At 39.2% G+C, this 57,671-nt stretch carries 57 protein-coding genes and 2 pseudogenes (2 of these 59 only partly in view); 53 read left to right on the top strand and 6 right to left on the bottom strand.

Annotated elements, in window-relative coordinates; all coding sequences use genetic code 11:
• The 4 genes and pseudogenes from M3225_RS04450 to M3225_RS04435 form a co-directional block, all read left to right on the top strand.
• Positions 1 to 710: pseudogene (locus M3225_RS04450) on the top strand (ribonucleotide reductase N-terminal alpha domain-containing protein) (its annotated part extends 79 nt beyond the left edge of the window); the annotation flags it as partial.
• 372 nt (positions 711 to 1,082) lie between these two features.
• Positions 1,083 to 2,861 (top strand): annotated as a pseudogene (locus tag M3225_RS04445) (vitamin B12-dependent ribonucleotide reductase); the annotation flags it as partial.
• A gap of 282 nt (positions 2,862 to 3,143) precedes the next feature.
• Positions 3,144 to 3,575: a transcriptional regulator MntR gene (mntR, locus tag M3225_RS04440; RefSeq protein ID WP_251391360.1), complete on the top strand. Its 432-nt coding sequence runs from the start codon at positions 3,144 to 3,146 to the stop codon at positions 3,573 to 3,575.
• Between the two features lie 101 nt (positions 3,576 to 3,676).
• Complete coding sequence (locus M3225_RS04435; RefSeq protein ID WP_251391358.1) at positions 3,677 to 4,558, top strand: patatin-like phospholipase family protein; 882 nt, start codon at positions 3,677 to 3,679, stop codon at positions 4,556 to 4,558.
• A gap of 30 nt (positions 4,559 to 4,588) precedes the next feature.
• Here the strand turns inward: M3225_RS04435 and M3225_RS04430 are convergent, their stop codons facing one another.
• Both M3225_RS04430 and M3225_RS04425 read right to left on the bottom strand, forming a co-directional pair.
• On the bottom strand, positions 4,589 to 4,987 hold the full coding sequence (locus M3225_RS04430; RefSeq protein ID WP_251391356.1) for an SA1362 family protein: 399 nt from the start codon (positions 4,985 to 4,987) through the stop codon (positions 4,589 to 4,591).
• 48 nt (positions 4,988 to 5,035) lie between these two features.
• Positions 5,036 to 5,992, bottom strand: coding sequence for a DUF1385 domain-containing protein (locus M3225_RS04425; RefSeq protein ID WP_251391354.1), 957 nt, complete (start codon positions 5,990 to 5,992; stop codon positions 5,036 to 5,038).
• A gap of 312 nt (positions 5,993 to 6,304) precedes the next feature.
• Between M3225_RS04425 and M3225_RS04420 the strand changes: the two genes are divergently transcribed.
• From M3225_RS04420 to spo0A, 26 genes are all read left to right on the top strand, one after another.
• Positions 6,305 to 6,841, top strand: coding sequence for a YqhR family membrane protein (locus M3225_RS04420; RefSeq protein WP_251391352.1), 537 nt, complete (start codon positions 6,305 to 6,307; stop codon positions 6,839 to 6,841).
• Between the two features lie 121 nt (positions 6,842 to 6,962).
• Positions 6,963 to 7,400 carry a type II 3-dehydroquinate dehydratase gene (gene aroQ, locus M3225_RS04415; RefSeq protein WP_013059157.1) on the top strand — a complete coding sequence of 146 codons (438 nt, stop codon included), beginning with the start codon at positions 6,963 to 6,965 and terminating at the stop codon, positions 7,398 to 7,400.
• A gap of 1 nt (position 7,401) precedes the next feature.
• Positions 7,402 to 8,460 (top strand): M24 family metallopeptidase, encoded by a 1,059-nt coding sequence (locus M3225_RS04410; protein WP_251391350.1) that lies wholly within the window; start codon positions 7,402 to 7,404, stop codon positions 8,458 to 8,460.
• Positions 8,461 to 8,479: 19 nt separating this feature from the next.
• On the top strand, positions 8,480 to 9,037 hold the full coding sequence (gene efp, locus M3225_RS04405; RefSeq protein WP_013059155.1) for an elongation factor P: 558 nt from the start codon (positions 8,480 to 8,482) through the stop codon (positions 9,035 to 9,037).
• A 138-nt stretch (positions 9,038 to 9,175) separates the two neighbouring features.
• Positions 9,176 to 9,457 (top strand): YqhV family protein, encoded by a 282-nt coding sequence (locus tag M3225_RS04400; RefSeq protein WP_013059154.1) that lies wholly within the window; start codon positions 9,176 to 9,178, stop codon positions 9,455 to 9,457.
• A 65-nt stretch (positions 9,458 to 9,522) separates the two neighbouring features.
• Positions 9,523 to 10,470 carry a stage III sporulation protein AA gene (spoIIIAA, locus tag M3225_RS04395; protein WP_251391348.1) on the top strand — a complete coding sequence of 316 codons (948 nt, stop codon included), beginning with the start codon at positions 9,523 to 9,525 and terminating at the stop codon, positions 10,468 to 10,470.
• Positions 10,471 to 10,476: 6 nt separating this feature from the next.
• Positions 10,477 to 10,989 (top strand): stage III sporulation protein SpoIIIAB, encoded by a 513-nt coding sequence (gene spoIIIAB / locus M3225_RS04390; RefSeq protein ID WP_013059152.1) that lies wholly within the window; start codon positions 10,477 to 10,479, stop codon positions 10,987 to 10,989.
• Positions 10,990 to 11,008: 19 nt separating this feature from the next.
• On the top strand, positions 11,009 to 11,215 hold the full coding sequence (gene spoIIIAC, locus M3225_RS04385; protein ID WP_013059151.1) for a stage III sporulation protein AC: 207 nt from the start codon (positions 11,009 to 11,011) through the stop codon (positions 11,213 to 11,215).
• Positions 11,216 to 11,235: 20 nt separating this feature from the next.
• A complete protein-coding gene (gene spoIIIAD / locus M3225_RS04380; protein ID WP_251391346.1) occupies positions 11,236 to 11,619 on the top strand; it encodes a stage III sporulation protein AD in 384 nt (127 codons plus the stop codon).
• A gap of 24 nt (positions 11,620 to 11,643) precedes the next feature.
• Positions 11,644 to 12,828 carry a stage III sporulation protein AE gene (gene spoIIIAE, locus M3225_RS04375; RefSeq protein ID WP_013059149.1) on the top strand — a complete coding sequence of 395 codons (1,185 nt, stop codon included), beginning with the start codon at positions 11,644 to 11,646 and terminating at the stop codon, positions 12,826 to 12,828.
• On the top strand, positions 12,825 to 13,454 hold the full coding sequence (spoIIIAF, locus tag M3225_RS04370; protein WP_251391344.1) for a stage III sporulation protein AF: 630 nt from the start codon (positions 12,825 to 12,827) through the stop codon (positions 13,452 to 13,454). Before spoIIIAE ends, spoIIIAF begins: the two co-directional genes overlap by 4 nt.
• Positions 13,451 to 14,113: a stage III sporulation protein AG gene (spoIIIAG, locus tag M3225_RS04365; protein WP_013084996.1), complete on the top strand. Its 663-nt coding sequence runs from the start codon at positions 13,451 to 13,453 to the stop codon at positions 14,111 to 14,113. Before spoIIIAF ends, spoIIIAG begins: the two co-directional genes overlap by 4 nt.
• Before the next feature lie 7 nt (positions 14,114 to 14,120).
• The gene (locus M3225_RS04360; RefSeq protein WP_251391342.1) at positions 14,121 to 14,771 is read left to right on the top strand and encodes a SpoIIIAH-like family protein; all 651 of its coding nucleotides are present in this window, start codon (positions 14,121 to 14,123) and stop codon (positions 14,769 to 14,771) included.
• Positions 14,772 to 15,123: 352 nt separating this feature from the next.
• Complete coding sequence (gene accB / locus M3225_RS04355) at positions 15,124 to 15,630, top strand: acetyl-CoA carboxylase biotin carboxyl carrier protein (RefSeq protein WP_251391340.1); 507 nt, start codon at positions 15,124 to 15,126, stop codon at positions 15,628 to 15,630.
• A gap of 12 nt (positions 15,631 to 15,642) precedes the next feature.
• On the top strand, positions 15,643 to 16,995 hold the full coding sequence (accC, locus tag M3225_RS04350) for an acetyl-CoA carboxylase biotin carboxylase subunit (RefSeq protein WP_251391338.1): 1,353 nt from the start codon (positions 15,643 to 15,645) through the stop codon (positions 16,993 to 16,995).
• A gap of 29 nt (positions 16,996 to 17,024) precedes the next feature.
• Positions 17,025 to 17,426 carry an Asp23/Gls24 family envelope stress response protein gene (locus tag M3225_RS04345; RefSeq protein WP_013059143.1) on the top strand — a complete coding sequence of 134 codons (402 nt, stop codon included), beginning with the start codon at positions 17,025 to 17,027 and terminating at the stop codon, positions 17,424 to 17,426.
• A gap of 221 nt (positions 17,427 to 17,647) precedes the next feature.
• A complete protein-coding gene (gene nusB / locus M3225_RS04340) occupies positions 17,648 to 18,040 on the top strand; it encodes a transcription antitermination factor NusB (protein ID WP_013059142.1) in 393 nt (130 codons plus the stop codon).
• Positions 18,041 to 18,124: 84 nt separating this feature from the next.
• Positions 18,125 to 19,465, top strand: a complete 1,341-nt coding sequence (gene xseA, locus M3225_RS04335) for an exodeoxyribonuclease VII large subunit (protein ID WP_251391337.1) — start codon at positions 18,125 to 18,127, stop codon at positions 19,463 to 19,465.
• 3 nt (positions 19,466 to 19,468) lie between these two features.
• Positions 19,469 to 19,702, top strand: coding sequence for an exodeoxyribonuclease VII small subunit (locus M3225_RS04330; protein WP_013059140.1), 234 nt, complete (start codon positions 19,469 to 19,471; stop codon positions 19,700 to 19,702).
• Complete coding sequence (locus tag M3225_RS04325) at positions 19,702 to 20,598, top strand: polyprenyl synthetase family protein (RefSeq protein ID WP_251391336.1); 897 nt, start codon at positions 19,702 to 19,704, stop codon at positions 20,596 to 20,598. The genes M3225_RS04330 and M3225_RS04325 overlap by 1 nt, the downstream gene beginning before the upstream one ends.
• A gap of 320 nt (positions 20,599 to 20,918) precedes the next feature.
• A complete protein-coding gene (gene dxs / locus M3225_RS04320) occupies positions 20,919 to 22,820 on the top strand; it encodes a 1-deoxy-D-xylulose-5-phosphate synthase (protein WP_251391335.1) in 1,902 nt (633 codons plus the stop codon).
• On the top strand, positions 22,817 to 23,644 hold the full coding sequence (locus M3225_RS04315) for a TlyA family RNA methyltransferase (RefSeq protein WP_251391334.1): 828 nt from the start codon (positions 22,817 to 22,819) through the stop codon (positions 23,642 to 23,644). The genes dxs and M3225_RS04315 overlap by 4 nt, the downstream gene beginning before the upstream one ends.
• Before the next feature lie 161 nt (positions 23,645 to 23,805).
• Entirely contained in the window at positions 23,806 to 24,255 is a 450-nt protein-coding gene (ahrC, locus tag M3225_RS04310; RefSeq protein ID WP_013059136.1) for a transcriptional regulator AhrC/ArgR, read from the top strand.
• A gap of 16 nt (positions 24,256 to 24,271) precedes the next feature.
• The gene (gene recN / locus M3225_RS04305) at positions 24,272 to 25,999 is read left to right on the top strand and encodes a DNA repair protein RecN (RefSeq protein WP_251391333.1); all 1,728 of its coding nucleotides are present in this window, start codon (positions 24,272 to 24,274) and stop codon (positions 25,997 to 25,999) included.
• 182 nt (positions 26,000 to 26,181) lie between these two features.
• On the top strand, positions 26,182 to 27,462 hold the full coding sequence (gene spoIVB, locus M3225_RS04300) for a SpoIVB peptidase (protein ID WP_251391331.1): 1,281 nt from the start codon (positions 26,182 to 26,184) through the stop codon (positions 27,460 to 27,462).
• A 227-nt stretch (positions 27,463 to 27,689) separates the two neighbouring features.
• Entirely contained in the window at positions 27,690 to 28,478 is a 789-nt protein-coding gene (gene spo0A, locus M3225_RS04295) for a sporulation transcription factor Spo0A (RefSeq protein ID WP_013084985.1), read from the top strand.
• Between the two features lie 243 nt (positions 28,479 to 28,721).
• Here the strand turns inward: spo0A and M3225_RS04290 are convergent, their stop codons facing one another.
• Positions 28,722 to 30,053, bottom strand: a complete 1,332-nt coding sequence (locus M3225_RS04290) for a peptide MFS transporter (protein ID WP_251391329.1) — start codon at positions 30,051 to 30,053, stop codon at positions 28,722 to 28,724.
• A 310-nt stretch (positions 30,054 to 30,363) separates the two neighbouring features.
• Entirely contained in the window at positions 30,364 to 30,516 is a 153-nt protein-coding gene (locus M3225_RS04285) for a YycC family protein (RefSeq protein WP_251391327.1), read from the bottom strand.
• 124 nt (positions 30,517 to 30,640) lie between these two features.
• Between M3225_RS04285 and M3225_RS04280 the strand changes: the two genes are divergently transcribed.
• Positions 30,641 to 31,369 carry a glycerophosphodiester phosphodiesterase gene (locus M3225_RS04280; RefSeq protein WP_251391325.1) on the top strand — a complete coding sequence of 243 codons (729 nt, stop codon included), beginning with the start codon at positions 30,641 to 30,643 and terminating at the stop codon, positions 31,367 to 31,369.
• Between the two features lie 12 nt (positions 31,370 to 31,381).
• Here the strand turns inward: M3225_RS04280 and M3225_RS04275 are convergent, their stop codons facing one another.
• Positions 31,382 to 31,633, bottom strand: a complete 252-nt coding sequence (locus M3225_RS04275) for a DUF2627 domain-containing protein (RefSeq protein ID WP_028411584.1) — start codon at positions 31,631 to 31,633, stop codon at positions 31,382 to 31,384.
• A gap of 176 nt (positions 31,634 to 31,809) precedes the next feature.
• Here M3225_RS04275 and M3225_RS04270 point away from each other — a divergent pair, with 176 nt between their 5' ends.
• The 17 genes from M3225_RS04270 (at position 31,810) to M3225_RS04190 (ending at position 52,259) form a co-directional block, all read left to right on the top strand.
• Positions 31,810 to 33,879, top strand: coding sequence for a sigma-54 interaction domain-containing protein (locus tag M3225_RS04270; RefSeq protein WP_251391324.1), 2,070 nt, complete (start codon positions 31,810 to 31,812; stop codon positions 33,877 to 33,879).
• Between the two features lie 238 nt (positions 33,880 to 34,117).
• Positions 34,118 to 35,029 carry a phosphate butyryltransferase gene (gene yqiS / locus M3225_RS04265; RefSeq protein ID WP_251391859.1) on the top strand — a complete coding sequence of 304 codons (912 nt, stop codon included), beginning with the start codon at positions 34,118 to 34,120 and terminating at the stop codon, positions 35,027 to 35,029.
• Positions 35,030 to 35,041: 12 nt separating this feature from the next.
• Positions 35,042 to 36,145 (top strand): branched-chain amino acid dehydrogenase, encoded by a 1,104-nt coding sequence (bcd, locus tag M3225_RS04260; protein WP_013059125.1) that lies wholly within the window; start codon positions 35,042 to 35,044, stop codon positions 36,143 to 36,145.
• 96 nt (positions 36,146 to 36,241) lie between these two features.
• A complete protein-coding gene (buk, locus tag M3225_RS04255; protein ID WP_374109810.1) occupies positions 36,242 to 37,321 on the top strand; it encodes a butyrate kinase in 1,080 nt (359 codons plus the stop codon).
• A 28-nt stretch (positions 37,322 to 37,349) separates the two neighbouring features.
• Positions 37,350 to 38,771, top strand: a complete 1,422-nt coding sequence (gene lpdA, locus M3225_RS04250) for a dihydrolipoyl dehydrogenase (RefSeq protein WP_251391322.1) — start codon at positions 37,350 to 37,352, stop codon at positions 38,769 to 38,771.
• A 20-nt stretch (positions 38,772 to 38,791) separates the two neighbouring features.
• Positions 38,792 to 39,784 carry a thiamine pyrophosphate-dependent dehydrogenase E1 component subunit alpha gene (locus tag M3225_RS04245; protein ID WP_230933570.1) on the top strand — a complete coding sequence of 331 codons (993 nt, stop codon included), beginning with the start codon at positions 38,792 to 38,794 and terminating at the stop codon, positions 39,782 to 39,784.
• A gap of 12 nt (positions 39,785 to 39,796) precedes the next feature.
• Positions 39,797 to 40,780 carry an alpha-ketoacid dehydrogenase subunit beta gene (locus M3225_RS04240; protein WP_251391321.1) on the top strand — a complete coding sequence of 328 codons (984 nt, stop codon included), beginning with the start codon at positions 39,797 to 39,799 and terminating at the stop codon, positions 40,778 to 40,780.
• A gap of 15 nt (positions 40,781 to 40,795) precedes the next feature.
• Positions 40,796 to 42,055, top strand: a complete 1,260-nt coding sequence (locus M3225_RS04235; protein WP_251391320.1) for a dihydrolipoamide acetyltransferase family protein — start codon at positions 40,796 to 40,798, stop codon at positions 42,053 to 42,055.
• A gap of 157 nt (positions 42,056 to 42,212) precedes the next feature.
• Positions 42,213 to 44,249, top strand: coding sequence for an acyl-CoA mutase large subunit family protein (locus tag M3225_RS04230; RefSeq protein WP_251391319.1), 2,037 nt, complete (start codon positions 42,213 to 42,215; stop codon positions 44,247 to 44,249).
• Complete coding sequence (scpA, locus tag M3225_RS04225) at positions 44,242 to 46,392, top strand: methylmalonyl-CoA mutase (protein ID WP_251391318.1); 2,151 nt, start codon at positions 44,242 to 44,244, stop codon at positions 46,390 to 46,392. The genes M3225_RS04230 and scpA overlap by 8 nt, the downstream gene beginning before the upstream one ends.
• A gap of 16 nt (positions 46,393 to 46,408) precedes the next feature.
• Positions 46,409 to 47,404: a methylmalonyl Co-A mutase-associated GTPase MeaB gene (meaB, locus tag M3225_RS04220; protein ID WP_251391858.1), complete on the top strand. Its 996-nt coding sequence runs from the start codon at positions 46,409 to 46,411 to the stop codon at positions 47,402 to 47,404.
• A gap of 193 nt (positions 47,405 to 47,597) precedes the next feature.
• Positions 47,598 to 48,035, top strand: a complete 438-nt coding sequence (locus tag M3225_RS04215; RefSeq protein WP_013059116.1) for a BrxA/BrxB family bacilliredoxin — start codon at positions 47,598 to 47,600, stop codon at positions 48,033 to 48,035.
• 281 nt (positions 48,036 to 48,316) lie between these two features.
• Positions 48,317 to 49,120 carry a transporter substrate-binding domain-containing protein gene (locus tag M3225_RS04210; protein ID WP_413027004.1) on the top strand — a complete coding sequence of 268 codons (804 nt, stop codon included), beginning with the start codon at positions 48,317 to 48,319 and terminating at the stop codon, positions 49,118 to 49,120.
• Between the two features lie 31 nt (positions 49,121 to 49,151).
• Complete coding sequence (locus M3225_RS04205; RefSeq protein WP_013059114.1) at positions 49,152 to 49,811, top strand: amino acid ABC transporter permease; 660 nt, start codon at positions 49,152 to 49,154, stop codon at positions 49,809 to 49,811.
• On the top strand, positions 49,804 to 50,526 hold the full coding sequence (locus M3225_RS04200; protein WP_251391314.1) for an amino acid ABC transporter ATP-binding protein: 723 nt from the start codon (positions 49,804 to 49,806) through the stop codon (positions 50,524 to 50,526). Before M3225_RS04205 ends, M3225_RS04200 begins: the two co-directional genes overlap by 8 nt.
• A gap of 159 nt (positions 50,527 to 50,685) precedes the next feature.
• On the top strand, positions 50,686 to 51,636 hold the full coding sequence (locus M3225_RS04195; RefSeq protein ID WP_251391312.1) for an aromatic acid exporter family protein: 951 nt from the start codon (positions 50,686 to 50,688) through the stop codon (positions 51,634 to 51,636).
• A 98-nt stretch (positions 51,637 to 51,734) separates the two neighbouring features.
• Complete coding sequence (locus M3225_RS04190) at positions 51,735 to 52,259, top strand: L,D-transpeptidase (RefSeq protein WP_251391310.1); 525 nt, start codon at positions 51,735 to 51,737, stop codon at positions 52,257 to 52,259.
• Between the two features lie 75 nt (positions 52,260 to 52,334).
• Here M3225_RS04190 and prli42 read toward each other — a convergent pair whose 3' ends face one another.
• A complete protein-coding gene (gene prli42 / locus M3225_RS04185) occupies positions 52,335 to 52,430 on the bottom strand; it encodes a stressosome-associated protein Prli42 (protein ID WP_149917156.1) in 96 nt (31 codons plus the stop codon).
• Positions 52,431 to 52,578: 148 nt separating this feature from the next.
• On the opposite strand from prli42, the gene mce reads away from it, so the two are divergent.
• From mce to preA, 5 genes are all read left to right on the top strand, one after another.
• Positions 52,579 to 53,004 carry a methylmalonyl-CoA epimerase gene (gene mce / locus M3225_RS04180; protein WP_251391308.1) on the top strand — a complete coding sequence of 142 codons (426 nt, stop codon included), beginning with the start codon at positions 52,579 to 52,581 and terminating at the stop codon, positions 53,002 to 53,004.
• On the top strand, positions 52,997 to 54,547 hold the full coding sequence (locus M3225_RS04175; RefSeq protein WP_251391306.1) for an acyl-CoA carboxylase subunit beta: 1,551 nt from the start codon (positions 52,997 to 52,999) through the stop codon (positions 54,545 to 54,547). The genes mce and M3225_RS04175 overlap by 8 nt, the downstream gene beginning before the upstream one ends.
• Positions 54,548 to 54,572: 25 nt before the next feature.
• A complete protein-coding gene (locus M3225_RS04170; RefSeq protein ID WP_251391304.1) occupies positions 54,573 to 55,691 on the top strand; it encodes a tripeptidase T in 1,119 nt (372 codons plus the stop codon).
• Positions 55,692 to 55,916: 225 nt separating this feature from the next.
• Positions 55,917 to 57,278, top strand: a complete 1,362-nt coding sequence (locus tag M3225_RS04165; protein WP_251391302.1) for an NAD(P)-dependent oxidoreductase — start codon at positions 55,917 to 55,919, stop codon at positions 57,276 to 57,278.
• A gap of 21 nt (positions 57,279 to 57,299) precedes the next feature.
• Positions 57,300 to 57,671 carry the start of an NAD-dependent dihydropyrimidine dehydrogenase subunit PreA gene (preA, locus tag M3225_RS04160; RefSeq protein WP_251391300.1) on the top strand. 909 nt of this gene lie beyond the right edge of the window, so only the first 372 of its 1,281 coding nucleotides appear in the window; the start codon lies at positions 57,300 to 57,302; its stop codon lies beyond the right edge, outside the window.

Genomic DNA, 57,671 nt, shown 5'->3' with positions numbered 1-57,671 from the left:
ATCCGATTACACCGGATATGAAGTTGACTCATAAAGGTGTTTCAAGATTGGTAATGTTAGACCGCTATGCGTTTAAAGATACGGAAAAATTAACGTTATCAGAAGGAGATTTTGTTGTTCTAACAGTAAAGGAAGATCCAAAATTTCCAGCACGAGGACTTGGCTATGTGGAAAGCATTAATTTTGAGCAAAAGACCGCTGTTGTCAAGGTAGAAGATGAGTTTAGAGGTGCTTTATCGCCTGATGAAGCAGAAAAAGGGTTAATTACTCGTTCGCTAGATGTAATTGAAAAGCCTCTAGAAGTCTTCTACGAGCAAATTGCGAAACGTAATGCAACAGGCTTAGCTTCGGTTGAAAAAACGGAAGAAAAGCGCAAAGAGTGGTTTGAAAAGTTCTATCAAGAGCTTGTTCAGCTAAACTTTGTACCAGCTGGCCGCGTTCTTTACGGTGCAGGAGCTGATACAGACGTAACGTATTTCAACTGTTACGTAATGCCTTATGTAAAAGATTCACGTGAAGGTATTTCAGAACACCGCAAACAAGTAATGGAAATTATGAGCCGCGGAGGCGGTGTTGGAACGAATGGTTCAACTCTTCGCCCGCGCAACACGCTGGCTCGCGGTGTAAACGGCAAATCATCTGGTTCGGTTTCATGGTTGGATGATATTGCTAAACTGACGCATCTTGTTGAGCAAGGTGGGTCGCGTCGTTAACAAACCGGCGACGTAATCTCGTGAATTGCTGGAACACCCTTAGAGCTTTCTTCACCACAACGTGATCGGCAACGATGAGCGTGATGGTTAGAAAAGAGGAAAGATTGGGCAATCAGCAGCCAAGTGTCTTTGGAAACGAAGATAAAGGTTCAACGACTATTGAAACTTCCTAAAAGTTCTAATGTAATAAAACTTTAGTGAATAAAGTAGGTGTTATGATGGAAGCAAAGGAAGGAGTAAACCATAGCAAACGGCAACGTGGTTATGGGGCACGAGACAAAGGAATTTTCTTCTTTGATGATATAGTCTGATCTTACATGAAAGTGTAAGAGTACGGCAGAAATGACCGTACCCTTCTTTACGAAGAGTAACAAATTGGGGGCTCAAATGATCATGCTTGCCGACTGGCATCCTGACATTGTAGAGTTTATTATTTCTAAAATGCAAAACCCTCGCATTTTACGTTTCTTAATTGAAAACACAAATGACGAAATGATTAAAAAACATGCGCAAGATAAATTGAAGTTCACGCCTTTAACAGAGTCTGAAGAAGCGATGTACCAAGGAATCATTAACTATAAACAAATTCCTGGTCTTGGTGGATTCAGTGAAAAAATCATTAAAGATGCAGAAGAAAAGCTGCAAACAGGCGGAACGTACAGCGTTCATAACTCAGAGTTTTTAACAGGAGCAAATATTTCTGTATGCTTAACAAAAGATTTTATGGATGCTGTTGAAAACGACGGTGAATATGAACTTCGCTTCCCAGATGTAGAAAGCTATTCAAAAGAAGAGATGGCTAACTACAACGAAAACTGGCACGAAGTAGGCGATGTACGCGAATGGGAAAAACAAGGAAACAAAGTTCGTACGTATCGTACTATCCGTGCAAAAGAGCTATGGAACTTAATTAATATTTGTGCAACGTACTCAGCTGAACCAGGCATTTTCTTCTTTGACAATGCTAATGATATGACAAATGCTCAAGCATACGGTCAGCACGTTGTTGCAACAAATCCATGTGGTGAACAACCACTTGCACCATTTTCTGTCTGTAACTTAGCTGCTGTTAACTTAGCGCAAATGGCAGATAAAGAAACGAAAACTGTTAACTTTGAAAAGTTACGTCAAACAGTTGAAACTGGCGTTCGAATGCAAGATAACGTTATTGATGCAACTCCTTATTTCTTAGAAGAAAACCAAAAGCAAGCGCTTGGCGAACGTCGCGTTGGTCTTGGTGTAATGGGTCTTCACGATCTTCTTATTTATTGTGAAACAGAGTATGGCTCTGACAAAGGCAATGAGTTAGTAGATAAAGTGTTTGAAACAATTGCAACAACGGCTTACCGCGCGTCTGTAGAGCTTGGAAAAGAAAAAGGAAGCTTCCCGTTCTTAGTGGGCGAAACAGATGCTGAAACGGCTTCTTTACGTGAAGCATTTACAAATACAGGCTTCATGAAAAAAATGCCTGAAGATATTCGTGAGAACATTAAAGACCACGGTATCCGAAACTCTCATTTATTAACAGTAGCGCCAACAGGTAGTACTGGAACAATGGTTGGAGTATCAACTGGTCTTGAACCTTATTTCTCATTCTCATACTTCCGAAGCGGCCGTTTAGGTAAGTTCATTGAAGTAAAAGCTGATATCGTTCAAGAGTATTTAGATCAGCATCCAGAAGCAGATCCAAACAATCTTCCTGAATGGTTCATTTCAGCTATGGAACTTGCACCACAAGCTCACGCTGACGTTCAATGTGTGATTCAGCGCTGGATTGACAGCTCAATTAGTAAAACAGTAAACGCTCCTCGTGGCTATACAGTAGAGCAAGTTCAAAAAGTGTACGAGCGTCTGTATAAAGGCGGAGCAAAAGGCGGTACGGTGTACGTAGACGGAAGCCGTGATGCACAAGTCTTAACGCTAAAAGCAGAAGAAAATACATTTGATGAAGAAATTGAAGCCCCAAAAGAAGAAACGAAACCGCACGTCGTATTAGTTGATACAATTAATGAAATTCGTTCAACTGATGTAACAATTGGTTCTGAAGTAGGTAATACGTGTCCGGTTTGCCGTCAAGGAACGGTAGAAGAAATGGGCGGATGCAACACATGTACAAACTGTGGCGCACAGCTGAAATGCGGCCTTTAATCTTGATCATGATTAACTAGTAAAAGCTGGCTCAAACGAGTCAGCTTTTATTATGTATAAAAGTGGGGCATAAATAAGAAGTGAAAGCGAACGGTTCTTGTATTTGAATAAGCATTGTAGTATGATTTTAATTGAATGTCTTTTATCCAGTTTTATCTTATGACATCGCTTTATTTACACGTTTTTTCACATAGATTATCAAACATGAACACGATATCACTATAAGAAACAGACATTTATGACTTATTATAGCAATACATAATATTAATTGGGGGAGATTTCATGCCTACACCGAGTATGGAAGATTATATTGAACAAATATATATGCTAATTGAAGATAAAGGATACGCTCGAGTGTCTGATATTGCTGATGCATTGGCGGTTCACCCCTCATCTGTAACGAAGATGGTTCAAAAACTAGACAAAGATGAGTACTTAATTTATGAAAAATATCGAGGCCTTGTTTTAACAGCTAAGGGACAGAAGATTGGAAAACGTCTTGTTTATCGCCATGAGCTTTTAGAACAGCTACTGCGCATCATTGGCGTAGATGAGAAAAATATTTATGATGACGTAGAAGGAATTGAACATCATTTAAGCTGGAACTCCATCGATCGAATTGGAGATTTAGTTCAATACTTTGAAGAAAATCATAATCGTATTCAAGATCTTCGCAATGTACAAAAACGAAACGAAGAAGAACAAACATTATAAGAAAAAAGCAGCGGCCGATAGCGTCACTGCTTTTTTCTTTTTATCATAACTTGTTGCTGAGTCGACTACAAATGTAGAGTGGGTAGTTTGGAGGAGAGGCTGTGTACGTCGACGGAGTGTTTTCGGGTGGCGGTATTAAAGGGCTTGCACTGATTGGCGCTTTACAAGCTCTAGAAGAAAAAGGCTTGATCTTTCGGCGGTTAGCCGGAACGAGTGCGGGTTCCATTATTTGTGCATTTGTAGCAGCCGGTTATACAAGTGAAGAAATTATCGAAATGATGAATGAAATTGAATTATCTTCTTTTTTAGATCAGCGAATGTCCTTTTTACCATCAAGCTTGACGAAATGGCTGTTTTTATATTGGAAAATGGGATTATATAAAGGGGAAAGGCTTGAAAAGTGGATTGCTGAGAAATTGCGGGGCAGAGGAATTCGTACATTTGCTGATTTGCCTGATCAATCGCTGCGTATTATTGCTTCAGATTTGACCAACAGTACGATGCTTGTTCTTCCAGATGATTTGCCTAAATATCAAATCGACCCGAATCGTTTTTCTGTAGCAAGAGCTGTTCGAATGAGCTGCAGCATTCCGTATTTTTTTGAGCCAGTTAAATTAAAATCTACCCCAAGCAGTTTAATAGTCGACGGGGGCGTGTTAAGCAACTTTCCAATTTTTCTATTTGAGGATGATAAAAGTCTTAAGAAACGACCGGTAATTGGTGTGAAGCTGAGCCCGAAGGATGAAGAAAGGGAGCGGAATAAAATCAAAAATGCCGTTAGTTTATTCAGTGCTCTTTTTGAGACGATGAAAGATGCGCACGATGCGAGACATATTTCAAAACGCCACGAAAAAAATATTATCTTTTTACCAGTTAATCAAGTTTTTGCGACAGAATTTACCCTCACAGAAGAACGGAAGGAAGAGCTGATTGCGTTTGGTAAAAAGCGTACAAGGGCATTTTTGAAAAAATGGTGCTATTAAAAAAACAAGGAGGCTTTTCTCCTTGTTTTTTTAAAAGAATGCTCTATTTTTCTTTTTTCCTTTTTTACCTTCGATGACGGTCAAGTGTGAGTTGTTTTTCTTTTTCTTTAGCGGTTTCGTTGATTTGGCTACCGGGCGCTTATTTGAGCTTCGGTACGTATGCATATCAACTTTGTTGCTGCCTCGCTCTTTTTCTTTTTGACGCAGTTTTGATTGCTTTACCGCGCGCACATAGCCTCTATCTTGACCTTTTGTCTGAGAAGGGCGGAGAATAAACCGATAAACTAAGTAAAACAAAATGATAAACAGAAAAATATAACCTGCTTGACGTAATAAAACAGCTGGATCTGTAATCAACGTAAATGCAAAGCCAATGACTCCTAACCCGATTAGACCATATACAAGTGGTTTCACGAATGGACGTCTCATTTTGTTCACCTCCTAAAATAGTAAAAAAAGAAAGCAAAACGGTGTGGATTAGACAACTTGTTCGTCAGTGGTAGAAGAAAGTTCATTTTCAACGCGTAAAAGTTCTTTGAATGAAGCAATCGCAACTTCAACTTGATCATCTTTTGGTTCTTTGGTTGTTAAAAGCTGAAGCCATAAACCGGGATAACCTAAAAAGCGAAGAAGAGGGACATGACGAACTTTATTGGTTAACTGTAACACTTCAAATGATAAACCAAGGACAACTGGAATTAATGCAAGGCGATCCACAATTCGTAGCCAAAGAGGATCCGTTGGAACTAGTAGGTAGACAAACATTCCTACAACTACGGTAAAGAGGATAAAGCTACTTCCGCAGCGATAATGAAGTCGAGATTGTGCTTGAACGGCTTCTACCGTAAGTTCAGCATTGTTTTCATATGCATTAATGACCTTGTGTTCTGCTCCATGATATTGAAACACCCGTTTAATAAGTGGCGTTTGTGAAATCACATAAATATAGCCAAGGAGCAATAATAGTTTAAATACTCCTTCAATAAAAACTTGAGCTACACTTGAAGTGAAAACAGGACGTGTCAATTGTGCTAAAAACACAGGAATCAATGTAAATAGTACTTTCCCGAAAAGAAAGGATATTACACCAATAGTTGCAACGCCAAATATTAAAGATAGTTTTGATTCTTTTTTCTCTTTTTGTTGTTCTGCTGCTACTTGAACATCATCTTCTGGATTCACGTCGTAGCGTTCAGAGGAAAAGTTCAAGTGCTGCGTACCGTTTGCACTGGCTTCAACAATAGCAGCAATTCCTCGTAAAAAAAGAATTTTTTTCAAAGCAGTGAGTACGGAATTTGATTTTCTTTTTGAATGAAAATAATCAATAGATTGATCTTTGCGGCGAATGGCCGTCACCATCATACGTTTGCCACCGAACATGACACCTTCTATAACGGCTTGACCACCATACGCAGGTTTTTGTAATTTAGACATTTCAGGCACCAACCTAACTTAACTAGACTAGACTTCTTAGTATTTTATATTCTACAGCAAAATCAAATAAACCTCTAGGCGGATGCATGTTATCTAGTTTAGCCAATATTTTTCGTCTCCACACCCCTGTTATGAATTTTTTCCTTTTACTTATAAAATTTGTTTATGAAACTCGGTTGAAGATAGTTTTGAAATGTCTCTTTGATATCAGGCTGCCTTCTTGCGTATAGGAAGAGTAATAAACGTAAAAACTTAGAAATGAGTCGGTAGGAAATGAGAAAAAAGATCATACTACATCAAGAGGTGATTAATGTGTCAGAACCTAAAGAACAGCATGAAAAAAAACAGGATAACCACCCTACGCATAAACAGGAAATGTCTTTTTTATTTAAAGCCATTTTTATTTCCTTTTTTGGAGGGATTTTCTGGAGCTTTATTGGCTATTTAAATTATCTGTTTAGCTTTAGTGTTATCAATCCAAATATGCTTTTAGATCCATGGGCATTAGGTGATTGGAAAGATAAAGGAATAGGTGTTATTGTCAGTATTTTTCTTATAGGGGTATTATCTATTATTGTCGGGTTGTTATACTACGTCCTATTAAAGAAGTTTAAAACAATTTGGATAGGTTTTGCTTACGGCTTATTATGGTGGGCAATTGTATTCGTTGTTTTGAATCCGCTCTTTCCTAACTTAAAAACAATTGGAGAGCTTCCAGCTAACACGATTATTTCATCCCTCTGTATTTATATTTTATATGGTGTATTCATCGGATATTCCATTTCTTTTGAAGCTGCAGAGCTTCAAACAAAAGATGAGTCTACAGATTTTCAAACGGCGAATAAGTAGTGTGAATGTTCCAACGTATGCTAATATATTCTATATAATGATTTAAAAAGAAAAATAAAGTGCAAATTCACATAAGTGAGCTGCATAAAGGGTTCGTAGTAGGGGAGAGTGTTGAATTAAGATGAATAAGATTTTAGTAATAAACGGTCCTAATTTAAATCGTTTAGGCGTACGCGAACCAGCGGTATATGGGACAGATAATCTTCAAAATCTTGAAGAGAAACTTCAGCGAGCAGGCAGAGACCACGGAGTAGAAGTTGAGTGCGTACAGTCTAACCACGAAGGTGTAATTATCGACTGGATTCACGAAGCAGATGAGAAATTTGATGGTATTATGATCAATCCTGGTGCTTTTACTCACTACAGTTATGCCATTCGAGATGCGATTGCTAGTATATCTGTTCCTGTTATTGAAGTGCATATTTCGAACGTACATAAGCGTGAAGAGTTTCGCCACCACTCGGTGACGGCACCTGTTACACATGGTCAAATTGTCGGGTTAGGTTTATACGGATACGAGCTTGCCCTGCAGGCACTTTTACAATTAAGGGGGAAATAAAATGAAGATCGAAAAACTACGCGAACAGTTTTCAAAGTTTAATGTAGACGGTGTTGTAATTACAAGTGAATATAACAGACGCTACATGACTAATTTTACAGGCTCCGCTGGTGTCGTTATCATTTCTGAAGACAAAGCGGCATTTGTAACAGATTTTCGTTATGTTGAACAAGCAACTAGTCAAACAGAAGGTTTTGATATCGTTCAGCACAAGGGTCCTATTGTAGAAGAAGTAGCAAATGTAGTGAAACAATTTGGAATTAAAAAGCTTGGTTTTGAACAGAATTATGTTACATATGGACAGCATCAATTATTTGATAAGCATATCGGCGCTGAACTTGTTCCAATCTCGCACGCAATCGAAAACTTACGCTTGATAAAGAGTGACTCAGAGATTAAGATATTAAAGGAAGCTGCAAAAATAGCAGATGCAGCATATGAACATATTTTAACCTTTGTTCGTCCTGGTTTAACAGAGCTTCAAGTATCTAATGAACTGGAGTTCTTTATGAGAAAACAAGGCGCAACATCTTCATCCTTTGATACAATTGTTGCTTCAGGGCATCGTGGAGCTCTACCGCATGGTGTTGCTTCTGACAAAGTAATTAAAAAAGGCGAACTTGTAACGCTTGATTTTGGCGCATACTATAATGGTTACTGTTCAGATATCACACGAACATTTGCCGTCGGTGAAGTAAGTGATAAGCTAAAAGAAATTTATAATGTCGTACTGCAAGCACAGCTTAACGGAATGAACGGCATCAAAGCAGGTATGACGGGTAAAGAAGCAGATGCGCTAACGCGTGATTATATTACAGAACACGGATACGGCCAGTATTTTGGACATTCGACCGGTCACGGCGTGGGGCTAGAAGTACATGAAGGCCCATCACTTTCTGTGAAATCTACAGATGTACTGCAGCCAGGTATGATTGTAACCGTTGAACCAGGTATTTACATACCAGACTTGGGGGGCGTTCGTATTGAAGATGATACGATCGTCACAGCAGAAGGTAATGAGGCATTATCGCACTCATCAAAAGAGTTCATTATTTTATAAAATGTAGGAGGATTTCTTCATGATTTCAGTAAATGATTTTCGTACAGGTTTGACAGTAGAAGTAGACGGAGGTATTTGGCGTGTAATGGATTTCCAACACGTAAAGCCTGGTAAAGGCGCTGCATTCGTTCGCTCAAAACTACGTAACCTTCGTACAGGAGCTGTTCAAGAAAAAACGTTCCGTGCAGGTGAAAAAGTAGGAAAAGCTCAAATTGATAACCGTAAAATGCAATATCTATATGCAAGCGGTGATCAGCACGTATTCATGGACAACCAGTCTTATGAGCAATTAGAGCTTCCGGCGAGTGCAATTGAATATGAACTAAAATTCTTAAAAGAGAATATGGAAGTAGCAATTATGATGTACCAAGGTGAGACATTAGGTGTTGAACTTCCAAACACAGTTGAGCTTAAAGTAACAGAAACTGAACCTGGTATTAAAGGTGACACAGCTTCCGGCGGTACAAAACCGGCAACTGTTGAAACAGGTTTAACAGTAAACGTTCCGTTCTTCGTAAACGAAGGCGACGTATTAATTATCAACACAACAGACAGCAGCTACGTATCACGCGCGTAATTCGGTAGTGTAAGCAAGCTGCAAACACACAAAAAAGGCAGAGAATGATTCTCTGCCTTTTTTGTGTGTTTTTTTGTGCTAACTCTTCCTTATTTTGCATAGGTTGTACTAAACAACGCAGAGATATAGGAGGGGCTTATGAAACAGTGGTTGGATCATTTAAACGGTACGGTATTAACGATGGCGTGCCTTCGATTTATTTCTTCATTTATTGAGTTTATTGCCGCTATTTTAATTGTCACAAACAATGATGTGAAAAAAGCGTTAATGATTAATGGAATGTTAGCGCTTGTTGGTCCCATTGTAATGGTGAGTTCTTTCACTATAGGTTTAGTGTCCGTAGCAGATCAATTATCTTTTGGAAAATTAATCATGATTGTAGTAGGAGTGCTCTTCATTTTAATCGGTGTTTTTAAATAAAAGGTAGGCATAAAATGGTCAAGCTCATAATACATTGAAGTGAGTTCAAATATGAGGGGATGAATATGTTAAACGAAATACTTGCAATCTTTCCGCCTAATTTAAAAAAGACTGTTGAATTTTATGTAACAAACCATTCTCATGTATTAGAAGAAATTCGAGTGCGCATAGGAAGACCTGTCGAATTTACAATCAACAATCAGCCTTATTTCGAATCGTATCTTCCAACCGCAGAAGATGCTTTATTTATCTTAAATAAATTAAGCCAGTTTTCGATTTATATGATTGAAGAAGAATTGAAAAAAGGATATGTCACCATTGAAGGCGGACACCGGGTTGGACTAGCGGGAAAAGTTGTAACGGAAAATGGACAGGTTCGTGTGATTCGAGATGTATCATCCTTTAATATCCGGATTGCTAAACAAAAGATTGGCATTTCGAATCAGCTTATTCCTTTTTTATACAATCGCTATTGGCAAAGTACGGTCATTATAGGACCCCCTCAAACAGGAAAAACAACCATGATTCGTGATTTAGCCAGAGTAATAAGTACTGGCATAGAGCGCTCTAAGATTCCTCCGTTTAAAGTAGGGATTGTAGATGAACGATCAGAAATTGCTGGGGCTGTTAAAGGGGTTCCTCAGCATACATTCGGATCTAGAATGGATTTATTAGACAGCTGTCCAAAAGCTGAAGGCATGATGATGATGATTCGCTCCATGAGCCCCGATGTGCTGATCGTGGATGAAGTTGGAAGTGAAGAAGATTGTAAAGCTGTACTTGAAGCCGTTAATGCTGGCGTTCGTGTCATTATGACTGTTCATGGCTATGACATTGACGATTTAATGAAGCGTCCCACTTTGCAAGCTTTAATGAAACTTCACGTATTCAAAAGGTATGTTGTGCTATCGAACAGCCGAGGTCCTGGAACACTTCAGGCTATCTACGATGAGCACTATAATTCCATGAAAATGTCCGCTGAAAAGTCGCTTATTGAAAATAGTAAAGGGTGATGGTGTATGAAACTGTTTGGTGCCATCTTTATCTTATTTGCTTCCACTTACACAGGATTTGAGTTTGCAAAGCAGCTTAGTGCAAGACCTAGGCAGCTCAGGCAATTAAAAACGGCTCTTCGGTCGTTAGAAGCGGAAATTATGTACAGCAATCGTCCTCTTCAAGAAGTTGCTCATTTGTTATCTCTACAGCTTCCTAATCCTTTGGCTTCTTTATTTAATGAGTTTTCAATGAAATTAAAAGAAGGTACTGAAAGTGTCAAGGAAGCTTGGGAAAAGACGTTGGACCAATTTTGGAAACAAACCGCACTTAAAACAGGAGAACTAGAAATCTTAAAACAATTTGGTGAAACGCTTGGCCAGCATGATCGTTATTCGCAGCAAAAGCACATCTTACTGACGCTGAACCATCTCGAACGCGAAGAACAAGATGCAGTTGATAAGCAGAATCGCTATGAAAAAATGGTTAAAAGTTTAGGCTTTCTATCTGGGTTGCTACTGGTCATCCTATTGATGTAGCGATGGAGGAGGATTGAATGTGGGAATTGATATGAACACCATTTTTCAGATTGCTGGGATTGGTATCGTCGTAGCTTTTTTAGTCACCGTACTCGAACAGATGGGAAAAAAAGATTACGCGAATTGGGTTACCCTCATCGGCTTTATTTATATTTTATTTATGGTTGCTTCGATTGTAGAGGACTTATTTCAAAAAATCAAATCGGTTTTTTTATTTCAAGGGTAGAGGGGTGATTTGCCATTGAAATGCTTCAAATTGTGGGCTTAGGATTAGTAGCTACATTTTTGGCTCTTATTTTAAAAGAACATAAATCACCTATTGCTTTTTTACTTGTCGTATTCGTGGGATCCGTGATCTTTCTTTTTTTAATTAATCAAATCTACGAGATTATTAAGATGGTCGAGCGGCTGTCGATTAATGCCCACGTTAACATGATTTATGTGGAAACCATTTTGAAAATTATTGGTATTGCCTATATCGCCGAATTTGGTGCTCAAATTACGAAAGATGCAGGGCAAGGTGCCATTGCTTCTAAAATTGAATTAGGTGGAAAAGTGCTGATTCTCTCCATGGCAATTCCTATTTTAACGGTCATTATTGAAACGATTATTTCAATGCTGCCCAATTAATTTTACTTAATATGAGGTGACGAAATGAAGCGGTGGACGTTTAAAGTGAATATACTCGCTCTTCTTTTGTTCCTCTTTTTTTTCTTTCCAGAAAATGTACAAGCTTCCGAACCCCCGAAGCAGCAAGAACTTGTCAATGAACAAATTGATAAGCTCGGTATCGATGAAGTCAAACAGTTTTGGGACGATATTATTACCCAATACGGCGGCTTTTTACCCGAGAGTCAGAAGGGAAGTTTAGTCGATTTTTTAAAAGGAGAAAAAGAGTTCTCTCTTAAAGAATGGCTAGGAGGTCTTGTGAAGTTTTTATTTCATGAAGTGTTAGCGAATGGAAAGCTCCTCGGTACGCTCATTATGCTAACGGTTTTTAGCGTATTTTTGCAAACGCTCCAAAGTGCGTTTAATCAGCAAACCGTAAGTAAAGTAGCGTATGCGCTTGTATATATGGTTTTGATCATCATTGCTCTTAATAGCTTTCAAATCGCCATCTCTTATGCAACGGGAGCGATTGAGACCATGACCAAATTCATTTTAGCGCTGGTGCCTTTACTGCTTGCCTTAATGGCATCATCAGGAGGAGTTGTATCGGCAGCCTTTTTTCATCCGATGATTTTGTTTCTAATGAACACAAGCGGTTTGCTTATTCAATACGTAGTGATGCCGTTACTTTTTCTTTCAGCACTGCTTAGCATTGTGAGTACGATTTCAGATGAGCATAAGGTTACACAGCTTGCTCAGCTGTTGAGAAATATAAGCATTGGCGTGCTTGGGATATTCTTAACCGTCTTTTTAGGTGTACTATCCGTTCAAGGAGCCACGTCGGCTGTTGCCGACGGTATTACGATTCGAACAGCAAAATTTGTCACAGGGAACTTTATACCTGTTGTAGGGCGTGTGTTCACGGATGCGGCGGATACAGTCATCAGTGCCTCGCTTCTATTAAAGAATTCAGTAGGTATTGCCGGAGTAGCAGTCTTACTGTTAATCGTCGCGTTTCCGGCCATTAAAGTGTTAACGTTAGCTTTTATCTATAAGCTAGCAGCAGCTCTTCTTCAACCCATTGGAGGAGGACCGGTTATTTCCTGCTTGAGCATTATCAGCAAAAGCGTCATCTATATTTTTGCGGCGCTTGCGGTTGTCTCGCTTATGTTTTTCTTATGCTTAACGGTCATCATTACAGCGAGCAACGTCACAATGATGGTGAGGTGAAGAAATTGCAGGCCTTAACAACGTGGATTACCAATATTGTTCTTTTTATCTTATTAGCTACCATTATTAATTTACTGTTGCCCAATTCTAGCTTTCAAAAGTATACGAAGCTGGTGGTTGGACTCCTCTTAATGCTGATTATTATTACACCCGTTTTTCAAATTTTTAAAGTGGATGTTAATCAAATGCTGAAATCACTTAGTTTGTCATCTATTCGATCTGATCAGCAGGTAGAAAATTCAATAGAAAATCAGAAAAAAGAAATACAAGCTTCACAACGTGCATATATTTTAGAACAAATGGCTGTCCAAATGGAGGCAGATGTAAAAGAGGAGTTGATGGATCAGTATGGTGTAGCAATTGATCGAATTCACATTGAGACAAAAAAGCCGAACGACGAACCTACCGCTGATAATATTAAATCCATTTCAGTTGCCGTAAGTGAAAAAGCATCGAATGATTCCGAGGTTGTTTCAGCTGTGAAAGTTATTTCTATTGATACCTCCACACCGATCGAAACAAACAAACCAACAGAATCCAAGAAAGTATCCAACTATTTAGCAGCAAAATGGGACGTAAAACAAGGCCAAGTTGTTGTGAATATGGAGGAGGGAGACACGAAATGAGTCAAAAGCCAGAAAAAGGTGACCCATCATTTTTTCAGCGGTTCTTTTCACTTAAACAGTCATCAACTACGAAGAAACCTTCAAAGTTAATGTATATAGGTATTTTACTAGCTGCAGGCGTTATCTTTATGGTGTTTAGCAACTCACTCACAACATCTATGAATTCAGGCGGATTATTAAAGAGTGCAAGCAAAGAAACCAGCGCACCGCCGGTATCACAGGATGTTCCGGCTTTTAGTTCCAAAAAGACAACAACGATGACAGGCTATGAAGAGCGGTATGAGGAAGAATTGAAAGATATTTTAGACCAAGTTAGAGGCGTAAGTAAGGTAAAAGTAATTGTGAATCTAGATGCAACAGAATCCAAAATATATGAAAAAAATAGCGTAACGAAATCGCAAACGACCAATGAAACGGATCGTGAAGGAGGGACTCGTAAAGTTGAAGATTCCTCAACAGATGAACAGCTGGTCATTGTAAGAAGTGGAGAACAAGAAAAGCCTGTCGTAGTCAAAACCGAAAAGCCAAAAGTAAGAGGTGTGTTAGTTGTCGCTAAAGGAGCTGATAATATCGAGGTAAAAAAATCTATCATTGAAGCTGTGACAAGAGCGCTCGATATACCAAGTCATAGAGTAGCAGTATTAGCGAAAAAAGGATGAGGGGGAAATGAATATGTTATTAAAAAAGCAAACAGTTTGGTTATTAACAATGTTAAGTTTAGTTGTTGTGTTATCGGTGTACTATATGACAACGCCAGAAAATCCTCAGAGTAATGTTGCGCTAGTAGACAATGAAAAACAAAACGAAAAGCAGGCTGATGACAAGGCCCCTGCAGAAGATACAAAACAACAGGCAGATGAGAAGTCAGGAACAAAAGAAGATTCAAAAACTGAAGGTTCAGCAGAAGGCGTAAAGAAAGAAACGGCTAAAAATGCAAAAGAATCAGCTGTTGTATCAAGCACAGATAGCGACGAGCTATTTACGGCGCTTCGCTTGGAATTAAATGATGAAAGAAGTCAATTAAAAGAAGAGTATCAAGAAGTAGCGGCATCAAAAAACGTGACGCCTGCAGAAGTAAGCAAGGCGATGGATAAAATTGATGAATTATCAAAGCTAGGGGAAAAAGAAGCAACGCTGGAAACATTAATTAAAGCAAAAGGATACAGTGACGCGCTAGTAAGAGCAGATGGAAAGCAAGTACAAATTACCGTTAAGACAGAAAAACACTCAAAAACAAAAGCAAACCAAATTATTCAGCTAGTCAAAAAAGAAATGGGTCCAAAAGAAGTAGCAGTAGAGTTTCAGCCAACTAAATAAAGGGAATAAAAGAAGTGTAAAACAGCCGTAAATTTGGGTTGTTTACACTTCTTTTTTATGAAATGACTAAAATCTAAGCGAGACGGTAAAAATTTTAACATGGCTTTCTTTTTTCACTTCGGTTATAATAGGTTTCATAATTTTATATTAGTACTAGGTGACAAGTGTTTTCACAAGTATTGTCATCTGTAAAGCTATGTTTCCATTTATAAAACGATAACGCTAAAAAAGTTATCATAAAGTAAGTGGAACTTCTTTTTAATGTTTGCCAAACGAATTGAATGGCTGTAGCCATCTATCGTATTATTAACATTGTAGAGAATTCTATTTTCATGAGGTAGGAGTGTTCAATATGTTAAAAATTCAAGAGATCCGTGAGATCATTAAACTAGTTGATCAATCATCAATCGAGGAGTTCACCTATGAGCACGAAGGCTCCAAAATCAAGATGAAGAAAAAAGACGCAATTGTTTCTAAACAAGCGCAGCAAGTAGTCGTTTCGGCTCCTGAACAAGCGGCAGCACCTGCACCGCAGGCAGCAGCGGCTCCAGCGCCAGCCCCAGCAGCACAGTCTGCTCAACCAAAAGAAGAACAAGCGGCCCCAGCGGTTGATGAAAGCTTACATAAAATCACATCTCCGATGGTAGGAACATTCTATTCGTCATCATCACCAGAATCAGATGTATACGTAACTCCTGGAGATAAAGTACAAAAAGATTCGGTTGTATGTATCGTAGAAGCAATGAAATTATTTAATGAAATCGAAGCAGAAGTTAAAGGTGAAATCGTTGACGTATTAGTTGAAAATGGACAACTTGTAGAATACGGTCAACCTCTTTTCTTAGTAAAGCCTGAATAAGGAGCGGTAAATATGATTAAAAAGCTATTAATTGCGAATCGAGGAGAAATTGCGGTTCGAATTATTCGAGCGTGTAAAGAGTTAGGTGTAGAATCAGTAGCTGTTCACTCTCAAGCTGATCGCGACTCTTTGCATGTACAATTAGCAGACGAAGCGTATTGTATTGGACCAACATCATCTAAAGACAGCTATTTAAACTTTACAAACATTATGAGTGTTGCCATGCTAACGGGCTGTGACGCCATTCACCCTGGATACGGCTTTTTAGCTGAAAACGCTGATTTTGCAGAGCTATGCAGAGAGTGTAATGTTACATTTGTAGGACCAAGTCCTGAAGCTATTAACAAAATGGGAACAAAAGACGTAGCTAGAGAAACGATGCGTGAAGCGGGTGTGCCAATTGTTCCAGGTTCAACTGGGATTGTAGAGTCAGTGGAAGACGGTATGTCAATTGCCAATGATATTGGCTATCCTGTTATTATTAAAGCAACGGCAGGAGGCGGAGGAAAAGGAATCCGCGTTGCGAAAAACGAACAAGAGCTTATCAAAGGTATTACAATTACGCAGCAAGAAGCTGCCACAGCTTTCGGTAACCCTGGTGTGTACATTGAAAAGTTCATTGAGGATTTCCGTCACGTTGAGATCCAAGTATTGGCTGATTCTCATGGAAATACTGTACATTTAGGAGAGCGTGATTGCTCGATTCAACGCCGTCTTCAAAAATTAATTGAAGAAACACCTTCTCCAGCATTAGACGAAAAAACGCGTGAATTAATGGGTGACGCTGCTGTTAAAGCCGCTCAAGCCGTTAATTATACAGGAGCCGGAACCGTGGAATTCATTTATGATTATCATGAAAACAAATTTTACTTCATGGAAATGAATACGCGTATCCAAGTAGAACACCCTGTTACAGAGATGGTGACAGGAGTTGACTTAATTAAAGAACAAATCAAAGTCGCAAATGGTGAAACTTTACCGTTTACGCAAGAAGAAGTGACATTTAACGGATGGGCAATTGAGTGCCGAATCAACGCAGAAAACCCAGAGAAAAACTTTATGCCATCACCAGGTACGATTCAAATGTACTTGCCACCAGGTGGTTACGGAGTGCGCGTAGACTCTGCTGCATACCCGGGCTATGCTATCCCACCTTACTATGATTCAATGGTGGCTAAATTGATTGTTCATGCGCCAACTCGTGAGGAAGCTATTGAACGAATGAAGCGCGCATTAGATGAATTTGTTATCGACGGCGTTGCGACCACTATTCCTTTTCACCAAAAACTATTAAATCATGAAAAATTTGTTGGCGGTGAATTCAACACGAAGTTTCTTGAGCTATATGACGTAATGAATTCTTAGTATAATATAAACTATAGGAGGTGCTGTACATGAATGAAAATCATGTATTAGAAATGGAAGAACACCCAAATTCTCTTGGCAAAGTAGAAATTGCTCCTGAGGTTATTGAAGTCATTGCGGGTATTGCTGCTTCTGAAGTAGAAGGCGTTTCTGCAATGAGAGGAAATTTTGCAGCTGGCGTTGTGGAGAAACTAGGAAAGAAAAACCACGGTAAAGGTGTAAAAGTGGACTTAACAGAAAACGGGATAAAAGTAGACGTGTTTTGTATGATGAAGTTTGGTGTATCTATTCCAAACGTAGCGCAACAAGTACAAGATAACATTCGTCAAGCCCTTAAAAATATGACAGCTATTGATCTCGATGAAGTAAACATTCATATCGTAGGGATTCAGTTTGATACGCAAAAAACTGATATTGAAGAAGTTGAATAAAACAAACGTTTACCTAACGGCTGTTGCTAAAATGGAATAACGTATGATTACTTGTTCCTTTTCGACACAAGCTATGGTAAAGTGAAAAAGACTGTCTCGTCATAAAGACGGTCTTTTTCGTGTTCTACAAACTTCGTCTAAGAACAATGAAGTATCGTTTCATAAACTATGCTATTATCTAGGTATACTAGTTGAAGAAGATAAATAAAGGAGCAAAAATAATGAAAAGACATACAGCACGCCAAAAAGCACTACAAGCACTATTTCAGCATGATTTAGGGCAGACCGAGCCAATGGAGGCAATCGGAAATGTTGTACAAAATGAAAAGTCTGATCAATTTTTAGAAAGTCTCGTGCTAGGTGTGGTTGAACATCAGCAAGAAATTGATGAACTTTTACGCAATCATTTAGAAAAATGGACGTTAGATCGTGTAGCTACTGTAGACCGCGTTATCCTACGTATTGCCGTATATGAAATGAAGTATGAAGAAGAAATTCCTACGAGCGTTACGTTAAATGAAGCGATTGAATTAGCGAAAACGTTTGGCGATGATCAATCAAGTAAGTTTATCAATGGCGTATTGTCTAAAGTGTTAACAACTTTATCTAAATAAAGGTTCATCTTGCCAAATCAAGTGACTAAAATGCTTCTCTCCTTTATATAAAGGGGAGAGGGTGACTGCAAAGGAGGCAAAATGATGAGTGAAGTGCGTTATCTAACCGTTACGGCTCTTACACGATACATTAAGCGCAAGTTTGATGTAGACCCTCACATGCAAGATGTATGGATTAAAGGAGAAATTTCTAACTTTAAACGTCATAGTCGAGGACATATGTATTTCACCCTGAAAGATCAAAATGCTCGTATCGCAGCCGTTATGTTTGCTGGGCATAACCGTCAGCTTAATTTTCAGCCTGAAGAAGGAATGAATGTACTCATTCGAGCTGAAGTTTCGGTTTATGAACCGAGCGGAAATTATCAAATGTACGTAAAAGAAATGCAGCCTGACGGCGTTGGAAACTTATACTTGGCCTACGAACAGCTGAAAAAAAAGCTGGAAAAAGAAGGCTTATTTGATCCTGCTAGGAAACGAAAACTGCCGAAGTATCCAACAACAATAGGTGTTATTACATCTCCTACTGGAGCCGCCGTACGTGATATTATTACGACATTAAAGCGCAGATATAACGCGAACATTATTGTTATGCCCACTCTTGTTCAAGGAGTGAATGCGGCCCCGTCTATCATCAAGGCAATTGAAGAAGCAAACCGTCGTAAAGAAGCAGACGTATTAATTGTTGGCCGCGGTGGTGGATCAATTGAAGAGCTTTGGGCTTTTAACGAAGAAAGCGTTGCTCGTGCAATTTTCACTTCTCATATTCCTGTTATTTCAGCGGTTGGACATGAAACCGATTTTACAATTGCAGATTTTGTAGCAGATCTTCGCGCCCCTACTCCAACGGGTGCTGCGGAATTGGCTGTGCCTCATATCAGTGAAATTACAGAAAGATTGACTCAGCGAAATATCCGTCTTCTTCGTTCGATGAAAGAGATGCTGCAGTCTAGTAGCCGTAGGCTTGAACGGTCTCAGAAGTCATATGCTTTTCGTTATCCTCAAAAGTTGGTCGAGCAAAAAGAGCAGCAGTTAGATCAGTTGATGGAGCGTTTTTATCGTGAAGGTAGAAGGTACATCGAGCATAAACGGACGAACTACGAGCAGCTAACAGCCGCTTTGTTGCGCAATCACCCCGAGCATCAGTTAACGAAAGCGGCAGAGCGTCAACAGCAGCTGACGAAAATGCTGACAAAAGAGATGCAGCAGCTATTAAAGCAAAAACAGCTTTTATTTGCAACGGCAACGTCAAAATTACATACGCTTAGTCCATTAAAAACAATGGAAAGAGGCTACAGCTTAGTATACGATGAAAAAAAAGAGTTAATTAAATCAACCCAACAAGTATCCAAAGGCGATGTGGTAAACGTTCGTTTGACGGATGGACAATTGCAGTGTGAAGTTTCGAAAATAGAGGAGCGATGAAAAATGGCGACAAATAAAGAGTATACGTTTGAAGAGGCGATGGAACAGTTAGAAACCATCGTAAACAAGCTAGAAGAAGGCGACGTGCCTTTAGAAGAAGCAATTCAACAATTCCAAGAAGGAATGACTCTTTCAAAATTCTGTCACGATCGTCTTCAGCATATTGAAAAGCAAATGGAAACTATTTTACGTGAAGACGGAACGCTTGAGCCATTCTCCGTACAGGAGGAAGAGTGATGGTGAGTGAAATGAATTTAAAAGAGTATATTTCTTTTACAAAAGATCGAGTAGAAAGACGCTTGCCTGAAGTGGTAAAAGCATTACACGCTCCCGTTAACTTAAAAGAATCCATGCTTTACTCTCTTACGGCAGGAGGAAAGCGACTTCGCCCAGTGCTGTTATTCGCAACGCTACATGCGTTTGGAAAAGACGAGAGCATGGGATTAGAAACAGCCTGTGCAGTGGAAATGATTCATACATATTCTCTCATTCACGATGATTTACCTAGTATGGATGATGACGACTTAAGAAGAGGAAAACCGACGAATCACAAAGTGTACGGCGAGGCGACGGCTATATTAGCTGGGGATGCTCTTTTAACAAATAGCTTTCAGCTAATTTCCGAAGCAGCACATCCTGAAATTACATCACATATGAAGCTTCAGCTCATTACAGAACTGGTAAAAGCAAGCGGAACAGAAGGTATGATTAGCGGACAGGTTGCGGATATGGAAGGCGAAAAAAAGCAGCTCACGCTAGACGAGCTTGAATATATTCATCTTCACAAAACTGGGAAGCTGCTAGGCTTTTGCGTAAAAGCAGGAGCTATTCTTGCAAAAGCTACTCCTCTACAGCAAGAACTACTAGAAGAATTCAGTAAACATGTAGGATTAGCGTTTCAAATTCAAGATGATATCTTAGATGTGGAAGGTTCTGAAGAAAAATTAGGAAAGCCAATTGGCAGTGATACAGAAAATGAAAAAACGACATATCCTTCTTTATTAGGTATGGAAGCGGCCAAAGAAAAGTTACAGTATCATGTTGAACAAGCACTTCTCTCTTTACGTCAAGCTCAAATTAAGCACGGATTACTAGAAGAAATTTGTTTATATATAGCAAAACGTGATAGTTAATGACGATTTCTGTCAGGTTTTTTGAGTGATACAGTAAAATAAGATTGAGTCCCAATAGGGGCTATGCTATAATGATTTTACTACTGTATAAAAGCGTAGTGCATAGGTTTGAAAGACATATACAATATCTTGGTGGCCGTTATCACATTTGTGTTAGCGGCTATTTTTTCACTGTTTTCCTTTGAATATCGCTGGTTTACTGATAGAATATCAAAGGTATTGTAAGTAATAAGGAAATACTAAAAATTGACTATACGTATAAAACAATAGACAATGTATTAAGGTAACTTTATAACAAGTACGAAAGTGAGTGATCCACCTTGGATCTTACAACGATAAAAAATCCTGAGTTTTTAAAGAAAATGTCAGTACCACAATTAGAAGAACTAAGTGAAGAGATTCGTCGTTTTTTAATTACAAAGCTTTCTGCAACTGGTGGTCATATAGGACCAAATTTGGGGGTTGTTGAGTTAACGCTTGCACTCCATAAAGTGTTCGATAGCCCAAAAGATAAATTTTTATGGGACGTCGGTCATCAGTCGTATGTCCATAAAATTTTAACAGGACGAGCGGGAGAGTTTGATACGATCCGTCAATATAAAGGGTTATGCGGTTTTCCAAAGCGTGATGAAAGTGAGCATGATGTATGGGAAACTGGACATAGTTCTACATCTCTTTCAGCCGCAATGGGAATGGCTGCTGCAAGAGATTTGCAAAAAACAAAAGCTCACATTGTTCCTATCATTGGTGACGGAGCTTTAACAGGTGGTATGGCTCTTGAAGCGCTTAACCACATCGGGGACGAACAAACGGATATGACCGTTATTTTAAATGATAATGAAATGTCTATCGCTCCTAACGTGGGAGCTGTGCACAGCATTCTAGGACGTTTGCGCACGGCGGGCAAATACAACTGGGTAAAAGATGAGCTTGAAGTCTTGCTGAAAAAAGTACCTGCAGTAGGAGGTAAGCTTGCGGCAACGGCAGAACGTGTAAAAGATGGCTTAAAGTACATGGTCGTGTCAGGCATGTTCTTTGAAGATCTTGGCTTTACGTATTTAGGCCCGGTTGATGGCCATAGCTATGACGATTTATTGGAAACGTTACAATATGCAAAGAAAACAAAAGGACCGGTACTGATTCACGTTATTACCAAAAAAGGGAAAGGGTATTTGCCAGCGGAAAGCGATAAAAGCGGAGCATGGCATGGTACAGGCCCTTACAAAATTGAGTCCGGTGATTTTATTAAAGACAAAAATGTTCCAATTGCTTGGAGTAAACTAGTAAGCGATACGGTATTGAAGATGGCTAGGGAAGATGAGCGTATCGTAACAGTAACGCCAGCAATGCCTGTAGGTTCAAAGCTTGAAGCATTTCAAAAAGAGTTTCCGCATCGCATGTTTGATGTTGGGATTGCAGAGCAGCATGCAACAACAATGGCAGCTGGTCTTGCAACTCAAAATATGAAGCCCTTTTTAGCTATTTATTCTACATTTTTACAGCGTGCATACGATCAAGTGGTTCATGATATTTGCCGTCAGAAGCTAAATGTATTTATTGGGATTGATCGCGCTGGGCTAGTAGGTGCTGATGGTGAAACGCATCAAGGCGTGTTTGATATTGCATTCTTACGTCATTTGCCTAACCTTGTTATTATGATGCCAAAGGACGAGAATGAAGGCCAGCACATGGTTCACACTGCTTTGACTTATGAAGAAGGTCCGATTGCCATGCGCTATGCTAGAGGAAACGGATTAGGTGTTGAACTAGATTCAGAACTGAAAAACATTCCGATTGGTACATGGGACGTATTAAAAGAAGGTTCAGATACAACCATTTTAACGTTTGGTACAACGATTTCAATGGCTATGGATGCAGCACAAGAACTTGAGAAGCAAGGAATCAGCGTAAAAGTGGTAAATGCTCGTTTTATTAAACCGCTGGATGAAAAAATGCTTCATGAGATCTTCCAAACAAATAAGCCTGTGATGACAGTAGAAGAAGCAGTACTTCAAGGCGGTTTTGGAAGCGCAGTGTTAGAGTTTGCATCAGAGCACGGCTATTATGATACGCGCGTTGAACGTATGGGGATTCCAGATCGTTTTATCGAGCACGGCAGCGTAACAAAACTTTTAGAAGAAATTGGCTTAACCAAAGAAGAGATTATAAATCGAGTTAAAAAACTCGTAACACCAACACAAAAGAGGCTTGAAGTTAAGTGACGAAAAAAGAACGAGTAGATGTATTATTAGTAGAACGAGGTTTGATTGAAACAAGAGAAAAAGCAAAGCGTACAGTTATGGCAGGACTTGTTTATGCAAATGAAGTCCGTTTGGATAAGCCGGGAGAGAAAATTGAACGCGATACGCCGCTGACAATTAAAGGTGCAGTGATGCCCTATGTCAGCAGAGGCGGCTTTAAGCTTGAAAAAGCGATTAAAGAATTTAATGTCCATGTAGCCGATAAAATTATGATTGATATTGGTTCTTCTACTGGAGGCTTTACCGATTGTGCGCTTCAAAATGGAGCGAAGATGTCCTATGCGCTAGACGTAGGCTATAATCAGCTAGCTTGGAAGCTTCGTCAAGATGAACGAGTAGAAGTAATGGAACGAACAAATTTCCGTTATGTGACGCCAGCTGATTTATCAAGAGGCTTGCCTGAATTCGCTTCTATTGATGTATCATTTATTTCCTTAAGACTCATTCTCCCTGTGTTAAAAACACTTCTTGTTCCACACAGCGATGTTGTTGCGCTTGTCAAGCCACAATTTGAGGCTGGAAGAGAACAAGTTGGAAAAAAAGGAATCGTGCGTGACTCAAAAGTGCATGAAGAGGTCTTTCAAGGCATGGTGGATTTCTCCCTTCGTCAAGGATACGATGTATATAACATGTCGTATTCACCGATAACAGGAGGAGATGGAAATATCGAATTTCTTCTTCATCTGCGCTGGAAAGGCGAGCGTGAACTTGGTGAAAATCAAGCTCCGCTTACTGTGCGTGAAGTGGTCGAAGAAGCACATAAGACGTTAAAAGAGAAAAAATAATAATGGCCAATGTTAAGCAAAGACTTAGCATTGGCGATTTGATTATGACTCTTTATACAAAAGGTGCATAATCAAGTTGAACACATTATGATACTTAATTAGTGAAAGACTTATAAACAACAAAATAAAAAGAAGATTACATATTAATGTGAGGTGCCAACATGAATAAAGGGCAAAGACATATTAAAATTCGTGATATTATCACGAATAATGATATTGAAACACAAGATGAATTGGTAGATATTTTAAAAAACCAAGGTTTTAATGTAACACAGGCAACAATCTCTCGTGATATTAAAGAATTGCACTTAGTCAAAGTACCTTTGATGGACGGTCGATACAAATACAGTTTGCCTGCGGATCAACGTTTTAATCCTTTGCAAAAGTTAAAGCGCTCTCTTATGGATGCGTTTGTGAAAATTGATTCAGCTGGGCATATGTTGGTGATGAAAACATTACCGGGAAATGCAAATGCGATTGGCGCATTAATTGATCATTTGGACTGGGATGAAATATTAGGAACAATTTGTGGAGACGATACATGTTTGATTATTTGCCGTACTCCTGAAGATACGCAAATTATATCAGACCGATTCTTAGAAATGTTATAAAGGTGAGTGAAGCAGGTTGTTAGCTGAATTATCCATTAAAAATTTTGCGATTATTGATGAACTTTCTGTTTCATTTGAAAAAGGCTTAACGGTATTAACAGGCGAAACAGGAGCGGGAAAATCAATTATTATTGATGCCATTTCATTGTTAGTAGGTGGAAGAGGCTCTTCGGAGTTTGTTCGCCACGGAACAGACAGAGCTGAAATTGAAGGGCTTTTCTTATTTGATGAAGAACAACATCCAAGTCATGAAAAAGCCAAACAAGTCGGTTTGGAAGTGGAAGATGGAATGATTGTGCTTCGCCGAGATATTACCACAAATGGGAAAAGTATTTGCCGGATCAATGGTAAGCTCGTAACGTTAGCTATCCTACGTGAAGTTGGACAGACGTTAATTGATATACATGGACAGCATGAACACCAAGATTTAATGAATCAAGATCGTCACTTAACTCTTCTTGATCAATATGGAGGTGAAAAAGTAGAAGAGGCTTTGACGGAGTATCGAGAGGTATTTTCTAGATATACATCGTTAAAAAAACAGTTAGATCAATTAACTGAAAATGAACAGCAGATGGCACATCGCCTAGACCTCATTCAATTTCAATTAGATGAAATCAAAGCGGCAAATTTGCAGCTGAATGAAGACGAGGAACTAAATGAAGAGCGTTTGAAGATTTCCAACTTTGAAAAGATCTATACGTCACTAAACGATGCGTACAATGCGCTGCACGGTGAACATCAAGGTTTAGATTGGGTAGGCGTAGCAATGAATCATACGGAGGATATTTCTTCACTAGAAAAAAACTATGCCGACATTTCTGAAATGATTTCATCGAGCTTCTATCAGTTAGAAGACGCGTCTTATAAAATTCGTCAGCAGCTTGATTTATTAGAATTTGATCCTAAACGCCTAGACTTTATTGAAGCGCGTTTAAATGAAATTAATCACTTAAAGCGTAAATACGGTCAAAGTGTAGACGAAATTCTAGAATATGCAGCGCAAATTGAAGATGAAATTGATCGTATTGAAAATCGCGATACGCACGTGAGCAAGATTAAAGAACAGTTAAACAGTGTAGCACAGGATTTATTAGTAGAAGCTAACAACGTTTCAGCTATTCGAAAAAAACTTGCTCAAGAGTTAACAGACAGCATCCATCATGAGCTTCAAGAACTGTATATGGCTAAGACCGTATTTCAAATTAAATTCTCTGTAGTAAATGCAGGCAAAAATGATGTTGAAGTAAATGGAGAAAGAATAAAATTCTCCAAAGATGGAATTGACAACGTAGAGTTTTATATTTCTACTAATCCTGGTGAACCGTTAAAGCCTCTTGCAAAAGTAGCTTCAGGCGGAGAACTTTCAAGAATCATGCTGGCGTTAAAGAGCATTTTTTCTAAGCATCAAGGTGTGACGTCTATTATCTTTGATGAAGTTGATACGGGCGTAAGCGGAAGAGTAGCTCAATCAATCGGGGAAAAAATCCATGCCATTTCCGTTGATTCACAAGTTCTCTGTATATCTCATCTGCCGCAGGTAGCAGCTATGGCAGATACTCATCTCTTTATTGCCAAGGAGATAAAAGGTGATCGTACAACGACGTCTGTTCTTCCATTAACTCTTGATGAAAAAGTCAAAGAAATTGGTCGAATGATTGCAGGAGCTGAAATTACAAGCTTAACGAAGGAACATGCCAAAGAGCTTTTAGATTTAGCGGATAAGATGAAGCACACCATTTAAAAAAACACCTTTTAACACGTGAAAGTATGTGTTAAAGGTGTTTTTTTATACAAAATTGAAGAACTGAAAATGTTTCCTTGCACTTCTTTTCATTTTTCTCTGAACTTCTGTTATAAATGCGCTCTAAGAAGGCTAAATTAAATGTGTAGCCATTTAGGCGAGGAAGCGAGGAGAGTGAAAACATGCAAAATCGATACAGACATATAATTGGTGCGATTCTCCTTGTTTCGTTCATTTTTGTAGGATTTATTCCAGTTGTGCAACAATATATACACATTCCAAAACAAATCGTCTTATTTGAACAGCAAAAAGAAAAAATTAATACGACATTACCGCTTAGCGTAGAAGCTTCATCACCTGTTTACGATGTAACAAGTAACAAGGCGAAGCTGACCGTAGCAGGCAAGCAAGTAGGCAAAGAAGAATTGATGCTTCATTTGGCCGGCATTCCTGTAAAGCGTGTAGACGTGCAGGTATTATCAGATTTTAAAGTCATTCCAGGTGGACAATCAATCGGTGTGAAATTAAATTCAAAAGGTGTTCTTGTTGTAGGCTATCATCAAGTAGATACGGCAAAAGGTAAAAAATCTCCTGGTGAAATTGCGGGTATTCAAGTTGGAGATATGATAACGAAGATTAATGGTAAAACGATTGAAAAAATGAGTGATATTACACCGTTTATTCAGCAGGCAGGGAAAACGGGTGAACCACTAAATCTGCATATTTTAAGAGAAAAAAAGCAGTTTGACACTAAGCTATATCCGTTAAAAGATAAACAAGATTATGCTTACAGAATCGGTTTATACATCCGTGATTCAGCTGCAGGAATTGGCACAATGACTTTTTATGATCCAAAATCTAAAAAATACGGGGCTTTAGGCCATGTTATTTCGGATATGGATACAAAAAAGCCAATCGTAGTAGAAGATGGCCAAATTGTCCGTTCGACCGTTACATCTATTGAGAAAGGTTCTAACGGCGTTCCCGGAGAAAAGCTAGCAAGGTTTTCTGAAGATAGACAAATCATTGGAAATATTACACGAAATAGTCCTTTTGGTATTTTTGGAAAATTGTCTTCAACAATGGAAAACGGAATAATGGATAAAGCAATGCCAATTGCCCTATCTCATCAAGTAAAAGAAGGACCAGCTAAAATTCTAACGGTGGTAGATGATGATCAAGTAGAAGAATTTGATATTGAAATCATGAGTACTATACCTCAAAAGTTTCCAGCTACTAAAGGAATGGTTATTAAAATTACAGATCCTAAATTGCTAAAGAAAACGGGTGGAATTGTTCAAGGAATGAGCGGAAGTCCGATTATTCAAAACGGGAAAGTTATTGGAGCGGTTACACATGTTTTTGTAAATGATCCTACCTCGGGTTACGGTGTCCACATTGAATGGATGCTTAACGAAGCAGGAATTGATATTTATAAAAATAATCGAAAAAAAGCGAGCTAATGTTGTCATTAGTTCGCTTTTTTTGATAAAAATTATTGTCGTAAATGTAAGAGAAAAACGTCGAAAAACAAAGAAAATAAGAGAAAATCGAATAAATTCCATTTAAAAGACTTTTTTCTAAAAAAATAAAGGAAATAATGTTGCATTGTCGAATTTGTCCTTTAGAATAAAGAATAGAGACACGTAGGAAACGACGTATAACATAAAGGACTGAGGAGGAAGCTGCATTGAAAAAAATTAAAGTATGCTTGGTTGATGATAATCGGGAACTAATTGGTTTGCTTGAAGATTATATTTCAGAGCAAGAAGACATGGAAGTAATCGGAGTAGCTTACAATGGACAAGAGTGTTTATCCATTTTAAAAGATAAAGATCCGGATGTTCTTGTATTAGATATTATTATGCCGCATCTAGATGGATTAGCAGTTTTAGGTCAGTTGAAAGAAATGAAAAAAGAAAATTATCCAAATGTCATTATGCTAACAGCATTTGGACAAGAAGACGTGACGAAAAAAGCGGTGGATTTAGGAGCTGCTTATTTTATTCTAAAGCCGTTTGATATGGAAAACTTAGTGAATCATATTCGTCAAGTTAGCGGACAAACATCTTCATTTATGCAACGTTCATCTTCTTCCATGCGTTCGCATCGCGACAGTAAACCAGCAAATTTAGATGCCAGCATTACGAGCATCATTCACGAAATTGGTGTACCTGCTCATATCAAAGGCTACTTATATTTGAGAGAAGCCATTTCAATGGTATATAAGGATATTGAGCTGCTTGGATCGATTACAAAAGTGCTGTATCCTGACATTGCAAAAAAATATAATACAACGGCAAGCCGCGTTGAGCGCGCCATTCGTCATGCAATTGAAGTTGCGTGGAGCCGAGGAAATATTGATTCCATTTCTTCATTATTCGGATATACTGTCAGCATGTCAAAAGCGAAGCCGACAAATAGTGAATTTATCGCCATGGTTGCGGATAAATTACGCCTTGAACATAAAGCGAGTTGAAAGGGATAGGACTGCTGGAATTACGGGGTTTTGAGTGAGTTTATACCTTTTGTAATACAGAGTACATGCCGATAAACTTTTGAAAATTACACTAGATATCAAACTGAAAACCAATAAACTTTTTACCGCAGGGCCGATGAATTTTAAGGATTCATTGGTCTTTTTACTTTTCCTGAACGTTAAAAAATTTGAAGTGTATGTTTATATCAAACAAAAAGCAGCCTTCAGAAAAGGCTGCTTTTTTTAATCCATTAATTTAGCAATTGGTTTTGAAAGGAACAGAACAACAATTCCAAGTACAATTGTCACAGCTCCGATTAAGCTGAAAATGTCAAAATAACCTAGTGACTGTGTGTAAGATGCAAGAACACCAGCTAGTTTATTAGCAACAGCAGAGCTTGCCATCCATACGCCCATTAAAAGAGAAGCAAGCTTTAATGGAGCCAGTCTACTTACCATGGACAATCCTACTGGCGAAATCATAAGCTCAGCTAGCGTGTGCAGGAAGTAAGTAAAAATCATAAACAGGATATTTACTTTTAAAGCTGGGTCATTACCAGTATACATAACGGCTGGAATTAAAAGTAAGAATCCTAATCCAACTGTTACAAGTCCCATGCCCATTTTTGTTGGTGTTTTAAAATCACCGCGTTTTGAATTTCCTAGCTTGTACCAAACTAGTGACATAATTGGTGCTAAAATCATAATGAACAGTGGATTCAATGATTGGAACCACTCTGTTGGAACCGTGAAGCTACCTATTTGACGATCAATTTGATCTTGAGCATATAGTGTTAAAGAACTTCCAGCCTGTTCAAAAGCTGTCCAGAAAGCAATAACAACGAAGGCTAAAATAACGATAGCAACCGTTCTTTTCTTTTCTCGTGCTGTCAGCGGAGCAGTTGATGTTTGAGATGCTGCTGCGTGAACTTTTCCTGTAGGCTCTTTCCCAATATCACCTAAATAGCGATTAGCTAGTAAGTTAAATAAAATTTGTCCAACAACCATTCCAATAGCTGCTGTTAAAAATCCGTATTTGTAACTCATTAATCCAACAACTAATGGTGCAAAAAATGCGCCAAAGTTAATACCCATATAAAAAATGGTAAAAGCACCGTCACGGCGAGGATCATTTTCTTCATACAGATCTCCGACTAAAGTGGAGATATTCGGTTTGAAAAATCCGTTTCCGATAATTAATAAAGCAAGTCCGATATACAAAGCGGCTACGCTTTGATGAATAAAGATTGAAAAATTCCCAAGTGCCATAATTATACCACCGATAGTGATGGCTAGCCTTCTTCCGAGGAAGCGGTCTGTTAAATATCCGCCAATCATCGGTGTAATATAGACAGCACTAGTGAATGTTCCATATAAGCTCAGTGCAGTTGCTTTATCTACACCGAGCCCACCTTGAGCAGCGGTAGCAGTTAAATAAAGAACCAAAATGGCTCTCATTCCATAATAACTAAATCTTTCCCATGCCTCAGTAGCGAATAATAAGTACAGTCCAGGAGGATGTTTTTTCCTAGACTCATTTGGCTGCTGATTTTCGTGTGGTACAGCTGCTTGCATAATGAAGTCCCCCTAAAAATTTTCTCATACTATCTAATCCTTTTATTTGAATTGATCAAAAAATCAGAATATAAGTACTGGAATAAATATAATGTATTTTTATTTTAGTAGAAAAACAATAATTTCGTCAATGAAATTATATGGAAAAATCAAAAAATAATTAAATATACACAAAAAAGTATTAAATTCCTTATTTAAAAGCATTTTTAAAAATACATTTATATTATTAAATATTCTAATATATGTTGTGGAAGCTGAAAAAAGAATGTGATACTATTTTTAGGAATAGAAAACCAAAAAAAAAGATCTGTTATTCAGATCCTTTTTTATCTTTGCTCGCATTTAATTCAGCAAGTTTCTGCAGCAAAATATGCTGAGGCATATGCATTAATTGCTCGAGGGGGATATTTAATTGTTCCGCTAATTTTACGGCTGTATCCGGTGAAATTTGCAGTGGTCTCATACACAACGACCTCCTTTTGCATATAAAGTAATGAAAGTGAAAAAGTATAAACAGTAAATTCGTGCTTTCACTATTAAGTAATGCTAAAGTTAATAATAAGTGATAATAGAGGAGTTGAGCAAGTATGTTTGTAATTGGTCATCGCGGCGCAGCTGGAACGTTTCCTGAAAATACGATGATTTCCTTCAAAGAAGCAGCGAGAGTTGGAGCACACGGAATTGAACTTGATGTGCATATGACAAAAGATGGAGAACTTGCTGTAATTCATGACGAAAAAGTAGATCGAACGACAAATGGAAAAGGGTATGTAAAAGATTTTACGTATCAAGATTTACAAAAATTAGATGCGAGCTATAAGTTCAAAAAAAAGTACGGAGTATGCAAAATTCCCACGTTAAATGAAGTAATGGAGTGGGCTTCAGGCGAAGGAATTAGTGTAAATATTGAGTTGAAAAACAACATATTTGACTATCCATACTTGGAAATGAAAGTTTTAGATTTAATTTATTTATACAAGATGAAGAATCGAACGATGATTTCATCTTTTAATCATAACAGCTTAGCTCGAATAGGTTCTTTGGATTCTACAATGGAAACAGCCATTTTATACTCTTATCCAATGTATGAGCCTTGGGTATATGCGCAGCATCTTGGCGCAAAAGCTCTTCACCCTAATCACCGTACCGTGAATGAAGTAAATGTAGCCGCTTCAAAAGATTGTCAAATTCCAGTGCGACCTTATACAGTAAATGATGTAAAATTAGCTGAGCAGCTTCGGAAATATGGATGTGAATCCGTTATTACTGATTATCCGGAAAAAATGGTGAAGCAATTTGGGGGGCGCTTTTCGTAAAAAAACATCGCATTAATGCGATGTTTTTTTATCTTTTTGAAATCTGTTTTGAACTTTGTTTCGCTTGCGGTCTCTGTGCAGAATAAAGCCAGCAACAAATCCAAGGCCGATTACAAATAACAGAAGACCGACTGAAAATTGCAAAAATAAAGAAGGGAACGGGGATTGCAGGATGCCAAAAATCATATCTCTCATAAGTTTAATGCCATAGCCAGCGAGTATACCAGGAATAAGTAAGATTAGTAGGGCGATAATTCGAACCATAACTTCTCCTTTCGCTTCTCTTTTTTTAAAATGAATGCGTTTACATTTTGAAACCGTTATACTTGAATCATAAAAGAACTAAATAAATTGTCAAGAGCGTTTCTTTTTTTATATGATAGGTATATGCAATATTTTGCACGGAATATGTACATATTAAGTAGAAAAGGTGAAAAAATATGCAAAATGTGTTGATAGTTGGAGGAGGCAAAGGCGGATTAGCTATTCTGAAAATCTTGTTGGAAACCGAATTTATGAAAGTAATTGGTGTGGTAGACGTACGAGCTAACGCGCCGGCTGTTTTGCATGCGCAAGAACAAGATATTTCAACCGGAATGAATTGGGAGCCTTATATGACAAAGCAGCTCGATGTCATTGTTGAAACAACAGGTAAACAAGGCGTCTTTCAACAATTGCAGAGAAGCAAACCAGCTGATGCACTGGTAGTGCCGAGATTGGTTGCTGAAATTATGGCAAATTTAATGGAGGAAAAAGAAGAGTTAATTCAGCGGTTAAAACAAGAATCGTATAAATATGATCTTATTTTTAACGCGGCTCATGATGCGATGGTCGTGATTGATAGGAATGGATATATTACGCTATTTAATCAAAGTGCCGAGCGTTTGACGAACTTTTCACACAGAGATGTAATTGGTAAGCATCTTCATGAAGTCATTCCAAATAGTAAACTTGTTGATGTTCTTCATACAAAAACGATTGATCAAAATAGTGAATTTGTGTTAGATAGCGGACGGAAGGTAATTACAACTAGAATACCAATACTCGACGAGAATGGAGAGTTGTTTGGGGCCTTTTCGATTTTTAAAGATATTACGGACGTTGTCGGATTGGCAGAAGAAGTTACGAACTTAAAAGAAGTACAAACCATGCTTCAAGCTATTATTCAATCTTCTGAGGAAGCTATTTCGGTTGTCGACGAAGAAGGAAGAGGGATTTTAATTAATCCTGCTTATACGAGAATTACGGGTTTAAAAAAGACGGATATTATTGGGCAGCCTGCGACTGCCGATATCTCTGAAGGAGACAGTATGCACATGAAGGTGCTGCAAACAAGGCGTCCCGTTCGAGGAGTAAGAATGAGGCTTGGTCCGAGTAAAAGAGACGTAGTTGTGAATGTTGCCCCCGTTATTGTCGATGGAAAATTAAAAGGTAGCGTTGGCGTTATTCATGATATGTCTGAAATTCAAGAGCTTACAAATGAACTCAAAAGAGCGCGTCAAATTATCCGAACGCTTGAAGCGAAATATTCATTTGCTGATATCATTGGTCAGTCTGAAGAGTTTCAGTTAGCAATTGAGCAGGCTAGACTTGCTGCTAAAACACCAGCTACTGTTTTGCTTAGAGGTGAATCTGGGACAGGTAAAGAGTTGTTTGCACATGCGATTCATAATGCGAGCAGCCGAAAGTTTAATAAATTTGTCCGGATTAACTGTGCTGCGCTTTCTGAGTCTTTGCTTGAAAGTGAACTTTTTGGTTATGAAGAAGGAGCTTTTTCCGGGGCAAAACGAGGCGGGAAACGAGGCGTTTTTGAAGAAGCCAATAACGGTAGCATCTTTTTAGATGAAATCGGGGAGCTCTCAGCTCATATGCAGGCTAAGTTGCTTCGGGTGCTTCAGGAAAAAGAGCTTATTCGCGTTGGGGGAACGACTCCTATTCCGGTGAATGTTCGCGTTATTGCAGCTACGAATGTGAATTTAGAAAAAGGAATGGCTGATGGAAGCATCAGACAGGACTTGTATTATCGGCTAAACAAAATTCCGATTCACATACCTCCTCTTCGGAAGAGAAAAGAGGATATTGAAGCGCTTGTTACACACTTAATTACAAAAATTAATCAAGATTACGGTCGGCATGTTGAAGGGGTAACAGAGCGGGCTTTACAATCATTAAGATCATACGACTGGCCAGGGAACGTCAGGGAGCTTGAAAATATATTAGGCAGAGCCATTATTTATATGCACTATACGGAAACAAGGATTGATTCTGTTCATCTCCCTTCACTTGAAGGCAAGAGCAAAAAAGAAAAAAGTCAGGTAAATGAGGAAGTAGTGTTCGAAGGGAAGACCTTAGCGCACATGATGGAAAACTATGAAGCGGAACTTATTCAAAAAGTGCTGTTTGCAAACGAATATAACCGAACGAAAACAGCAAAACAGCTTAATATTTCGCTTCGTTCCTTGTATTATAAGCTGGAAAAGTATAATCTTGCAAATAACAGCATGCAATAAAGTGCATGGTGTGCAATTTATTGCATATAAATAGAAGGATATTCTTTCTTTCTATTTGTCGTTAGAATCAATAAAAAAAATTTTTTGTGCGTAAGAACGGATATAAGCAGCTATATTATGTAATATATGCAGAGTGTGGCACAAATCTTGCATGTATTTTAGGTGACTGCATAAACGCGCAGTATGCTTTTTGAAACAGGGAAAAAGACAGAATGAAAAAGGAGAGGTCGAACGTTCAATGACTCTTGCTACCATCTTATCTCAGGTTGCTAAGCGGTCTTCATTAACTGTTGCTGTTGCTGCAGCTGAAGACTTAGAAACAATTGAGGCAGTGTATGAAGCTGTGTCAAGGGAAGTTTCTGAATTTATTTTGTTTGGCAACGAAACGACAATTAATGAATTATTCAGGCAGTACCGCCCATCCTTACTTACTCATAAGGCTGTGACGGTCGTACATACGGAGTCTGTTTTAGAAGCGGCTCAATTAGCTGTGCGTTCAGTTCAGCAAGGTCAAGCGCATATCGTAATGAAAGGAAATTTATCCACATCGCTTATTTTAAAGGCTGTGTTAAATAAAGAGCATGGTCTGCGTACGGGCAATGTTTTATCACATGTAGCTGTGTTTGACGTTCCTCACTATGATCGCTCTATTCTTGTAACAGATGCGGCTATGAATATTACGCCGTCTCTTGAAGAGAAAGTTCAAATCATTCAAAATGCGGTAAACGTTGCTCACTCGATTGGGATAGAGGTACCAAAGGTAGCTCCTATTGCAGCGGTTGAAGTTGTGAACCCTTTGATGTCCGCAACAGTAGAGGCTGCACTTCTTACACAGATGAACCGCAGAGGACAAATTAAAGGCTGCGTTATTGATGGGCCTTTAGCACTCGATAATGCCATTAATGTAGAAGCAGCCAAGCAAAAAGGCATTCAAAGTGAAGTTGCCGGTCAAGCAGATATATTACTCGTTCCTGCGATTGAAACAGGGAACGTCCTATATAAATCCCTTATTTATTTTGCTAAAGCAAAAGTTGGAGCTGTTCTAGCGGGGGCTAAAGCTCCAGTCGTCTTAACATCAAGAGCAGATTCAGCAGAAAGTAAATTATACTCACTGGCGCTCGCTATCAGCGTCGCTCAACAGAATTCTTAGGAGGCACTAACAATGAAAATTTTTGACTATATGGAAACATACGATTATGAGCAGTTATTATTTTGCCAAGATAAAGATTCAGGCTTAAAAGCCATTATTGCGATTCACGATACAACAATTGGACCAGCTCTAGGCGGTACGAGAATGTGGACGTATGAATCAGAAGAGGCTGCAATTGAAGATGCGCTTCGTTTATCACGCGGAATGACGTATAAAAATGCAGCAGCAGGCTTGAATTTAGGAGGAGGGAAAACGGTTATTATCGGAGATCCTCGCAAAGACAAAAATGAAGCGATGTTCCGTGCATTTGGTCGCTTTATCCAAGGGTTAAATGGTCGATATATTACAGCAGAAGATGTGGGCACAACGGTAGAGGATATGGATATTGTATATGAGGAAACGGATTATGTAACAGGTGTATCTCCTGCTTTTGGTTCATCAGGCAATCCATCACCAGTCACAGCCTACGGTGTATACCGAGGAATTAAAGCAGCAGCAAAAGAAGCATTTGGAACAGATATGCTGGAAGGAAAAGTAGTAGCTGTTCAAGGTGTAGGAAATGTAGCGTATAATTTATGCCGTCACCTTCACGAAGAAGGAGCAAAACTTATTGTAACGGATATTAATAAAGAAGCTGTTCAGCGTGCGGTAGAAGAATTTGGTGCACAAGCAGTAGACCCGAACGATATTTATGGTGTAGAATGTGATATCTATGCTCCTTGTGCACTCGGAGCAACGATTAACGATGAAACGATCCCTCAAATAAAAGCAAAAGTTATTGCAGGGGCGGCTAATAATCAATTGAAAGAAACGCGTCACGGTGATTTAATTCATGAATTAGGCATTGTATATGCACCGGACTATGTTATTAACGCAGGAGGCGTTATTAACGTAGCTGATGAGCTAGTTGGATATAACCGTGAGCGTGCGCTGAAAAAAGTTGAAGGTATTTATGATAATATTGAAAAGGTAGTTGAAATCTCAAAGCGAGATGGCATTCCAACCTATCTAGCAGCAGATCGCTTAGCTGAAGAAAGAATTGAAAAGCTGCGTCGTTCACGCAGTCAATTTTTACAAAATGGACAGCATATTTTAAGTAGACGTCATACGCGCTAATGTTTGAGCTGAAGGCTAGGCAAAAGGAATAAATGAAATCCTTTCGACCTAGCCTTCGTTTATGAGAATGAGAAGGTAGGAGGACATGTGTTGGATATGCACGAATATCGAATGCTGATAATAAATCCGGGTTCAACGTCCACAAAAATTGGCGTGTTTCACAACGATAAACCAATTTTTGACCGAACAATCCGCTACGATGCACAGCAAATGAATCAGTTTGAGACGATATATGCACAGTATGAGTTCCGTAAAAACTCGATTTTAGAGGCACTTGATGAAGAAGGGATTAATTTATCTAAATTAAGTGCAGTATGTGGAAGAGGAGGGCTTTTACGCCCGATTGAAGGCGGCACATACGAAGTAAATCAAGCCATGCTCAAAGATTTAAAAGACGGTTACGCCGGCCATCATGCTTCAAATTTAGGCGGGATTTTAGCGTTTGAGATTGCGTCTGGATTAAATATTCCAGCGTACATTGTTGATCCAGTTGTGGTAGATGAGCTGAGTGACATCGCTCGTATCTCAGGAACTCCTTTTATGGAAAGGAAAAGCATCTTTCACGCGCTGAATCAAAAATCGGTTGCTCGAAAAGTGGCTAAAGAAATGAATAGCACATATGAACAAATGAACGTTATTGTTACCCATATGGGTGGAGGCATTACAGTTGGGGTTCACAGGTGCGGAAAAGTAATTGATGTGAACAATGGCCTGCACGGCGACGGTCCTTTTAGTCCAGAGCGGGCTGGCGGTGTACCGGTTGGTGAATTAGTTCGCCTTTGCTTTTCAGGTCAGTATTACCGCGAGGAGATTATGAAAATGCTTGTGGGAAAAGGCGGGCTTGTTGGCTATTTAGGCACATCCGACGTGCAGAAAATCGAAGCGCTAATGAAAAATGGAAACGAAAAAGCCAAGCTTATCTACGAAGCAATGGCCTATCAAATTTCAAAGGAAATTGGAGCTGCCAGTACGGTTTTGCATGGGAAAGTAGATGCCATTATTTTAACGGGAGGCATTGCTTATTCAAAGGCGTTTGTTGAGCTGATTATTGATCATGTAAAGTGGATTGCAGATGTCATTGTTTATCCTGGAGAAAATGAGCTTCAAGCGCTAGCTGAAGGAGCTCTCCGAGTGCTTACAGGTGAAGAAGAAGTGAAGGAATATAAAGGCGCTTAATAGCGTTTGCAGAAAGGTGTGAAGCAGTGTGGCAAAAGAATATGATTTGGTCATTCTCGGCGGTGGAACTGGAGGGTACGTAGCAGCTATTCGTGCCTCTCAGTTAGGTCTATCGGTAGCGGTTGTGGAAAAAAATAAGTTAGGCGGCACATGCCTGCACGCAGGATGTATCCCAAGCAAAGCTTTGCTAAGAAGTGCAGAAGTATATCAAACCACTAAAAAAAGCAGTGGATTTGGCGTGGAAACGTCCAATGTGATATTGAACTATGCACGTGTACAAGAACGAAAGTCAGAAATTGTTTCACAGTTACATAATGGTGTCAAACAGTTAATGAAAAAAGGTAAAATTGACGTATATGAAGGAATTGGACGTATTTTAGGACCTTCTATTTTTTCTCCTATGCCAGGAACCATCTCCGTCGAATTAAACAGCGGTGAAGAAAATGAAATGCTTATTCCAAAGAATGTAATTGTCGCAACAGGTTCTCGTCCTAGAACATTACCTGGCTTAACGATTGACGGAGAGAAAGTGATTACTTCAGACGAAGCGTTAAAGATTGAAACACTTCCTGCTTCCATTATTATTGTAGGAGGCGGCGTCATCGGAATTGAATGGGCGTCAATGTTGACAGATTTTGATGTGGATGTAACGGTTGTTGAATACAGCGATCGTATTTTACCAACAGAAGATCAAGATATCTCTCGTGAAATGACCAAGCTTTTAAAAGCAAAAGGAGTTACCATTATTACTTCTGCTAAAGTAATGGCTGATACATTGTCTATTGATGGTCAGGTGAAAATTTCGGCTCAAGTAGGAGACGATATGCAAGAATATAAAGCGGAAAAGCTGCTTGTATCTGTAGGGCGTCAAGCAAATGTGGAAGGAATCGGTCTCGAGAATACCGATATCGTAGTAGAAAATGGTGTGATTGCCACAAATGATTTTTATCAAACAAAAGAATCTCATATCTACGCAATTGGAGATGTAATTGGTGGACTGCAGCTTGCACACGTAGCTTCTCATGAAGGAATTGTAGCTGTTGAGCATTTACATGGTGAAAAGCCTTTGAAAATTGATTATACAACAATCTCTAAATGTTTATACAGCAGCCCGGAAGCAGCAAGTGTAGGATTAACAGAACAAGAAGCAAAACAGCAAGGATTTCAGCTGAAGGTTGGAAAGTTTCCTTTTAAGGCCGTGGGAAAAGCTCTTGTATATGGAGAGGCAGAGGGATTTGTTAAAATTATTGCCGATGCCGACACAAATGATGTCCTTGGTGTGCATATGATTGGACCTCACGTGACGGATATGATCTCTGAAGCGGGTCTTGCAAAGGTATTGGATGCTACACCATGGGAAATTGCTCATACCATTCATCCTCACCCTAGCCTTTCAGAAGCGATGGGAGAAGCTTCATTAGCTGTAGATGGAAAAGCGATTCATTTTTGATGATTAAAGGAGGTTTAAACATGACAAAAAACCGTCATGAATCATTAGGATTAACTGATGAACAAGTACTTGAAATGTACCGCACTATGCTGCTTGCACGAAAAATTGATGAGCGTATGTGGCTATTAAACCGTGCAGGGAAGGTGCCGTTTGTTATCTCATGTCAAGGTCAAGAAGCCGCTCAAGTTGGCGCAGCTTTTGCCTTAAACAGAGAGAATGATTACATATTACCTTATTACCGGGATCTGGGTGTTGTGCTAGCATTTGGGATGACTGCGCGCGATTTAATGCTTTCTGGGTTTGCTAAAGCAGAAGATCCAAACTCAGGAGGTCGTCAAATGCCAGGTCACTTTGGCTACAAAGAAAAGCGAATTGTAACAGGATCTTCTCCGGTTACAACACAGGTGCCTCATGCAGTAGGAATCGCTTTAGCAGGACGATTGGAGAAAAAAGACTTAGTAACGTTTGTCACGTTTGGAGAAGGATCTTCTAACCAAGGAGATTTCCACGAAGGCGCGAACTTTGCAGGTGTTCATAAGCTTCCTGTTATCTTTATGTGTGAAAATAACAAGTATGCGATTTCTGTTCCGGTTGAAAAGCAGCTAGGCTGCGCAAAAGTATCTGATCGTGCGATTGGATATGGTATGCCAGGCTACACAATTGATGGAAACGACGTACTTGAAGTATACCGAGTGGTAAAAGAAGCAAGAGATCGTGCATCCAGAGGAGAAGGTCCTACGCTTATTGAAACTGTTTCAGAACGTTTGACGGCCCATTCAAGTGACGACGACGATCGTGCATATCGCGGAGCAGAAGAATTGTCTGAAGCTAAAAAGAGTGATCCGCTTGCGTACTTTGCGACTTATTTAAAAGAGGTTAACGTGTTAACCGATGAACGAGAAAAACAAATGCTTGATGATATTATGAATATCGTTAATGATGCAACAGATTATGCTGAAAACGCTCCTTATGCAGAAGCGGAATCGGCTTTAAAATACGTGTACGGTGAGTAAGGAGGAGAACATATGCCGGTTATTTCATATATTGATGCAGTAACAATGGCCATTCGTGAAGAAATGGAAAGAGATTCCCGCGTGTTTGTATTAGGAGAAGACGTAGGGAAAAAAGGCGGCGTATTTAAAGCAACCAACGGACTGTACGAACAGTTCGGAGAAGAAAGAGTCATTGACACACCTCTTGCAGAGTCTGCCATTGCAGGGGTAGGAATCGGAGCGGCAATGTACGGAATGCGCCCGATTGCTGAAATGCAATTTGCTGATTTTATTATGCCTGCAGTCAATCAAATTGTGTCAGAAGCAGCGAAAGTTCGCTATCGTTCTAATAATGATTGGAATTGTCCAATTACAATTCGTGCTCCTTACGGCGGCGGCGTCCACGGTGCTCTTTATCATTCACAATCTGTTGAAGCACTATTTGCCAATACGCCAGGGTTAAAGATTGTGATGCCTTCTACGCCTTATGACGTAAAAGGATTATTGAAAGCAGCTATTCGTGATGATGATCCAGTCCTTTTCTTTGAGCATAAACGTGCTTATCGTTTGATTAAAGGAGAAGTGCCTGAAGATGATTATGTACTTCCGATTGGCAAAGCGGATGTAAAGAGAGAAGGAGACGACATCACGGTTATTACATATGGTCTTTGTGTACACTTTGCTCTTCAAGCTGCTGAAAAACTAGAAGCAGACGGTATTTCAGCACGCATCTTAGATTTGAGAACGGTCTATCCGCTTGATAAAGAAGCTATTATTGAAGCAGCCTCTAAAACAGGTAAAGTACTGCTTTTAACGGAAGACAACAAAGAAGGCAGCATTATGAGCGAAGTAGCAGCTATTATTGCTGAACATTGCTTATTTGATTTAGATGCGCCAATTCAGCGTCTTGCTGGCCCTGATGTTCCAGCTATGCCGTATGCACCAACAATGGAAAAATATTTTATGGTGAATCCAGATAAAGTAGAAAAAGCAATGAGAGAATTAGCTCAATTTTAAAAGGAGTTGTATCAATTGGCTATTGAAAAAATTACGATGCCGCAGCTCGGTGAAAGTGTAACAGAAGGTACGATTAGCAAATGGCTCGTTTCTGTTGGAGATCACGTAAATAAATACGACCCGTTAGCTGAAGTTATGACGGATAAAGTAAATGCTGAAGTGCCTTCTTCTTTTAGTGGAACAATTAAAGAGTTAATTGCAGGTGAAGACGATACCTTGCCTGTGGGAGAAGTGATTTGTTTAATTGAAGTAGAAGGAACTGTACCTCAAAAAGAACAGGAAGCTTCTGATAAAACTGTAGAAGAATCAGCGCCAAAAACAGCGGACAGTCAATCAAATAAAAGTCGATACTCTCCAGCTGTTATGCGTCTGTCACAAGAACATAATATTAATTTAGATACTGTGACAGGAACAGGTGCGGGCGGTCGCATCACGAGAAAAGATATTTTAGCTGTTATTGAAAAAGGTGGAGCTGCTGAAGTGAAAGAAACACCTGCACCAACAGTTCAGACAGAAGCACCCGTAGCAGCTGCTGGTCCAAAAACGCAGCAGCCTACGCCAGTTGTGTCTGCAGCAGGAGATCAAGAAATCCCTGTTACAGGCGTGCGTAAAGCTATTGCAGCAAATATGCTTCGCAGCAAGCATGAAATTCCGCATGCATGGACAATGGTTGAAGTCGATGTAACGAACTTAGTTTCTTATCGTGATTCATTAAAGACGGAGTTCAAACAAAAAGAAGGTTTTAATTTAACGTATTTTGCGTTCTTCGTAAAAGCAGTGGCTCAGGCTTTAAAAGAATTCCCTCAAATGAATTCAATGTGGGCAGGAGACCGTATTGTACAGAAAAAAGACATTAATGTATCCATTGCTGTTGCAACAGACGATGCTTTATTTGTGCCGGTTATTAAACAAGCCGATGAAAAGACAATCAAAGGCATTGCGCGTGAAATTACAGAGCTCGCGCAAAAAGTTCGTACGGGTTCATTGAAGTCTGAAGACATGCAGGGCGGAACGTTTACTGTTAATAACACAGGTTCATTTGGTTCCGTGCAATCAATGGGGATTATTAATTACCCACAAGCGGCTATTTTACAAGTAGAATCTATTGTAAAACGTCCGGTTATTATTGATAACATGATTGCTGTTCGAGATATGGTTAACTTATGTTTATCGCTTGATCACCGCGTGTTAGACGGCTTGGTGTGCGGCAGATTTTTGGCAAGAGTTAAAGAGATTTTAGAATCTACGTCTAAAGAGAATACGTCCGTCTATTAAAAAAAGTAAATGGAGCTTTCTCCATTTGCTTTTTTATTTTGAAGCAATGATTGAACAATTTGTAAAAGATGTATTAAAATAAAAGAAGAATCATCAAACTTCAAAGTGTAATCATCTAGGTTTAGCAGGCAGCTATTAACTGTAAAGGGGCATGGAAATGAAAACAAATACATTATCATTTCATGAATTTACACGTACACCTAAAGAAGATTGGGCACAGGAAGTTAGCAAAAACACCGCGCTCCGCCCAAAAGAAACGTTAGAAAACATCTTTTTGAAACCGCTTTATTTTGAAAGTGATACTGTGCATTTAGACTATTTGCAGCAGAGTCCGGCGGGAATAGATTGTTTAAGAGGAGCCGGTAAAGAATCATACATATTAGGGGAATGGGAAATCACCCAAAAAATCGACTTACCTTCTATTAAAGAGAGCAATAAACTTCTTTTAAACAGTTTGAGAAATGGACAAAATACGGCCGCTTTTACGTGCAGTGAAGCGATGAGGCAAGGAAAAGCCAATCATGAAGCAACAGAAGCTGAAGTAGCTTCAGGCGTTTCAATTTCTACTTTAGATGATGTTGCTCATTTGTTTCAACATGTAGCTCTTGAAGCCGTTCCTTTATTTTTAAATACAGGATGTACATCCGTTCCACTTCTTTCTTTTCTAAAAGCATACTGTGTCAAACATGACTTTGATATGAGACAGCTAACAGGCACGGTTGGAATGGATCCGCTCGGCACGCTTGCTGAATACGGGAGAGTTCCACTCTCTACTCAAGATTTATACGATCATTTAGCTTATGCAACACGTTTGGCTCACAGTAATGTTCCAGAGCTCAAAACGATCATTGTATCAAGCATTCCTTACCATAACAGCGGTACAAACGCTGTTCAAGAACTAGCTTATATGCTTGCTACAGGGGTGCAGTATATTGATGAATGCATGAAACGCGGTTTGTCCTTACATCAAGTTTTACCTCACATGACATTTTCTTTTTCAATTAGCTCACATTTATTTATGGAAATATCAAAGCTTCGTGCTTTTCGCATGCTTTGGGCAAATGTGGTTCGTGCTTTTGATGAAACGGTCATTTCAGTACCGTTTATCCACACGGAAACGTCACATGTTACACAGTCTAAAGAAGACATGTATACAAATGCGTTAAGGAGCACGGTTCAAGCATTTGCTTCTATTGTAGGAGGAGCGGATAGTCTGCATATTGAACCATATGATTCCGTCACATCCTCATCTTCTCAGTTTGCTCATCGCCTTGCCCGTAATACTCACTTAATTTTGCAGCATGAAACACATATATCAAAAGTAATGGATCCTGCCGGAGGCTCTTGGTACGTTGAAGCTTACACACATGAATTAATGACAAAAGCTTGGGAGTTATTTGGCGACATTGAAGACCGCGGCGGAATGGAAGAAGCTTTAAAACAAGGGCGAATTCAAGATGAAGTTGAACAAATGAGAGTAAAAAGACAAGAGAATATAGAGTGCCGAATTGAGCGCTTGATCGGGGTCACACACTATACTCCTAAGCAACACGCTGCATCCGAAAAGATAAAAAGCACCCTATCTAAAAAAGAAGAAAGAAAAATGGATAAATACAGTGACCAGCATGCTTCGGAGTCCCCATCAACTCTTTCACTAGACGACTATACAAAGCTAGCTTCTAAAGGGGTAACAGCAGGATGGATGCTAAAGCAAATGTCGAAGCAGTCACGGCCTGAAAAAGTAGTGCCGCTCACTAAGTGGAGAGCAGCAGAGAAGTTTGAAAAAATACGGGTTTATACAAAGGGAATGAGCATTGGCATTATGGAGCTCGCCGATCCTAGTAGCCGTAAAAAAGCTGAGATTGCCCGATCTTTATTTGAAAGCGCAGGGTTTGCGTGTGAAACGATTAAAAACATAGATTCCTATGTGGAGATAGCAGATTGGATGAATGAACAAAAACATGAAGCATATGTGATCTGTGGAAGTGATGAGCTCGTTGAAAAGCTCTTAACAAAAGCGATGACTTATTTTGAGGAAGATTCCGTTTATGTGTATGTAGTGGGTGAAGAACATGTATCACGCAAAACGCAGTGGCAGCAAAAAGGTGTAATGAGCGTCATACATCCTAAGACGAATGTTATTCAATGCGTTAAGAAGTTATTATGTGCTTTGGAGGTAGAAGTTCATGTATAAAAAGCCTTCTTTTTCTAATATTCCATTATCATTTTCAAAGCAGCAACGGGAAGATGGCGTAGCTCAAAGTTCATTCACTTCTTTTCAAACAAATGAACAAATTGAATTAAAATCAGTGTATACAAAAGAAGACAGAGATGACCTCGACTTTATTCACTTTGCACCTGGTGTCCCACCGTTTGTGAGAGGGCCGTATGCAACGATGTATGTGAATCGGCCTTGGACCATTAGGCAGTATGCAGGATACTCAACGGCGGAGGAAAGCAATGCCTTTTACCGCCGAAACCTAGCTGCTGGACAGAAAGGGCTGTCCGTTGCATTTGATCTCGCTACCCACCGAGGCTATGACTCTGATCATCCAAGAGTTGTTGGAGACGTAGGGAAAGCAGGCGTGGCGATTGATTCAATGATTGATATGAAGCAGCTGTTTGAAGGGATTCCGCTTGATCAAATGTCTGTGTCGATGACGATGAACGGGGCGGTGCTTCCTATTTTGGCTTTTTACATCGTAACAGCTGAAGAACAAGGGGTGAAAAAAGAAAAGCTGGCTGGAACGATTCAAAACGATATTTTAAAAGAATATATGGTGCGCAATACGTACATTTATCCTCCTGAGATGTCAATGCGAATCATAGCGGATATCTTTAAATATACAGCAGAATACATGCCGAAATTTAACAGTATCAGCATATCAGGCTATCATATGCAAGAAGCAGGTGCTCCGGCAGACTTAGAGCTTGCTTATACGCTTGCAGACGGACTTGAATATGTGCGAACCGGCTTGAAAGCAGGAATTTCAATTGATGCGTTTGCCCCGAGGCTATCATTTTTCTGGGCAATTGGCATGAACTATTTTATGGAAGTAGCAAAAATGAGAGCAGGGCGGCTGCTGTGGGCAAAACTAATGAAGCAGTTTAAGCCGGATAATCCTAAATCTCTAGCTCTTAGAACGCATTCTCAAACGTCTGGATGGAGCCTGACTGAGCAGGATCCATTTAATAATGTTATCAGAACATGTGTCGAAGCTCTAGCTGCAGTATCAGGTCATACGCAGTCGCTTCACACAAACGCACTGGATGAAGCAATTGCTCTTCCGACTGATTTTTCAGCTAGAATTGCCCGAAATACGCAGCTTTATTTGCAAAACGAAACGGAGATTTGTTCCGTTATTGATCCTTGGGGAGGCTCTTATTATGTGGAATCATTAACGAATGAATTAATGATAAAAGCGTGGAAGCACCTTGAAGAAATAGAGCAGCTGGGCGGAATGACAAAAGCAATAGAAGCAGGCGTACCTAAAATGAAGATAGAAGAAGCCGCTGCGCGCAGACAAGCACGAATAGACTCGCAAGTAGAAATTATTGTAGGTGTTAATCAGTTCCAGCCAGAGCAAGAAGAGCCTCTTGATATTCTTGATATTGATAACACAGCAGTTCGAACGAAGCAGCTGGAAAAGTTAAAAAAAGTGCGCAGTGAACGTAACGAACAAGCGGTAGTCGAAGCGCTTGATCGGCTGGATAATTGTGCCAAAACAGGTGAAGGAAATCTCCTTGCTTTTGCGGTTGAAGCTGCGAGAGCTAGAGCTACACTAGGTGAAATTTCAGAAGCTATTGAGAAAGTAGCTGGAAGACATCAGGCTACTTCTAAGTCAGTCAGCGGTGTATACAGTGCGGAGTTTGCGCATCGAGATCAAATAGAAGGAGTTCGAAAGCTTACGGCTGAGTTTTTAGAGGAAGAAGGAAGGCGGCCAAGAATTTTAGTGGCGAAGATGGGGCAAGACGGTCATGACAGAGGGTCGAAAGTCATTGCAACAGCTTTTGCTGACCTTGGATTTGATGTCGATATCGGTCCTTTATTTCAAACGCCTGAAGAAACAGCAAGGCAAGCTGTAGAAAATGACGTACATGTGATTGGCATAAGCTCTTTAGCAGCTGGGCATAAAACGTTACTACCGCAGCTTGTCGATGAGTTAAAGAAATTAGAGCGCGACGATATTGTTGTCATTGTCGGAGGCGTTATTCCTAAACAAGACTACTCATTTCTTTTAGAACACGGCGCTTCTGCTATCTTTGGACCTGGAACAGTAATCCCAAAAGCGGCCGTTTCCGTCTTACATGAAATAAAGAAACGGTTAGAAGAATAGTTGGTGAAGACAATTGGTGAAATTAAAAACGGTAAAAGATTATAAACAAGGGCTGCTGGAAGGGAAAAGAACAGCGTTAGCTCAAGCCATTACTTTAATTGAAAGTAAAGCGCCGAAGCATAAAGTAATAGCACAACAGCTGATTAAAGAAATCTATCCTCATACGGGGCATTCAGTGCGCATTGGTTTTACAGGGGTACCCGGAGCAGGAAAAAGTACGCTGATTGACAAATTCGGGTCGTACCTATGCAAAAATGGCCATTCCGTTGCGGTTTTGGCAGTCGATCCAAGCAGTACCTTGTCTGGAGGAAGTATTTTAGGAGATAAAACCAGAATGGAGCTGCTTACCAAACAAGAGAACGCTTTTGTCCGCCCTTCACCTTCTCAAGGAACACTTGGAGGTGTTCATCTTAAAACGAGAGAAGCAATTTTTCTTTGTGAAGCCGCTGGGTATAACATCATATTTGTTGAAACGATGGGTGTTGGCCAAGGTGAAATGATTGTAAAAGAGATGGTAGACTTCTTTGTTCTTCTTGCTTTAACTGGAGCGGGAGATGATTTGCAAGGAATTAAAAAAGGGCTGCTTGAATGGGTTAATTTGATTTGTGTAAATAAAGCAGATGGAGATAACCGGTTAAAAGCAGAAGTGACCGCAATAGAATACGAAAGCGTAATCGGTTTTCTTCACGGTCATTCTGGAGGGTGGAAACCACAAGTAATCACAACTTCTGCTTATGAGGAAGCATCATTTCAACACTTGTGGAAGATAATTTGCGAATATAAGGAATGGATGAATAAAAATGATCTGTTTTATGCAGTAAGGCAAAAGCAAATAAAGGCATGGTTACAAGCAAGTGTTAATGAATATTTACAAGAATCATTTTATGAACATCCTTTAGTTAAGCAAACGCTAGGGGATGTTGAAAAACAAATGATGACGGGAGATGTCACAATGGCTGAAGCTCTCGAACAATTGATTAAAATCTATCAGCAGGCGATGAAGGAAATGTAAAAAAGGACCCTGCATTTCATGCGGATCCTTCTACACTAGGGAGTTAAGAGTATGGTTTTCTAGCTGTAAAAATAGTATCACCATGTCTTTTCTTGTTTAATCTTGATTCCCAAGAAAAAATGAGTCAAAGCAATCGCCTTTTTAGTTTTCGTTTGCTATGATAAAGAATAGATAGTAAAAGGGAGGTATGAAAATGAATATCGATTTTAACTTGTTTATGAACGACGTTGTTCGTCAAGCCCGTAAAGAAATTACAGCAGCTGGTTATACAGAATTAACGACGGCTGAAGCGGTAGATGAAACGTTTAAAAAGCCTGGCACAACGCTTGTAATGGTGAATTCAGTTTGCGGTTGTGCAGGAGGTATCGCAAGACCTGCTGCAGCGCACGCTGTACATTATGATAAACGTCCAACAAACTTGGTTACAGTATTTGCTGGGCAAGATAAAGAAGCAACTGCACGTGCACGCGAATACTTTGAAGGTTATCCGCCTTCATCTCCATCTTTCGCTTTATTAAAAGACGGAAAAATTATCACAATGGTAGAGCGTCATGAAATTGAAGGCCACGAGCCAATGTCAGTTGTTATGAAGCTGCAAGAAGCATTCGAACAGCACTGTGAAGAAGTGTAATCGAGAAGCCGTTTTGAACGGCTTCTTTTTTTATGCATTTTTTAATCTATCTATATACAAGCTTTCTAGAGAGTGGAAAATGTTGAGAAAAGGTATTTTCAAATAGTGAAACTTATATTTAAAAAAGATATTGCATATTTATAACGTTGTGTTAAAATACATTTATATGAATATATATTTAAATTTCGACATTTACTTGCAATAGCAAAAAACTTATTTCATAATATTATTAATTTTTAAAAAATAATGTAAGGAATAAACTAGGGGGAACGAAGATGAAATTGAAGAAGTGGTTATCGGTAACGGCAATTGGTCTCTTAACGGCAGGCGTTTTAGCTGCATGCGGAGCGGGAGAAGGAACGTCTAATGGAGGAGCAAGCAGCGACGACAAAGATAAAAAAGTATTAGTAATGGGAACATCAGCAGATTACCCACCATTTGAATATATTGATACAGCAAAAGGTGATAGTGAAGCGATCGGATTTGACGTAGATTTAGCAAAAGCAATCGGTAAAAAGTTAGGCTATGACGTACAGGTGAAAGATATGGAATTTGGCGGATTAATTCCAGCTTTACAATCTAATAAAGTCGATTTAGTTTTAGCTGGTATGACGCCAACTGAAAAGCGTAAAAAGAACGTGGACTTCTCAGACGTATATTATGAAGCAAAAAATATGATTGTATCGAAGAAAGATGCACCAATTAAAAATGCAGAAGAACTAAAAGGAAAAACAGTTGGTGTACAAACTTCTTCTATCCAAGCAGACGAAGCAAAAGAAATTGCAAAAGAAGTAGACGGAGTAAAAGTAACAACGCGTGACCGTATTCCGGAACTAATTCAAGAAATGAAATCAAATCGTATCGATGCAGCCATTATTGAAGATACAGTAGCTAAAGGGTATGTAAAAAAAGACACTAGCTTGCAAATGTCCGATACAGGACGTCCAGATTCAAGTAAAGGATCAGCAATCGCATTTCCGAAAGACAGCAAGCTAACGGATGACTTTAACCGTGAATTAAAGAAAATGAAAGAAAACGGTGAATTAGATAAATTAATCGTTAAGTGGTTTGACGACCAAAAATAAGAATGATAGTTAGAGAGGAATGGAACTAGGCATGAATTTGGATTTTTCGCAAATCGTGCCTTCTATGCCTTATATTTTAAAAGGGATAGGGGTAACGATACAGATAGTCCTAGCTTCAGCAATTTTAGGGTTTGTGCTGGGAGTTATTTTATCTTTATGTAAAATCAGCCGCAATAAACCTCTTCAATGGTTTGCGGATGCATATACGTCCGTGTTTCGCGGAACACCGCTTGTACTGCAATTATTATTAATATACTTTGGATTACCTCAGCTGCTCGGGTTTGATATTGCCCCGTTTCCAGCGGCCGTTGCTGCGTTTGGGCTAAACTCCGCAGCATATATATCTGAAATTATTCGTGCTGGTATTTTAGCTGTTGATAAAGGACAGCGTGAAGCGGCATTAGCATTAGGAATTCCTTATCGTCGCATGATGGGACAAATTATTTTGCCACAGGCACTTAAAAATATTTTACCTGCTTTAATGAATGAGTTCATTACATTAACAAAAGAATCAGCTATCGTCACAGTTATTGGAGCACTGGACATTATGCGCCGTGCTTACATTGTAGGTGGAGAAAAATTTGCCTACCTTGAACCGTTGATTTTTGCAGGATTGATTTATTATGTAATGGTAATGGGCTTAACGCTCCTTGGTAAAGCAGTCGAGAGGAGAATGAGAAAAGGTGATTAACGTTGAAAATTTACACAAATCATTCGGTAAAAATGAAGTTTTAAAAGGCATTTCAACTACGATTAAGGAAAAAGAAGTCGTAGCTGTTATCGGTCCTTCTGGTTCTGGTAAATCTACTTTTTTACGCTGTATGAACCTGCTTGAAGAACCGACGAGCGGATTAGTTTCAATTAACGATCAAGTGATTACAGATAAAAAAACAAACATTATGCGCGTGCGTGAAAACGTAGGAATGGTATTTCAGCATTTTCACTTGTTTCCACATATGACAGTGCTTGAAAATTTAACGTATGCTCCGATGACGGTAAAAGGCATGTCAAGAGAAACTGCTGTTGCTAAAGGAAAAGAATTACTTCAAAAAGTTGGACTTGCCCAAAAAGCAAACGAGTTTCCAAGCCGCTTATCGGGCGGTCAAAAGCAGCGTGTAGCTATTGCGCGAGCGTTAGCAATGGAGCCAAAAGTGATGCTGTTTGATGAACCAACATCAGCTTTGGATCCAGAGATGGTAAAAGAAGTACTAGATGTAATGAAGTCGCTGACAGAAACAGGAATGACGATGGTCATTGTAACGCATGAAATGGGATTTGCACGAGAAGTAGCGGATCGTGTGCTGTTCTTAGACGGCGGTGTGCTTGTTGAAGATGCGCCTCCGGCTGAATTTTTCTCAGCGCCTAAAAGTAAGCGTGCTAAAGATTTTTTAGAAAAGATTTTATAATAAAAAAAGTGCAGGAAGAGTACTATCTTTTCTGCACTTTTTTATTGACAATTATACGGTATAGCCAAATTTAAGGTTGTTTTATTTTTTTATTCGTGTTAATAAGGAATAGAGTATTTTATCACACTAAAAAGAAACTAACATGTAGGAGTCTAGAAAATGAAATTTAAAATTGGGTACCGGACAATTAAAACAGCCGTCGGTACATCACTAGCTATTATTATAGCTCAGTTCTTTCACCTCGAATTTTTTGTATCAGCTGGAATTATCACTATTTTATGCATTCAAAATTCAAAGAAAAAATCGTTGCGAAGTGCAAGCGATCGTTTTATTGCTTGTTCTTTATCCATTCTGTTTTCATTTATATTTTTTGAAGGGATTACTTATCATCCACTTGTGATAGGACTGATGCTGCTTTTATTTATTCCGGTGACGGTTATATTCAAAGTCAATGCAGGGATTGTTACAAGTTCCGTTATTTTGCTTCATATTTACTCCAAAGGCAATATGACATGGGGAATTGTCTTTAATGAGCTTGGCTTGATTGTAATCGGGATAGGCGTTGCGCTGCTTGTGAATTTATATATGCCAAGTTTAGATCAAGAGCTTCGCACGTATCAGCGAGAAATTGAAGAGAATTTCCGGTCGATGTTAAAAGAAATTGCCCTGTACCTCAGAACGAATGACAGCAGTTGGGACGGTAAGGAAATTGCGGATACAGTAAAAACTTTAGAAAAAGCAAAAAGCCTTGCGTTTCGCGATGTAGAAAATCACTTTGTGCGCGGGGAAAATTATTATTACCGCTACTTTAAAATTCGCGAAAAACAGCTTGAAATTATTGAACGTACGCTTCCTCTCATTACCGCTATTGATTTGGTGGTGGAACAGCGCTACATGATTGCTGATTTCATTGAAGAATTAAGTCTATCTATCCACCCCGGTAATACAGCGAAATTATTTTTAGCCAAACTTCAGCATTTACGAGAAGCGTTTGCAGAGATGCCGCTTCCGAACACGCGGGAAGAGTTTGAAGCACGTGCCGATTTATTGCACGTAGTCAAAGAAATTGAACAATATTTGGTTATTAAACAAACCTTAAAAATAAGTTAAACAGCATGCATGTTGTTCATCGTGCTTACGAACACTAAAAGGGAAAAGAGATACCTCTCTTTTCTTTTACTTAGGACTAACGTAAGGTGGTGGATTACTTGCATGTGTTTGCTTTTATCCTTTTACTACTATCTCCGGTTTGGCCATTAGGAGAAAATCCGTTGCTAAATGATCCTTATATTATTATTAATAAACAAAGCAATGAGCTTGCTTATATTCAAAATAAAGAAATTAAACAAATTATCAAAGTAGCTACGGGGAAAACAGTTAATCTGACGCCCGAAGGAGAGTTCACGGTAACAGTAAAAGCTGTTAACCCCTATTATCGAAGAAGTAACATTGGGGGAGGCGCTCCTCAAAACCCTCTAGGTGTAAGGTGGATTGGGTTTGATGCAAGAGAGACTGACGGACGTATTTATGGCATTCACGGCACAAATCAGCCGGATTCCATCGGTAAATATGTATCGAATGGCTGTATTCGCGTAGAAAATCGTGAAGTAAGCCATTTATATGATCAAGTGCCATTAGGTACAAAAGTATGGATTGTATCTACAGATCAATCTTTTGAAGAGTTAGCTGCTCAAAAAGGCATTTTGAATATACAGCAAAAGACTGGTGACTAGTCACCAGTCTTTTTTATATTTTTGCATTGTACAAAGAAACAGCAATGCATCTATGTTTTTAGTCATCAGTCCCAATTAAAACCACATGGCAAGTCCTGCTAAAAGCGTAGATATTAACATGACAAGAAGCATTAAAAACACAATAGTCTTTTGGATTTTCTTATTAGACATACAACCAAAATCCTCCTACACGTTTTTTTCTTATTTTACATGTCTTCTGCTGCTTAGACAAGCAACTTTCTGTACATACGGGAGCAGGAGATTTCTTTCGTTTTCAAGAATATGTGTAAATGAAAACGCTTTTTTAAGAGGTGAGAAAGTGATAAAAGGAATTGATCACATAGGAGTAGCTGTAAAATCAATTGAAGACAGCCTGCCTTTTTATGAAAAGGTATTGGGATTGTCTCTATTAAAAGTAGAAGAAGTAGAAGAACAAGGTGTAAAAGTTGCTTTTATTCAGTGCGGCAACGTAAAAATTGAATTATTAGAGCCGCTTTTTGAAGACAGTGCAGTCGGTACGTTTATCAAAAAGAGAGGTGAAGGTCTTCACCATGTTGCTTTAGGTGTGCGTACAATTGAAGAGCGAATTACAGAGTTAAAGGAAAAGGGTGTACAAATGATTGATGATATTCCGCGAAGAGGCGCAGGGGAAGCTTCCATTGCTTTTTTGCATCCAAAGTCAGCAAACGGTGTTCTTTATGAGCTCTGTGAAAAAACACTAGAGGAGGAGAAGAAACATGGTTGACATTTATGATAAATTAAATGAATTGTACGATAAACGCCGGAAGATCGAGTTAGGCGGAGGAGACGAAAAAATTGAAAAACAGCACCATAAAGGGAAACTAACAGCACGTGAACGAATTGAAATTCTTTTAGATGAACATACATTTGTCGAGTTAAATCCATTCATTGAACATCGGTGTGCTGATTTCAGTATGAATAGTCAAGTAGGTCCAGGGGATGGGGTAGTAACAGGTTACGGCAAGATAAACGGTCGCTCAGTCTATTTGTTTTCGCAAGATTTTACAGTGTTCGGAGGTGCTTTAGGCGAAATGCATGCTAAAAAGATTGCGCACGTAATGGATTTAGCAGCTAAAACAGGCGTACCGTTTATTGGTTTAAATGATTCAGGTGGGGCTCGTATTCAAGAGGGCGTCATGTCTCTTGATGGATACGGTCATATTTTTTATCGAAACGCCATTTATTCTGGTGTCATGCCTCAAATATCTGTTATCATGGGTCCTTGTGCAGGCGGAGCCGTGTACTCACCAGCAATTACGGACTTTGTTTTTATGGTAGAAGAAACAAGTCAAATGTTCATTACCGGACCAAAAGTAATTGAAACCGTAACGGGAGAAAGCATTTCCTCTGAAAATCTTGGAGGAGCAGCTGTTCATAACGAAATTAGCGGTAATGCCCATTTTAGAGGTTCAACAGAACAAGAGGTGCTAGAACAAGTACGAACGCTCTTAAGCTATCTTCCTCAGTCTAGCCAAGAGCAGCCTCCTTTAGCCTCAAAGGCAGAGTGTGATCATTATCGTCCGGATTTATTAGATGTTGTCCCATTTGATGCCGTGCGCCCTTACGATGTGCGTCAAGTCATTCACCAAGTAGTGGACGAGCACTCATTTTTTGAGGTGCAAAAAGACTTTGCTAGAAATATTGTCATTGGTTTTGCCCGCATAGATGGAAAAGTTGTCGGACTTGTGTGTAACCAGCCTAAAGTAATGGCAGGCAGTTTAGATATTAACTCCTCAGATAAAGCAGCAAGGTTTATTCGATTTTGCGATTCATTTAATATCCCACTTATTACATTTGAAGATGTTACAGGTTTTTTCCCAGGTATCAAGCAGGAACATGGCGGAATTATACGTCATGGTGCTAAAATTTTATATGCATACTCCGAAGCTACCGTTCCGAAAATCACGGTTATCTTGCGAAAGGCGTACGGAGGTGCATACGTAGCTTTAAATAGTAAGTCGATTGGAGCCGACCTTGTGTATTCATGGCCAAATGCAGAAATTGCTGTTATGGGTCCTCAGGGTGCTGCAAATATTATCTTTGCAAATGACATTCGGGGTAGTGAAAACCCAGATGAAACAAGACACGAAAAAATTGAACAGTATCGCGAGAAATTTGCTAATCCTTACGTAGCGGCAAGCGCTGGAATGGTGGATGATGTTATCGATCCTCGGGAAACAAGAATAAAATTAATACAAGCGCTTGAAATGTTGCACAATAAAAAGGAAGAGCGTCCAGCAAAGAAACATGGTAACATACCATTGTAGGTTATTTTTGGAGGGATTACATATTATGATTAATGAACAACGAATAGTTGATTTATTTATTGAATTAGTACAAGTAGATTCAGAAACAAAGCATGAAGAAAAAATTGCTGTTGTACTAAAAGAAAAATTTACTGCATTAGGTGTCGAAGTAGTAGAAGATGATGCCAAAGAAAAAACAGGCCACGGAGCCAACAACTTAATCTGCACACTGCCAGCTACAAAAGAAGGCGTAGACACAATCTATTTTACTTCTCATATGGATACAGTAGTACCTGGAAACGGTATTAAACCATCTATTGAAGATGGCTATATTAAAAGTGACGGCACGACGATTCTTGGTGCTGATGATAAAGCAGGTTTAGCAGCAATGCTAGAAGCAATCGCGGTATTAAAAGAAGAAAAAATTACGCATGGAAAAATTGAATTTATTATTACAGTAGGAGAAGAATCTGGCTTAGTGGGCGCTAAAGCTCTTGATTCTAATCTCGTAACGGCAAAATTCGGCTATGCTTTAGATAGTGATGGCAAAGTGGGAGACATTATTGTTGCTGCTCCGACGCAGGCAAAAGTAAATGCAACAATTTATGGAAAAACAGCTCATGCAGGTGTAGCTCCTGAACGAGGCGTTTCTGCTATTACTATTGCTTCAAGAGCCATTTCTAAAATGCCGCTTGGACGTATTGATGAAGAGACTACAGCGAATATCGGACGTTTTGAAGGCGGAACGCAAACGAATATCGTATGTGACCGCGTCGATATTTTAGCAGAAGCTCGTTCGTTAATTCCAGAAAAAATGGAAGCACAAGTAGCGAAAATGAAGGAAGCGTTTGAAACAGCTGCACAAGAAATGGGTGGACGTGCAGAAGTTGATATTAAAGTGATGTATCCAGGCTTTAAATTTGGCGATGGAGATCATGTTGTCGAAGTTGCTAAAAAAGCGGTAGCTAATATCAATCGTCCTTCACGCTTGCTTCAAAGCGGAGGCGGAAGCGATGCCAATGTAATCGCAGGCTTTGATATCCCAACAGTAAACTTAGCAGTTGGTTATGAAGACATTCATACAACAAATGAAAAGATTCCGGTAGAAGAACTAGTGAAGACATCTGAACTAGTAGTGTCGATTATTAAGGAAGTAGCAAAATAATAGTTGAAGCCTTGCTTTTATATAAAAGCAAGGCTTTTTACATAGTGAATAGTAAATAGTCTGAATTTTTTAACATAATGTATAATGAAGAAAAGATGATCGTTTTGTACAATAAAGATAGTAATACATTTTACCAAATTAGAAGTTGAAAATAACGTATATAAAAAATATGTAAGCGCTTTCAATTTAGGTTTTATCAACAAGTATCTTTGGGAGGTTGATGCAATGCGATCACCGGAAAGTTTGCAGTCCATCATTCAAAACTTTAATGAAGTAGAAAAAGGGTTGTCCAATAGAGAAGCAGTCGAAGAATCTAATCGATGTTTGTACTGTTATGATGCACCCTGTATTCAGGCATGCCCTACAGGAATTGACATCCCGACGTTTATTAAAAAAATTGCATCGGGCAATTTAAAAGGGTCTGCTGAAACGATTATGTCCTCTAATCCCGTAGGAGCAAGCTGTTCGAGAGTCTGTCCAACCGATGAACTATGTGAAGGAGCGTGCGTGCTTAACCATTCAACAAAACCAATTATGATTGGAGATTTGCAGCGCTACGCAACGGATTGGGCTATTCAAAATGAACAGGTGCTGTTTGAGAAAGGAAAAGCAAATGGCAAAAAAGTAGCGATTGTTGGTGGAGGTCCGGCTGGTCTTTCTGCAGCAAGAGAATTGGCGCGATTTGGGTACGATGTAACCATTTTTGAAGCGGAAAAACAAGCAGGAGGGTTAAATACATATGGAATCGTGTCTTTTCGTCTTCCTCAAGCGATTTCATTCTGGGAAGTTGAACAAGTAAAAAGCTTAGATGTGAAAATTAAAACGAACGTAAGAATTGGAGAAGATATTCTTCCAAGCGAATTATTGCAGTCATATGATGCGGTTGTATTAGCTATTGGTATGAGTAAGGTGCCTTCTCTACATGTTGAAGGTGAAGAGCTAGACGGTGTGTATGATGCGATTGATTTCGTTAAAAAAACGAAGTCAGAAGCGTTATCAACAGAATTTGTGGATAAACGTGTTGCCGTCATTGGTGCGGGAAATACTGCGATTGATGGTGCTACGTGTTCCGTGCGCTTGGGGGCTGAAAATGTTCAAATTTTATACCGTCGTACACGAGAAGAAATGACGGCTTATGATTTTGAATTTGAATTTGCGAAACAAGATGGTGTTGAATTCCGTTGGTTAACAGCTCCTATACGAATTATTGGAGATGAAAATGGTAAGGTGAGCGGAATTGAATGCGTAAAAATGACGTTAACAGATCCAGATGCAGACGGCCGCAGGAAGCCTGTTCCTGTTGAAGGTTCAACGTTTACGATTCCAGTCGACGCTGTTGTGAAAGCAATTGGTCAAGAACGATACCTATCCTTGATTCAACAATTTCAGCTGCATCATGAAGACGGAGTTGTCTTAATTAATCAAGAGACGTTCCAAACATCAAATCCAAAAGTATTTGCTTGTGGAGACGTTATTTTTGGTAAAGGGCAAGGAGAAGCAATGGTTGTGACAGCTGCTCAGCAAGGAAAACAAACGGCGTTAAATATTCATATGCAGTTAACAAAAGAAACAATGGAAACAGCTTAAAATCAGGAGGAGGAGAAATCTATGGCAAATTTAACAACAAATTTAGCAGGTATTCAATCACCAAATCCGTTTTGGCTGGCATCCGCACCGCCAACCAATTCAGGTTATCAAGTGCAGCGTGCATTTGAAGCAGGATGGGGAGGCGCAGTTTGGAAAACGCTTGGTGATCCGATTTTAAATGTTTCCTCTCGATTTGCTGCCGTTGGCTTCAACGGTCAGCGCGTAGCTGGCTTTAATAATATTGAGTTAATCACCGATCGTCCGCTTGAAGTCAATTTGAAGGAAATCTATGAAACTAAAAAGAAGTTTCCTAACCACGCAATTATCGCCTCTCTTATGGTAGAGCCTCAGCAAGAAAAATGGCATGAGATTGTCAAAAAAGTAGAAGACGTA

It is taken from the genome of Priestia aryabhattai (assembly GCF_023715685.1).
GTDB classification, from domain to species: domain Bacteria; phylum Bacillota; class Bacilli; order Bacillales; family Bacillaceae_H; genus Priestia; species Priestia aryabhattai_B.
This window is presented reverse-complemented; position numbering and strand designations above follow the sequence as displayed.

What these genes read in the sequence shown, in the direction of transcription:
- mntR (WP_251391360.1), top strand. Translation starts at nt 3,144, where the DNA reads ATGCCTACACCGAGTATGGAAGATTATATTGAACAAATATATATGCTA.
- M3225_RS04430 (WP_251391356.1), bottom strand. Translation starts at nt 4,987, where the DNA reads ATGAGACGTCCATTCGTGAAACCACTTGTATATGGTCTAATCGGGTTA.
- M3225_RS04425 (WP_251391354.1), bottom strand. Translation starts at nt 5,992, where the DNA reads ATGTCTAAATTACAAAAACCTGCGTATGGTGGTCAAGCCGTTATAGAA.
- aroQ (WP_013059157.1), top strand. Translation starts at nt 6,963, where the DNA reads ATGAATAAGATTTTAGTAATAAACGGTCCTAATTTAAATCGTTTAGGC.
- M3225_RS04410 (WP_251391350.1), top strand. Translation starts at nt 7,402, where the DNA reads ATGAAGATCGAAAAACTACGCGAACAGTTTTCAAAGTTTAATGTAGAC.
- efp (WP_013059155.1), top strand. Translation starts at nt 8,480, where the DNA reads ATGATTTCAGTAAATGATTTTCGTACAGGTTTGACAGTAGAAGTAGAC.
- M3225_RS04400 (WP_013059154.1), top strand. Translation starts at nt 9,176, where the DNA reads ATGAAACAGTGGTTGGATCATTTAAACGGTACGGTATTAACGATGGCG.
- spoIIIAA (WP_251391348.1), top strand. Translation starts at nt 9,523, where the DNA reads ATGTTAAACGAAATACTTGCAATCTTTCCGCCTAATTTAAAAAAGACT.
- spoIIIAB (WP_013059152.1), top strand. Translation starts at nt 10,477, where the DNA reads ATGAAACTGTTTGGTGCCATCTTTATCTTATTTGCTTCCACTTACACA.
- spoIIIAD (WP_251391346.1), top strand. Translation starts at nt 11,236, where the DNA reads ATGCTTCAAATTGTGGGCTTAGGATTAGTAGCTACATTTTTGGCTCTT.
- spoIIIAE (WP_013059149.1), top strand. Translation starts at nt 11,644, where the DNA reads ATGAAGCGGTGGACGTTTAAAGTGAATATACTCGCTCTTCTTTTGTTC.
- spoIIIAG (WP_013084996.1), top strand. Translation starts at nt 13,451, where the DNA reads ATGAGTCAAAAGCCAGAAAAAGGTGACCCATCATTTTTTCAGCGGTTC.
- M3225_RS04360 (WP_251391342.1), top strand. Translation starts at nt 14,121, where the DNA reads ATGAATATGTTATTAAAAAAGCAAACAGTTTGGTTATTAACAATGTTA.
- accB (WP_251391340.1), top strand. Translation starts at nt 15,124, where the DNA reads ATGTTAAAAATTCAAGAGATCCGTGAGATCATTAAACTAGTTGATCAA.
- accC (WP_251391338.1), top strand. Translation starts at nt 15,643, where the DNA reads ATGATTAAAAAGCTATTAATTGCGAATCGAGGAGAAATTGCGGTTCGA.
- M3225_RS04345 (WP_013059143.1), top strand. Translation starts at nt 17,025, where the DNA reads ATGAATGAAAATCATGTATTAGAAATGGAAGAACACCCAAATTCTCTT.
- nusB (WP_013059142.1), top strand. Translation starts at nt 17,648, where the DNA reads ATGAAAAGACATACAGCACGCCAAAAAGCACTACAAGCACTATTTCAG.
- xseA (WP_251391337.1), top strand. Translation starts at nt 18,125, where the DNA reads ATGAGTGAAGTGCGTTATCTAACCGTTACGGCTCTTACACGATACATT.
- M3225_RS04330 (WP_013059140.1), top strand. Translation starts at nt 19,469, where the DNA reads ATGGCGACAAATAAAGAGTATACGTTTGAAGAGGCGATGGAACAGTTA.
- M3225_RS04325 (WP_251391336.1), top strand. Translation starts at nt 19,702, where the DNA reads ATGGTGAGTGAAATGAATTTAAAAGAGTATATTTCTTTTACAAAAGAT.
- ahrC (WP_013059136.1), top strand. Translation starts at nt 23,806, where the DNA reads ATGAATAAAGGGCAAAGACATATTAAAATTCGTGATATTATCACGAAT.
- spoIVB (WP_251391331.1), top strand. Translation starts at nt 26,182, where the DNA reads ATGCAAAATCGATACAGACATATAATTGGTGCGATTCTCCTTGTTTCG.
- M3225_RS04290 (WP_251391329.1), bottom strand. Translation starts at nt 30,053, where the DNA reads ATGCAAGCAGCTGTACCACACGAAAATCAGCAGCCAAATGAGTCTAGG.
- M3225_RS04285 (WP_251391327.1), bottom strand. Translation starts at nt 30,516, where the DNA reads ATGAGACCACTGCAAATTTCACCGGATACAGCCGTAAAATTAGCGGAA.
- M3225_RS04280 (WP_251391325.1), top strand. Translation starts at nt 30,641, where the DNA reads ATGTTTGTAATTGGTCATCGCGGCGCAGCTGGAACGTTTCCTGAAAAT.
- M3225_RS04275 (WP_028411584.1), bottom strand. Translation starts at nt 31,633, where the DNA reads ATGGTTCGAATTATCGCCCTACTAATCTTACTTATTCCTGGTATACTC.
- M3225_RS04270 (WP_251391324.1), top strand. Translation starts at nt 31,810, where the DNA reads ATGCAAAATGTGTTGATAGTTGGAGGAGGCAAAGGCGGATTAGCTATT.
- yqiS (WP_251391859.1), top strand. Translation starts at nt 34,118, where the DNA reads ATGACTCTTGCTACCATCTTATCTCAGGTTGCTAAGCGGTCTTCATTA.
- bcd (WP_013059125.1), top strand. Translation starts at nt 35,042, where the DNA reads ATGAAAATTTTTGACTATATGGAAACATACGATTATGAGCAGTTATTA.
- buk (WP_374109810.1), top strand. Translation starts at nt 36,242, where the DNA reads ATGCACGAATATCGAATGCTGATAATAAATCCGGGTTCAACGTCCACA.
- M3225_RS04245 (WP_230933570.1), top strand. Translation starts at nt 38,792, where the DNA reads ATGACAAAAAACCGTCATGAATCATTAGGATTAACTGATGAACAAGTA.
- M3225_RS04240 (WP_251391321.1), top strand. Translation starts at nt 39,797, where the DNA reads ATGCCGGTTATTTCATATATTGATGCAGTAACAATGGCCATTCGTGAA.
- M3225_RS04230 (WP_251391319.1), top strand. Translation starts at nt 42,213, where the DNA reads ATGAAAACAAATACATTATCATTTCATGAATTTACACGTACACCTAAA.
- scpA (WP_251391318.1), top strand. Translation starts at nt 44,242, where the DNA reads ATGTATAAAAAGCCTTCTTTTTCTAATATTCCATTATCATTTTCAAAG.
- M3225_RS04215 (WP_013059116.1), top strand. Translation starts at nt 47,598, where the DNA reads ATGAATATCGATTTTAACTTGTTTATGAACGACGTTGTTCGTCAAGCC.
- M3225_RS04205 (WP_013059114.1), top strand. Translation starts at nt 49,152, where the DNA reads ATGAATTTGGATTTTTCGCAAATCGTGCCTTCTATGCCTTATATTTTA.
- M3225_RS04195 (WP_251391312.1), top strand. Translation starts at nt 50,686, where the DNA reads ATGAAATTTAAAATTGGGTACCGGACAATTAAAACAGCCGTCGGTACA.
- prli42 (WP_149917156.1), bottom strand. Translation starts at nt 52,430, where the DNA reads ATGTCTAATAAGAAAATCCAAAAGACTATTGTGTTTTTAATGCTTCTT.
- M3225_RS04175 (WP_251391306.1), top strand. Translation starts at nt 52,997, where the DNA reads ATGGTTGACATTTATGATAAATTAAATGAATTGTACGATAAACGCCGG.
- M3225_RS04170 (WP_251391304.1), top strand. Translation starts at nt 54,573, where the DNA reads ATGATTAATGAACAACGAATAGTTGATTTATTTATTGAATTAGTACAA.
- M3225_RS04165 (WP_251391302.1), top strand. Translation starts at nt 55,917, where the DNA reads ATGCGATCACCGGAAAGTTTGCAGTCCATCATTCAAAACTTTAATGAA.